Raw genomic sequence first — 55,802 nt, 5'->3', positions numbered from 1 at the left:
GGTCATTATCGTTGACGTTGGGGGGATCGTTATTGCGTTTATAGATGCTATCTCCATCACACTTCCAAATTTGGAATTCCTCCTGTTGTTTGGCATCAGAATCCCTCTTCAGAGAGTTTCATAACAGTCCTCACAAACCCTCATTCCATCCGCATCTCTCAGCTCAGCAATTCTTCCGCAAATCTCACATTTTCCGATTTCCGGCTCATCAACCACATACTGCTCTTCCCTTATCAGCCCCATGTACTCGCCAAGATCGATTGAGTAAGAGAGCAGATCAGTATCGGTCACAATTCCAACAAGCTCATCGCCATTAATGACGGGCAATCTCCTTATGCCCTTTTTGAGCATGATCGTGCCAGCCTCTCTTGTGCTCGTGTTTGGAGATACGGTTATAACAGGATAGCTCATTATTTCCTCAACCAGTACATCCGCCGGAACCCTGTTCCGGGCAACAACCTTGGTGATTATGTCCCTCTCAGTAACAATACCAACGGGTTTGGAATCTTCAACCACAACAACGCTACCCACTCCACATTCAATCATTTTCCTCGAAGCATTAAGCACAGATTCATTTTTTGAGACTGTGCATACTTCCCTGGTCATTATTTCCTTTACTGGAAGGTCTGCAGTCATCACCATCACCCTGCTTAAAGGCAACTCTGAGCAAGTGGTTTTAAATATTTTTACCTTCTTCATGTTTCTCTGAAAAAGCAATAGAAACGGATTTTCAACCGAATTGGGGCCCAAAAATGCTTTTTTGAGCTGAAACCTATTATAAATTTAGAATGATAAATTATTTAAAATATACTCACGAGACCTGTATCTATCCCATCAGCCCGGTATAGGCAATCCAGACACCGGTAGATGCAGAGAGAACTATGATACCTGCTATGAGTATCCCCGCAAGAATGAACAGCGTTGCCTTTACCCTGTTCATGCCAAGGAGAAATGCTATCAGACTGCCAGTCCAGGCACCTGTAACGGGAAGCGGTATGGCGACAAAGAGTGTGAGACCAAGATAGCCATATTTCTCCACCTTCTCCCTCCTTTTGTCCGCCAAACCCAGCGCGAACATATATATCCTGCCAAGAACAGGCAGTTTCCTGAAAAAGCCATCAAGTCTCCCAAGAAGAAAGATTATCAAAGGCACAGGAATAAAATTGCCCACAACGCTCACGATGTATGCTTCCCCCGGAGAAAAGCCTTTTACAATCGCGTAGGGTATCGCACCTCTCAGTTCAGAGACCGGCAGCATCGACAGCACAAACACATCAATCCATTCCAAGTTCCATCCCCCTTACAAGATTGACCATCATCTCATTGTAGATGGCATCAATCCCGAGCTCCCTGCCCTTTCTGACGAAAGCTCCATTTATAAACTCTACCTCGGTCCTCTTGCCTTTCTCGACATCCTGAAGCATTGAAGACCTGTTCTCCGACGTTCTCAACGCCACATCCCTCGCTACATTCTCAACATCAACATGAAAACCCATCCTTCCAAGAATTGCCTCACATTCTCCAGCTATTTTTTTCGCAATGGTCCATATCTGAGGAATTTCCACTATTTTGCCGTTTCTGACCCTGCAAATGGCTGTGAGTGGGTTTATTACCGCATTTATCGCAGCCTTTTCCCAGATTCTTTTTCCAATGTCGCCAACAACCTCCACATTCATCCCGGCTTTTTCCATAACGTCTGCAAAATTATGGGCAGCATTTCCCTTCCAGTCTCCCAGAAAAGTCATGCCCTCTCCCGCATACACCACATGGCCCGGTTCCTTCAGGTTTGCCCCGTAGGTTGTAACTCCTCCAACGACTGCACTGAAATAGCCTGACAAAATGTCCTCGTTCCCCACCCCATTCTGAAGACTGCATATTCCATCAAAACTCACATCTCTCAGCAGTTCAGCCGCTTTTTCAGTGTCATAGGCTTTCACGGTGAGAAAAACAAGATCAGCATCAACGGGTCTGTCGTACACCTCTACCTCAAATTCTTCGTCCATCAGTCCACTAATTTTCAGCCCTCTCTCTTTCAATACTCTGTACTGTTCCCCCCTCGCGATAAAAACCACATCCTGACCCGATTTCAGGATAAGTGCTCCAATCAGGCTTCCCAGCGCTCCGGCACCGAATACCATTACCGTCATGGTTAAAAGAACTCATCAATTTTTATCTGTCTTTTCAGCTCGCTTTCAAACAGAGACTGTGTCTCCACCTCAATCAGCCTTATCCTCTGTCTGGTGTAGTCGCTCACATTGTACGTTTCGGCAAGGGTTTTTGAAAGGTCAAGGTACTTCACTATCGAGCCTTCATGAACTGTGAGCGTCAGAGAACCACCACACCTCGTACACTTGCCCGCCAGAGGAATTCTTCTGAACTTCTGGTTGCAGTTCACACACCTGAACTCCTGCCTCGAAAATGCTCTGAGGTTACCTATGATGTCCGGCAGAAAATGGGTTTTTATAACTCGTTCAGCAACATCATGTTCATCAACAGCCCGTATCTTTCTCGCCAGCTCCATTTGATGGCTCACCTTATCCTGCATAGACTTCAGAGTCTTGTAAGCACTGCTTTTGATACCAAGAGCGATATCATCAGTGTCGTGGGTGAATTTCAGCCCGAAATACTTTCTCTCATCCCCGAGCCTGTCCTCGACCCTTTCAATGACTCCTGAAAATTCTTTGGGATGTGCACATCTCAAAGTCGCCAGGTAAAACTCCAGAGGATAGCTGTCTGTTACATCCATGTTGTGGACCTCGCCATCAACCTCCTTCGGATCGAGTATTGCCGTCAGAACGAGGGGAGCATCCATCTGGCCGCCTCTCTTGTCAGGAAGGAATTCTCGCGAGAAGTTGAGCAGACCGTCCATGAGAAGCATAACGCAGTCTTCATCCCCATCACAATTCCTCCTCTTTGCGGCATGGAAGTAAGGGTGTGCGTAGCCCGCATTCACGTCAGCAAAGCCAATTATCCTTCCAAGAACTCCAGCAGAGGTGTGGGGTGCAAGGCCTATCACAAGATGGCCTATTAAATCCTCAGGCTTTTCAGCATTGTAAAACGGCTCAAGGCCATAGAATTTGACAAGTAGCTCATCAACGAATTTGCTAACCCTGAACAGATACTCCCCGGCACTTTTCGAAAGAATCAGGTCCTGGGGTTTCAGTTCAACAATCTGATCCTCATTCCGGAGGTCATTTCCGAGGTAATCATACTCATATCCGAGCTCCTTTAATTTCTCAACAGTTAAACCAATCTCCTTAGGCCTGAAATGAGTTACGGGCAGATCGGTCATATCATATCTGACTGTACCATCTTTAAACACGTAAACCTTGTTTTTCGCCCTGAGTATCCCCTTCTCCATCCTTTCAGGGAATTTATTTCTGGAAGTAAGCCCGATTACACCCTTTATCGTGCCATTACTGTCTCTCTCGCCAATATTTTCAAGCGCCCTGTGGTATAGCTCTCTGACGTTTACCTTCCAGAGCTTGTAACCTGTTGTCTCTCTCCCGCACCTCTCACAGACCTCATCCCTCGTTCGTATCCCGCAGGCGGGACAGAGGTAGTGCTGCTCGGTAAAAGCCCCGCAGCTGCATTTGAGGTAGAAGCTTTCTCTTCCGCATTCTGGGCATGCTCTCAGCGGGAGTTCGACCTCAATCTCTCCCTTTGTCGCATTGTAACCTTTGGTGTAATCCACTGCCTTTTTCAGGTCTCTCGTCTTTCCTCCTGCCTCCCCAAGTGGAAAGAGCATGTGAGGAGCAGGAGACATCATTCTTTCCTTCGATTTTTCGGGTCTTCCCATTCTTGCCCCAATTCTCGAAGGTGCTTTGGCCCGAATATCTATACATGAAGCTTTTCTTGCAAATTCAAGTCCGTCTGGATGTTCTCCAAGCTCATCAAGCTTCACATCTTTCTGAATTTTCAGATCCTCATTCAGTCCAAGGCATCTCGCCAGAACCTTCCAGCGCTCCAGAACGATGTATCCCTCCCGGATTTTATGCTCAACGAGCAGGTCTTCCAGAATTTCCTTGGCTTTTCTGTCAAACTTTATGATGAGAGAGCTTTTGCCGTACTTGCCCTCAATCTTTCCATTTTTCACTATGTAATCCCTGAGGTAGAGGGCATCCTCAGCAGAGATGTCATGCCAGAGGTACGTGTAATCGGGGTGCAGCGGGACTCCGTAATTATCACACAGCGATAACGCAGTATCCTCATCAATTCGGGTGTAATCACTCTCCGGTATCTTCCCCCTGACTTCCTGTACCCACCACTCATAGCAGTAGCCTGCAGGAATCAGAGGGTGATTGTTTTCCAGAAAATCTCCAAAGTTTATGAGTATCTCGCCCATATCCAGAATCTTCTCGACTGAATCTCGGATTTTCACCGCCTCATCGTATGAATTGACCCTAACAACATCCCCATTCTTAAGCCGTACGGTGGGACCATCGATGCTCGTTACGGGGATTACACTGCCAGCCTTTCCAGGCCTTTCGACTTTAAGCTGTGTGCCGATTGCAATAAACCCTCCCGCAATGACCATTGTTGCAGGATTCAGGCCCACAGTCGCAAAACCGGAATTTCTCGCCCTCCCATACCTCAGCCTGAATCCTCCTTTTCTCGATGGATGGCTGAAAACCGGTCTTCCTGCAACAATGTCAGCGAGATACTTGTCTTTCGGTTTCACTGCATCCTTGCTTTCATCTTTTGTCTCACTCCCCCCACTGTCCTTGTTAATGAGCTTGTCAAGCCATTCCCACCCATCAATTTTGATTTTATCAACGATCTTCTTAAGCTTGGGGGCTTTCAGGGCAATACCCTCTGCTATGACCAGCGCCATTCCACCCCTGACCCTGTTCGTCTCCACTCTCGGAAGATTTCTGTAGCCGGACACCTCAGCATCTTCCGTAGGCTCACCGTCGATGCACACAGGGCAGTTTTCAACTATCAGCCTGATTTCGTCATCGCTCGGAAGATACTGGAGGTTCGCCACCTTCTTGTAAAGCGGGATTTCCTCACAGTACCTTAATATCTCCTCTTCTGTCGGAATGTATCTGTTCAGCCCAAGCAACCGCCTCACATAGTCAGCAACGAGAACAGAGATGACCTGGGCTGTTCCGCCTGCACTCCTTATTGGCCCGGCATAGTATATCTTGACGAATTCACTACCATCGAGATTTCTGTCCAGCCTTATTTTGGCTATGCCCTCAATCGGAGCCGCAACAACACCCTCTGTCTGAATCGCGACAGCTGCCCTGACAGCCTTATCCATAGCCGTCTCCTTGTCAAGGTTTCCAAATTCTCCGGAGACGATGTCCTTGGCGATTCTGAAGCATATTTCAACTCTTGAGAGGCCCGCATTTTCATAATCTTCAATTTTTCTGGCAATCCCATTTATATCGAGAAGCTTTTCGACTCTCTCAGCCATGTTTCTCGCAACAGGTATCTCAACATGCGGTTTTGGATCGAGGCCGAGGCTTCTTGCCCTTTCTGCAATCTTATACAGCCTCTCAAGCTCTCTCAAAAGGGATTCGTGATACCTGCGTATTTCTTCGTACAGCTTGAAGTTGATTTCAGCAGCCTCATCTCGCGAACCATCATCGAAGAGCGGGAAGAATTTGTCAAGAGTGATGATCATCCTACATGATACCGCTCATGAAAATTTAATACTTGTGATATCGAATCGGTGAAAAAAGTGAAAAAATTCTGAAAAAATTCGAACCGGTGTCCCGGCAGGATAACACAAATTCCCCGGTTCACCCTTGCAGGAGCCCACAACCATATCTCAATTCAGGAAGCTGCATTCTGAGTTGTTCCTCTCAATAGACGTTTACCTGAAACCGGAAATTTCGATTTTTCAAGCATGATACTGTCCCAGATCAAAAAATGCATGAAATTCGGTAGAGTGCTTTTTAGGCAGTATTGAGATCATCCAGCAGGGATTATCTGAGTTCAAACATAAAAGACTCCCAAAAACCATCAAGTTCTATTCTACCGGTACTGACTGTCCAAATAAAAATATTAAAAAATCCGGGAATCAGAACAGCTCATTCAGATGAATGAGATGCTTTCCAAGCTTTCCTCCGTAATTTCCAGCTGTTATTTTCACAACTCCAGGTATCTTCGTTGCCGCTTCAATTCCAACTCTCGTTGCTTCCTTGATTGCCTCAACGCTGATTCCGTTTATGACGATTTCGTAAATCGCTTTAACGCCCTCTGGAACGTGGGTTTCCGGAACCTGCTCCCTTATGCTTGGCGCGAACTTCTCATTGGTTGTTGCGTTCAGGAACTTGTACTTGTTAGCTCCAACCTTGGAACCTGAAGCTACTATCCCTCCAGGGAATGGTGTGATAACTCCCTCAACATCCGCAATGGCCTGAACCGCTGCCTTTGCAGCAGCGAGAGCTGAAGGCTGGGTTTCACCCATTATGAAGAAGTTTCCTCCTGCAATTCCGTTAACGTAACCTATGTCATTTTCAATGAGGAAATCGCCCTCCATCATCGGGATTGCCCACATCTTTCTGCCACCAACATCCACCTGTTTTTCAAAGCCATCGGCAAAGAACCTGAGCTTGTTTCCAGTGTCGAACTTCTCTTCCGCATCAGGCAGGCCGTTGAACACCGCTGTTGTTGGTGCGGTGAGAACACACTGGCCGAGTCTTGCAAGCAGCTGCTGTTCGAGACCCTTCTTGCTCATGTGGCAGATCTGGATGTAGTAACCCGGTCTCCCGTCCGGGGTCTCAGACGGTAGGGCTCTTTTCTCGATTCCTGCCTCGGCAGGGCACATGATCACAGAAGTTCCAAAACCGGTTGCCTCGTTTGCGGCCACGTGAGCCCAGTCGTAGTCGTAGGCAGTTATCAAGACCCTCGCGATCTTTATATCAAAAGCTTCTGCAAAAGTCTCCTCAACCTCAACTCCGTTCACCTTCATTAAAACCACCAGAAAGCTTTCGGCAAAAAACAATATTAATCTTTTGAAATTTTTCGCCGACTCTCTGTTTAACGAAAGACATATTAAAATATAAAGTTTAGAAACTTTCAATGAACATTTCAGTCATACCCACAATCTCCATCCTGACAGCCTACTTTTTCACGGTACTGATACTCAACAGCAGGAGAGAGAAGCTGCTCAATCCAGAGGTCTGGAAATTCGTAACCACATATTTTCTCCTCACCTCCTCAGTATTTCTGGTAATAATCCTCTCGGAATTTCTGGAGCTTGTCGAAGAGTTCGGCCTGATCCACTTTGATATAGACAGGATAACCCTCCTCACATATATCCTGCTGGTTGTCCCGGTCTCGATAACAATACACACCTACGGGTGCATTAAACTGCTCAAATTCCTTAATTTTGACGTGGAAAGCGTGAATCTCAACAGAGTTGGTCTTCCGCTAATTTACCTCGGCGTCTTCTGGCTCATCTCCGTAGAGTCCTACCACTTCAGAGGATCAATCAGATTTATCGCAATGCTGTCCGAGATGATATACATATTCTCGTTTCCGATAGCCCTCACACTGATTTACTACACCCTAAAGGAGAAAAAAATCGAGTCAGATATAATACACTCTCCCATACCCTCTCTCGATGGACTGACGGGCATATCCATGTCCTTGGCCACGTTTTCACTTGCCGTACTGATGAAACTGGCCGGGGATGAGAATGCTTACGAGATTCTGGAAGGCTTCTCGCTGATACTGTTCGTTTTCTCTGCCGAAATATTCAGGAGAGCCATCTTCAAGTTCAGAAAAATCGTATGAGAGACTTAAGAGAGGAGAACATATAAAAAACCTTGACAGATACGGACTCAATAATGATTTTCGTAAAAACACAGAGAGGAATGGAGTACATTGCCGCACAGAACATAAAAGAGCTTATAAATGACGTAAAAATAGAAGTGAGGCCGGCAGGATATCTCGGAATCCTTATAGTCCATTCTGGTGAACTTGAACAGGTCCGACAGGTTCCAGAAGTTGAAAGAGCAATACCCGTCCTTTTTGAGATTGAGAGCAGCCTGAGTGGAATCCTCGAAAAAGCAGAAGAAATCGTAAAGGCAATGGGGGAGTTCGATACCTTCGCCGTCAGAGCTACGAGAAGGGGACTGAAACACAGATTCAGCAGCATGGACATAAGCATTCAGCTTGGAAAGCGGATTCAGGAGATGAGTGGCAAGGATGTCGACCTGAACTCGCCAGACAAGGCAGTGTATGTGGAGGTCGTCAACGAAAGAACATTCATCGGCATCCTCGACGGCGCAGAGGAGAGGAGAAAGTACACCCCAGAAAAAGCCAATAGCCTTAGATTCTTTGAGAAGGTCTCTTTTGTCCAGACGCCCTATCTTGAGAATTTGAAAGGGGCAAGAGAGATTGGAGAGAGGATTGGAAGAAACGCACAATCGTTTGAGATAAAGGAACTGATAATAGCACCTTACGGATATGTTGATGCTGAAGAGCTGTTTGAATTCCTCAGGGGTGTGAGGAGAGGCAAACTGTCAAGGCTCAGCATTCAGAGAAGAAGCTATGCCAGAGAGGTCAGGGAAACGAAAATACTCGTTCACGACCTCTTCCAGACACTCAGAGATAAAAAACGGAGAAAAAACGTTGTCATCGCCACAGACCCCACCGGAAAGCAAATCTCGGACGTTAGAGATGAGCTTAAAAGAGCATTCGAGAGAGCAAACGAAATTGTAATCTTTGCGGGAAGCAGAACCGGCCTTCCAAAAGGAGTCCTGAGACTTGCGGATTTTGTCGTTGATCTCAGCCCATACATAACTTTCCCAACGGAGCTTGCAATACCTGTCTCACTCACGGCATTTCTCGACATTTACGAAGAGATGAAAGCAGAGAGGTCAGAAAGAGAACAGTGAAGTTTCAGCCCGCATAACCACTTTGAAATAACAGTGCCACCTTCACCACAAATACTCCTTATGGGCAGATTTTGGAAAAACAAATATTGTCCTATCCAAATACACGATCATGCACATTTCGGACATCATAGAAATTCTAATCGATTTCAGAAACCGAAGGGAGTGGAAAAAATACCATACTCCGAAAAATCTTGCTCTATCTGTCGCCATAGAAGTTGGAGAGCTTTTAGAGATGTTTCAGTGGAAGAAAGATGATGAAATTTTAAAAGAGCTTGAAAACGAGGATTACAGAAGGAGAATTGGGGAAGAGATCAGTGACGTGCTTATCTATCTCCTCCTACTCGCACATGAGTGTGAAATTGACGTTGAAAAGGCTCTAATGGACAAAATAAAGAAAAACGAACAAAAATATCCGGAACGGTAAATCTTATATCCGTGTTGGCAAAACAGATACATGGAAAAACTCAGAGAGCTGATTCTCGCAACTCTGAAAAACTACGATAAAGAAAACATAAGAATAGGAACAATAGGCAGCCATTCAGCTCTGAACATTCTCAAAGGCGCCAAAGAAGAAGGTTTTGAGACTGTATGTATAGTCAGGAAAAGAGAGAGCTTTGTTTACCGCAATTTTGGAGTTGCAGACCACATAATAGAGGTGGACGACTTCAGACAGCTTCTCGACGATGGTATTCAGAAGAAACTAATCGAGATGAACACAATTTTAATCCCTCACGGTAGCTACAATGCTTACATCGGCAGTCTTTACAGTCTGAAAGTCCCGGTTTTCGGAAACAGAATCCTCATGGAATGGGAAACAGTAAGAGAGAAGCAGAGAGACTGGCTCGTAAATTCCGGACTTAATGTACCAAAGACTTATCGTTCGCCCGACGAGATTGACGGTCTCGCAATTGTGAAGTATCCCGGTGCAAGGGGAGGTAAGGGTTACTTCATCGCCGCATCAAAGGAAGATTTTCTGAGCAAGGCTGAGGAACTGGTTAAGAGAGGAATAATATCCAAAGACGATATTAACAAGGCACACATACAGGAATACGTCCTTGGTGTACCTGTGTACTTCTCCTTCTTTTACTCTCCGGTCAATTCAAGAATTGAGCTTATAGCTATCGACAGAAGGTATGAGTCAAACGTAGATGGTTTCGGCAGGATTCCTGCTGATGAACAGCTCAAAACAGACCTGATCCCGACATATACGGTTGTGGGAAACATCCCTCTGATCGTGAGGGAGAGTCTGCTTTCCAGAATTTTGCAGGATGGTGAGCAGGTTTACGAGTACTCCAGAAAAATTGCTGAGCCGGGAATGGTGGGACCATTCTGCCTTGAAAGCGTTATCGACGAGAACGGAACAATCTACTATTTTGAGATATCCGCAAGGATAGTCGCAGGGAGCAGCGTAGGGATTCCTGCCTCACCGTACTCATACATCCTCTTCGGGGAGAACATGTATATGGGCAGGAGAATTGCCCGCGAAATAAGAATTGCAACCGAAAAAGACATGCTTGAAGAGCTGATCTTTTAAAAATTTCATTTTTTAAAAATCCGCGCCAAACAGGTGCTGGAATACCTATTCTCTCACGAGTTTCGGATCTTTTCCAGACAGATCAACGTAAAAGCCAAGGTCTTCCAGATACTCGTAGCTTCTCTTCCCTCTTCCGTGGAGGACAAGTTCGAGCAGATCATCTTCCTCATCGATATCGACGCTTGCAAAAAAGGAGTCGAAAATTCTGCATTCAAGCTTCAATTTTCTGCATATATCGACGTGTTTGAAAAAACTTCCGTAGTGATATGAGGTGTAAAATTGCCTGCTTCTTGAGAGAAGCATGTTTGTCCCGCCTTTTCTTCCCGGAGCCAGGACAACGTCACCATCCATTTCGATAAAGCGTTCAACCGTTTTTTCAGTCAAAAGGGCAAGGTCGGACATGATGATGGCGGCATCATTCTGCTTAATCCGGGAGGTTACAGCTTCGTCAAGGCTTCGATTATCAATTTCGTGCTTTATCCCTTCGAGAAGTTTGCTGGAAGAGCTTGAAACAACAGTACAATCTCCACAAGCATCAATAACGTCAAGCAGCATGAAATAAGCGAGCTTTTTCCTTTCATCAGGTGAAAGCACACCCGACAGCCTCGATTTAGGATTTTCGGGCTTGAAGGGGACGTAAATCTTCATTGTGCTGAATGGACCGGACAGATTAATAAATCTGATGATTTGTCACAGCGACCTGAAAAACACTGAATAAAGGACTAAGGAGACCAGCAGGCTCATTCTGTAAAACAGCGATTCCCTTATTCCCATGCGAAAGTTCGAGATAAGAATTACCAGATACACTGAAAATGCCAGCAGAAATAGATGATCGAGATAGAGCATGTAATACAGCATCGAAAGCACAAGCCCAAGTGCAGAAAAGAGAATTACGGCAGAATAAAATCCCCCTGCAAATGAGGTGCCTTCAAAAGCGCCGTTTTCTTCAATCTGAAGTTTTTCAGTATTCATCAGGTCCTCTTTTCTGAATTCAGGGAAAAACACGCCAGTATGCCCACAGGAGTTGCATCTGTACGAGTTCAGCGCCCCGTAGGCAACAGCCGCAGGAGTGTAGAGATCCGGCTCAACATCACTGCTGAGACATCTGGGGCAAACCCTCATGTATTCATCCATCACTGTAATCTTTCCACGAAGGGGATATGTCTTTCGCCGTGCATTTCGCAAATAATTTATTTAAATTCTGCAAAGTCTTTGCATGGATCTCATCTGCAGATTCGTGTTCATGAACGGGAAAGAAATCGGGGAGAGCATCGATGTCTATGGCGATCATCTGATAATAAAAAGCTCGGATAAGTTCTTTGGGGTCCCGCTATCTGCTGTAAAAGAGGACGGTGATGGTCTGGCGCTCGAAGAATTTGACGAAGAGAAGGCAAAGGAGATTGGAGAAAAGTGGATGGTGGAAAAGTCCAAACCGGTGAGTCTCGAAGAGCTTGAGAAGTATGGGTTCGGAGAGGAGTGAGTACAAGCAGGTAATCATAGTCAGGGAAGATTTGCAGCTATCTAAAGGGAAGCTGGCAGTTCAGGTAGCCCATGCGGCGATTCTTGGTTATGAAATTTCGGATAGATCAACCAGAGAGAAGTGGAAACTTGAAGGACAGAAAAAGATTGTTCTGAAGGTTAAAAATCTCGAGAACCTTATGAGGATCTTTGACATGGCCAGAAAAAATGGTTTGCCAAGCGCTTACGTGAAGGATGCAGGTCTTACTGAAATCCCTCCCGGAACAATAACCGCTGTCGTTATCGGTCCCGAAAGGAGCGACAGGATCGATAAAATTACGGGGAGTCTCCCGCTTCTAAAATAGCTCTGATCTGCCTGAAAGCCTCGCCAGCCCGCTGTCTTATGGACAGGTCTGCGAGGTCCGTAAGAGGAGTGATTTCCGGATTTACTTCAACGACTGTATTTCCGGCATTCTTTGCATAGTACGGGAGCTGTGCAGCAGGATAAACCACTGCAGAGGTACCGATTACGATAACACTGTTCTGGCTGCACAGCTCGACTGCGAGATTGAGTGCATCAACAGGGAGGGGTTCCCCAAACCACACAACGTTTGGTCTCATCAATGCTCCGCAATCGCATACGGGTGGAATCGTTTCCGGAGCTTTATTCAGTCTCTCGACCCTGCCGCATTCAGTACACCTCACCTCGTCAATCCTGCCGTGAAGATGGACGACATTCTTGCTTCCCGCCCTCTCGTGCAGATTGTCCACGTTCTGTGTTACAACGGCTTTCAGCAAACCCTTTCTCTCGAGGAGCGCCAGAGCAATGTGTGCATCATTGGGTTTTGCGTTGAACACGAGATTCATCCTCCATGCATACCACTCCCACACAAGCACAGGATCTTTTCTGAATGCCTCAGGAGTCGCAAGCTCTTCAGGCCTATATTTGTTCCAGAGACCGTCTTTCCCCCTGAATGTGGGTATCCCGCTGTCTGCGGATATGCCCGCGCCTGTCAGAGCCACAAGCTCACCATTGCAGGATTTTATGAGTTCCAGCAATCTGCCAATCGTGTTCCTGCTGTTCATGCACTTGCAATTCGACCTGAAAAAATTAAAATTTATTCCAGATTCAAACGAACCACAGGCTCCGATAATTCCTGGCACATGCAAAAAATACTGTAGGATGCAAAGCCCTATCTTATCAAACTATCAGACCCAGTAGCATAGATGTCAGTCCAATGAACAGGACAATTTCAATAATCTTTGGTTTAGAAAATAATGTACCCATCTTATACTGACCATCACCCTCTTTACTTGGCTTTGGCATGAGCATTACGTAACAGGCAATAAACGCAGCTGTACCACTTGCAAAAGCATTGAGCATTCCATATCCTCTAACTTCTGCAATCAATGCATAAATAGCGGCAAGCGTAACTGAGGCCATCAGTCTGAGCATGATCTTTCGTTTCATGCCCCTCTCAAACAAAAATATGGAAAACATATTAAATTTTTGGATAATCTAACCAAGGCTCTACCCCCATCCTCAAAACTTCCGACTCCATTCCCAACACCAAAATCTGAATCCTTCCAAAACCTGCTCTATCACATAACAATCCCAAAAGCCTTTTTTAGTGAGTCATATCTACCTGCTTTCACAAGGTTTGAAAGAACTGTATTATCGATTAAAGCCATTTGTCAAATCGATCACACTTTTGGCAATTTTGAGGGTTACGTTCGCCTCTATCCACGCTGCGATTACGATTAATATTATGGAGATTAACGCAAAGGTCAGGTATTCTTTTATGTCTTCTTTTGTTAGAATCGTTTCTTTCTTGCCAGCCAAATACCTTACAATTTCATAAGGAATTTTGAAGCCTGCTGCTCCGGCTATGATTATTGCAGGGATTTCTTCCTTCCTTGGTTGGTTCCATGATAACAGTCCCAGTTTCGGCATATTACCTGATGAACGCAGAGATTCCAGAGATAGACCTTGCTCAGCTTCAAAATCCCGATGCAGTGGGGGACATAATACTTTCATTTATACCCAGAGATGTCGTTTACTCAAACTTGATAATCAACCTTGCAGTAACAATCTGGGGGCTTGTGATCTGGACGTTTGCTGTGAGGCATGCAAGAGAGATTGAGCTGAGAAAAGCTTTCATCTGCGCATCAATTCCCGCTGTGGCACTTGGAATGTATCAGATGTGGGATATTCTAAGACTGCTATAGACCTTCCAAAATTTTTTAATTCTAACTTAATATTATACAAAGAATGATGAAAATCCAAAAGATTCCTCCTGAACCAATATCTAAGAAAGGTCAGATATTTTTAGCCCTGATATTACTCGGTCTTGCGGGGATCTGGGTCCTCGCGATATATGCGTATCAAACTCTGCCCGACAACATCCCCTCCCACTTCAACTTTGAGGGCAAGCCAGACAGCTACGGAGATAAAAGTACCTGGATGATTTTGCCCGTTGCATTGAGCATTGCCCCTATAATATTCCTCCTTATCGCAAAATACAGATTCACCATCATCAACAACCACCCGTATCTCATCAACCTGCCCGCATTCTTCATGATGATCGACCGAATTCCTGCCGAAAGAAGAGCATGGTGGGTGAACAGGTATTTTGAAGTTCTGCTGGGCATGGGTGCATTTTTGACATTATATCTCCTCGCGATTGAATATGGAATATATGTCGGAACTGTTGCAGGTGCAATGCCAGAATGGTTTTTGCCCGTTACTCTCGGAGCAATTCCCGTACTGATTTTCGGTTTCCTGGTTTTTCTCAAGAAGCTTTCCGCTGAAATTGCAGACGAGGCCAAAATTTACGGCAACGCCCGAGCATGAAACTGCAGTTTTCTCCGTCAAATTTTTAACCTGCATTTCCGTATTTTCAGGGAATGTCTCAAGCAGCATTGAGAGAAATTGCTCTCGAAATTGCAAAAATCGGAAAAGTGGATAAAAAGGAAATAGCCAGGATTAAAAAGAGAGTCGCCAAGAAATACTCGCTCTCAACAATCCCTTCTGATGCAGATGTTCTGAGGGCAGTCAAAAATGAGCCACTTTATGAAAAGCTTAGGGAAGTCCTCAGGCTGAAGCCGGTGAGGACGATAAGCGGTGTCGCCGTTGTCAGCGTGATGACTTCTCCGGCACCATGTCCCCACGGAAAGTGCATTCCGTGCCCCGGAGGCGTGGAATTCAACACACCCCAGAGCTACATTGGATTCGAGCCCGCCGCACAGAGAGGCAGGCAGCATGAGTACGATTCTTTCAGACAGGTAACATCGAGGCTGAGTGAGCTTAAGGAGATTGGCCACGACGTGGATAAAGTCGAGATTATCGTCATGGGCGGCACGTTTCCGGCAAGAGAGGAAGATTACAAACAAAAGTTCATTCTCGGAATTTTCTCAGCCCTGAACAGCTTTGAAAGTGAGAAAAAGCTCTACAGCGACCTTGAACAGGCAAAGAAAGACAACGAAAGGGCTAAAGCAAGATGCGTTGGCATGACGTTCGAGACGAGGCCGGATTATGCCGGGGAAGAGCACATAATTGAGATGCTCAGGTTTGGCGGGACAAAGGTGGAGCTTGGAGTGCAGAGCGTTTACGATGATGTGCTTGAAAAAATTCAGAGGGGGCATGGAGTCCAGGACGTTGTCGATGCGACGAAAAGGTTGAGGGATTCGGCATTCAAGGTTGGGTATCACATCATGCCCGGTCTGCCGGGTTCCGATTTTGAGAGAGATCTGAAAATGTTCAGAATTCTCTTCGAAAATCCTGATTTCAGGCCGGACTACCTGAAGATTTATCCAACCCTTGTCGTCAGAGGCACCCAGCTCTACGAGATGTACGAAAGAGGTGAATACACTCCATACTCTACCGAAGAAGTCGTGGAGCTTGTAGCAAGGGCGAAGAAGTACATACCCGAATACGTGAGAATTCAGCGAATTCAGAGAGATATTCCCGTTGACAGGGCAATTGGACTGGACAAGGGAAACATCAGGCAGCTAATCCACGAGAGGCTGAAGGAGCTTGGATATTCATGCAGATGCATAAGGTGCAGGGAGGCGGGACACAGACTGAAAGAATACAGAGAACGAGACTTTGAGGAGGTTGTGAGAAAGTATGAGGCGAATAGTGGAAAGGAGTTTTTCATTTCATTCGAGGATCCGTCCCGGGAGGTTCTCGTCGGGTTCATAAGACTCAGATTCCCTGATGAGCCGTTCATACATGAACTTTACGATACTGCCCTGATCAGAGAACTGCACGTCTACGGAAAAGCAGTTGGAATAGGAGACAGGGATGAAAAGGCGTTCCAGCACAGAGGCTTTGGGGAGAGGTTGCTGAGCCTGGCAGAGGAAATAGCCGGCGAACACTATGACAGGATAGCAGTTATAAGTGGTGTGGGCGTAAGAGAGTATTACAGGAAACACGGATACAGAAAGGAATTCGAATACATGGTGAAAAAACTTTAAGGAGCGGGGTATTGTGGGGGAGAACATACCGTTACTGGTTAAAAAAATTTTTGAGGGCTCGCAGGAAGCGAGAAAAATCGTTTCGGAGCATGCATATAGAACGCCGGTTGAGTACAGCCATGAACTCAGCAGGTTGACCGGAGGAAAAATTCACCTCAAGCTTGAAAACCTTCAGAAGACAGGAAGCTTCAAAATACGGGGCGCCCTTTACAAGGTCAGCAAACTTGCAGGAAGTGTTTCAGGCATTGTAACAGCATCAGCCGGAAACCATGCACAGGGCGTTGCATACGCCTCCTCCGTGTTTGGTCTTCCGTGTATAGTCGTGATGCCAGAATCTGCAAGCATAACAAAAATCGAAGCAGTGAAGAATTTCGGTGCCGAAGTGATACTGCACGGAAAAATATACGACGATTCCGAGCAGAAAGCAATCGAGATAGCTGAAGAGAGGGGTTATGCGTTCATCCACCCCTTTGATGACCCGGATGTGATTTCGGGACAGGGCACCATAGCCTGGGAAATGGTCGAACAGATAAGTAAAATAGACACGGTAATCGTCCCATTGGGAGGAGGTGGACTCATTTCGGGTATTTCGACAGTGATGAAAATTTTCACGGACAGCGTGGAGATCATTGGAGTGGAGCCTGAAAACGTACCCAAGTTTGCAGAATCCATGAGGTTGGGCAAAATTACGGTTACAGAGGTAAAACCAACAATAGCCGACGGTCTTGCCACGAAGAGACCTGGCAAAAACACATTCAGGATTGTAAAATCCCTTGTGGACGAGATAGTAACGGTAAACGAGGATGAAATTGCGAGAGCCATTCACTATCTCCTCGAAAAAGAGAAGGTTCTTGCAGAGGGTGCCGGCGCCGCCGGGGTGGCGGCCCTTCTCGGAAACAAAGTGGATGTTAGAGGAAAGAATGTGGCAGTGGTCATCTCGGGGGGAAACATAGACCTGACTGCAATTTACAAACTGATTATCAGGGCCCTTGCCAATTCAGGCAAGCTTGCTGTCATATACGGATTCGTTCCCGACTCTCCCGGAAACCTCAGCGAGGTTACGGGAATAATTGCCAGACACAGGGGCAACATCATAGATGTGATCCACCACAGAGAGGATCTGCGAGCGCCGGCATGGCACACAGCACTGAAAATAGTTTTCGAGGTGGAATCGTCTCAGGTGGTGGAAAATATCCTCGCAGAGCTGGAAAGCAGAGGATATCACTTCAAAAAAATGTGACCCATTCGGAAAACACAAATCAATTCCTGTCAGTTCGCTGGATTAGATTTTTAAACAAAAGAAGTTAGATTTACTTCATGCGAAAAATAGCGGCTATCGCAGTAGTTGCGGTGTTGATGTTCATCTTCGCAGTGTACACAGCAATGAACCTTCCACCCTCACCTTCGCCCATCCTGAAGGACAACTACAGGATATTATTCTTCCACCTGCCCTCGGCCATAGGATCCTTTTTTGCGTTCACGGTGACAATGGCTGCCTCGATCCTGTACCTCATCAAACGGGATTACAGGTATGACCTTATAGCCAAAAACTTTGCCGTTGCGGGCTTCTACCTGATAACTGCTGCACTCATAAGCGGAAGCATCTGGGCCAACGTTGCATGGGGAGCGTTCTGGAACTGGGATCCAAGAGAGACGGCAGTTCTGATAACCTGGTTCGTTTACGCAGCGTATCATGCCCTGAGGCAGAGCATAGATGCGCCCGACGATAGGGCAAGAATCTCAGCAATATATTCCATCTTCGCTTACGTGACGATCCCATTCAGCTACTTCAGCTCTCAGATATTCTTTTCCCTGCATCCCAAGGTGGAAAGCATCAGTCTCGAAATAGGAATGCCCCTGGGAATAGCCATAACCTCGTTCATACTTCTTGTTGTTGTTTATGCCGCAATAAATTACAGGCTAGACAGATTTGAGGAGGTGATCCTGAATGAGTGATTTTACCGCCGTTTTTCTTGCCTCAACCGTGGTCATGCTGGTTGTTCTGGCGATGTTTCTGCTGACCCTCAAAAAGGCAATGGATATCGAGAAGATGCTGAAATAACACCATTCCATTTTTAAACCTGATGAAATATTTATAACCGTGCGAGGTCATTACGTCTTATGCGTTTTGAAATAACCGCAAAGGATGCTATGGGCAGAGTCGGGAAACTCCAAACTCCCCACGGGGTGGTCGAGACTCCCGCTCTAATGCCGGTCATAAACCCCAACATCAGGTTCATTCCACCAGCAGACATGAAAAAATACGGTGCTGAGATTCTCATCACGAACTCATACATCATATACAGAAGCAGAAAGCTAAGGGAAACCGCCCTTGAAAAAGGACTGCATGGACTTCTGGGCGTGGACATTCCCGTCATGACGGACAGTGGAAGCTTCCAGCTAATGGTGTACGGTGATGTGGAGATAACCAATTCCGAAATCGTGAGATTCCAGAATGAGATAAAGAGCGATATTGTTACTCCTCTCGACATCCCCACTCCTCCGGATGCTGAATACGGCACTGCCATGAGCGATCTTGAAGAGACGCTGAGGAGGGAGAAGGAGGCAGAGGAGATCCATGAGAGCTATGGACACGATAACCTGCTCTCAATTCCCGTACAGGGTTCAACGCACACCGAACTCAGAAGGCACTCTGCCAGGGAAGCGAACGGATTAAACGGAGACGTTTTCGCCATAGGCGCTGTCGTTCCACTTCTCGACTCGTACAGGTTCGCAGATGTGGCAAAGATCGTCCTCGCCAGCAAGTCCATCCTGACCCCAACAAAGCCCGTTCACCTATTTGGTGCAGGACATCCGATGATATTTGCGTTGTTCACGGCGATGGGGATTGATCTCTTCGATTCGGCAGCCTATGCATTATTTGCAAAGGACGATCGGTACCTCACCCCCTACGGAACCCTGAAGCTCGAGGAAATTCAGTATTTTCCATGTTCATGCCCGGTGTGCCTCAACCACACTCCTGAAGAGCTCAGGAAAATGAACAAGAACGAGAGAGCATATCTCATTGCGGAACACAACCTTTACGTAAGCTTTGAAGAGATAAGAAGGGTCAAGCAGGCAATAAAGAGCAATGAACTTTTCGAACTTGTGGAGCGCAGAATAAGGGCACATCCTTATCTGATCCAGGCGTGGAGAGAAATCAGGAACCACCTCGAGCTTCTGGAGAAGCACGACCCCTCTGCAAAAAAGGTGTTCTTTTACCTGGGAAGGGAGAGCGTTTTCAGGCCTGCCGTAAAAAGGCACCAGGAAAGGGTCATGCAGGTTGAAATCGAAAAAGATGAAATTGTAATTTCCTCGGACTCGGGAATTCCGGCGGATTTCTATCTGAGACCGGTGTTTGGAGTTGTGCCTGCAGAGCTCATGGAGAGTTATCCCGCTGGGCATGCCGAGACGTATGACGATCTCGAAGATGAAGCGTATACTGTGGCAGTTGAAGGGCTGAAAAAATTCATGGATGCCAACAGGGATAAAAAAATCAGGCTTGTTGTTGACGATAAATGGAGGAGATACCTGAATGAAATTCAGAATTGAAAAACAGGATGGCTTTGCAAGGCTCGGCAAAATTGGAGAGTTCATAACTCCCCACCTCATAGATATCAGAATCAAAAACGAAGTCGAATTTTTTGAAGCCCTTGCAGAAAGAAGACCTCCTGAAGCCGTTAGAAGGATTCTTCCGGAAACTTACGAAGCTTTTTTGAAAAGTGGGCTGATCAAAAAGGCCGTTACGGGCAATGAACTTCCAAAGGATAAAATTGAAATCCTTCTCGAAGCGGGAAAAGGCGGCGAACCGCTCTACGTTCCAGCAATCGCACTTCCATGGAATGCTGCATTTCTCATCTATGCCGGGGCAGACGTCCTTGATAACGCACTTGCCCTGAAAAAAGCTTATGATGGAATTTATCTCACAGAGGCAGGAGAATTAAAGATAGAAAGCTTGAAAGAGCTGCCATGTAGCTGTGAGGCCTGCATAAACAGAGAGCAGTACAGAAACGATTTTGAGTTTCTCTCCGAACACAACACGCTCATCCTCCAGAAGGAAATCAAGCTCGCCAGAACTGCATTGAGAAATGAATCGCTGAGGGAGCTTGTAGAGATGAGGGTAAAAGCCAGCCCCGAAACCACATCAATGTTGAGAATTTTCGACAGAATTTCGGACAGCCCATTTGCGAGGTTCAGGAAATCTCCCGTGTACCCCAACTCAGAGGACTCATTTTTCAGGCCTGATTTCAGGTATTATTTCGAGAGACTTTACGAGACCTACGACCCACAGTCCCACATAGCTCTTCTTCTGCCCTGCTCTGCAAGAAAGCCGTACATGCTTTCAAAGTCCCACAGGAGAATCAGAAGCGTTCTCGGATCAGCCCTGAAAGGGGTCAATGAAGTCATAATTTCATCCCCGTTCATCTCACCGAGGGAATTCGAGCTTATATACCCAATAGCATTTTACGACACACCCACAACAGGGGTATGGAGCGACTGGGAGGTTGATTTTGTTGCCGAAAAGCTGGCAGGACTGCTAAATCGTTTCGAGAGAGTTGTTGCATATCTCCACGGCGGGTACAGAAAGGTGGCTGAAAAAGCGGGAGACATGGCCGGAAAGGACATCGAATTCTTTGAAGACCTGAAGGATCTCAGAAGAGTTCTCGAAAATGAAGAGAAGGAAAAATTCGACCTATACAAGGAAATTTTCAGACACATGACGAGATACCAGTTTGGTGTCGAGTTCGAAATCGACAGGGTGAGAGGCAGATACCCGGAACTTGAGTTCTTCAGAAAAGAGAGAGTGGCGAGAGTTGATCCGAGATACGGGAATCTGGACATCTACGCCCCCCTTGCAACTTATCTGAAAGACGCCGGAAGTTACACGGTGGAGATAGCCGAGTTTGAGGTAAAAGGAACTATCTTCTCCCAGGGGGTGCTGAATGCTGACGAAAAAATCAGGCCAAACGATGTGGTTGTTTACTACAACAGCACAACCACGGGCGTTGGCCAGGCAATGATCCCGGGAAAATATATGGGTGAGGTCGACGGTAGGGCAATAATAAGCAGGAGGAAGATACAATGAGGTATTACGAGATCAGAGAGGTTAAAGCTTATTCCCTTCAGCTCAGTCTCGAGGATGGTAAAATAGAGAGGCCGAGAGCTGTCAAAGAGCATGGGAAGGCGTTCAGAGTTCTTAAAAATGGTTTCTGGGGATATTTCACCGGAAACGTTGAGGATGAGGAGGGGCTTTACAGGGCTGAGAAATGCGCAGTGGGAAAAGGGAATGCTGATGTGGATGACCTGCCTTTTGAGGGCAGGTTTGTCTTAAAGCCTGAAAAAGATTTCGAGGGGATTGCGTTAGAGGACAAGATCGCCTTCCTGAGAGAGCTTGAAGGTATGATCAGGGCTGAAGGAATCGTAAGCACGAGGATAGTGTATATTGAGAACGTTAGGGAAGTAAGGATTACTAGCTCAAACGGAGGAGACATTTACTACAGGGTACCGAGATGTGGGATTGTGATGCAGGCGTTTGCGAAAGGCAAGACGCTGCAGTACCACTCAGAGAGAGAATTATCGGTTGGGGGATTTGAAATTGCCGAAAAAGCGTTGGAAAAGGCAGACAAAGTTGCTGAAATTGCTGTAAAACTCTCAAACGCCGATTCTCCCCCGGCAGGAAGAATGAACGTGATAATGGATCCCTCACTTACGGGTGTTTTCATACATGAAGCTTTCGGACACGCTGTCGAGGGGGACCACGTACTCCAGAACGCCACAGTGCTTAAAGACATGATTGGGAAGAAGGTGGCTGACGAAAGCGTCAGTGTTTATGATGACCCGACGCTGAAAGAATTCGGCTTTTATCCGTTTGATGATGAAGGGTATCAAGCTGAAAGAACGCCCATTATAGAGAACGGCATTCTGAAGAACTTCCTCAATTCAAGAGAGAGCGGAAAAAGGCTTGGAGGTAGACCAGGAAACGGGAGAGCAGACGGTCTTGAGCCACCGATAGTGAGGATGAGCAACACGTTTATTGAAGCGGGAGATTACAGCCTCGATGAGCTTATTGGGGAGGCAAAAGAGGGTGTTATGCTTTACGGCTCAAGGGGAGGAGAGACGAACCCGGCAACCGGTTTCTTTCACTTCAACGCCCAGTACGGATTTCTGATTCGTAAAGGCGAGGTTGCGGGGATGGTGAGAGACGTGTCCTTAAGCGGAAACACTCTCGAAATTCTGAAAGAGATCAGGCTCGGGGATGAGATTTCGTTTGATCCAGGGTTCTGCGGGAAAGCAGGCCAGGCCGTTCCGATCTCAGATGGTGGACCTCCCGCACTTGTAAAAGCGTTTGTCGGAGGGGAGTAGCATGGACCACTGGGAGATTTACGTTGAAAGAACGGTCAGCAAATATGCAACAATTGAGAACAGCAAAATCAAAGAGATTGGCGAGAAAACATCCAGAGGAGAGGCGTTCAGGGTTATTGTCGATGGAAGGGTGGCGATGGTTTCGGGAAGCAAAATAGACGACGGAATGAAAGAACTTGCAGTAAAACTCGCACGAAATTCTCAGGAAGAGCTGAAAGAGTTTCCAGAAAAGGAAAATCTTCCCAGAGTGGATATATTTGACAGAAAAGTGGAAAAAATAGGATCTGAAGAAATCCACGATTTGTGTGAAGCTATCACATCCATAGGAAACATATCTTCTGCCCAGATAGAGTTTGAGGTTACAGAGAGGAGAATAACGAACTCCAGTGGGGTGGACTATTCTGAAAAGGAGAGCGCTGTTGGGATTGTCGTAGAGGCTGTTTTCAACGGTGGAAGTGCATACGAATACCACAGTTCAAGGAGGCTCGATTTCAGGCCTGAGGACTTTGCCGAGCGGGCCCTTGAGCTTGCAAGGATGGACAGCCAGAGGGCCAGGCTGGAGAGCGGAAAGTTCACTGTCACACTCTCACCAATTGCAGTTGACCAGCTTTTGAGCCATGCTCTATATCCCGCTTTCTATTACGAAAACGTTAAAAAGGGCAGATCTCTGCTGGCAGACAGGGTAGGCAAGAACGTTTTTGGAGAGCTTACAGTTAAAGACGATCCTCTGATACCATACGGCATGGGTTCATGCTCATTCGACGATGAAGGCGTTCCGGCGAAAAGCAAGACGCTTGTGATGAATGGTGTGCTGGAAGGCTTCATTTCGGATCTGAAGAACAGTCCCGAAAACCCGACAGGAAACGGTTTCAGAGACGATTACTCTGCATATCCCACCACCTCGCCATCGAACATAATTCTCGAATACGGAGAAAAGGGAGAGACAGATGGGATTTACGTCCACTCGCTTATCGGAGCTCACACAGCCAACTTCGTCAGCGGAGATTTCAGCCTCGAACTCGGAAACGCCTATTACGGGGGCAGGGCCGTGAAGGGAGCGATGATTTACGGTAACATCTATGACCTTCTGAGCAAGATAAGCCACTTCGGTAGGGAGCAGAGACAGGTTGGCGTTACGCTTACCCCGGAAATCGTGTTTGAGGGAGTTGAGATAAAGCTGTGATTGGTCTGTATGCCTGAGAAACGGTCAAAAACGCTTATTTATGATACTTACTTGGGTTTCGAACCTTAAAGAGTTTTTGTGGGAACTTGGATAATTCTAACGATTTGTGATAAAATTTATTTTTAGGTTTAGGGGGATGGAGGGGGGCCAAGTCATCAGGGCAAAACACCTATTCCTGAAGAGAGGGCTTGTTTTCTCAGCTTTTCGTCAAATGTGGCAATGCTCATTCTATTTTCTATTGCTGCTGAAAGAATAACCTTATCGTTGTATCTTGACAGACTCAGGTTCTCCTTAACCACGATATCAAGTGCGGATAGAATGTCGTATTCTGTGTTTTCGAGCAATCTGGATTTGTGGTGATTCAGTATTTCTTCCACCTTGTAGAGCACCATTTCGGAAGAAATTTTTAGTGATTTTAACGCCCAGACATACTCGTGAATGACTATTGCCGGGATGTACCAGTGATTGAGTTCATCAAGAAGATGTTTTGCCTGCGAATGATAAATACTGTCTTCAAACGTGTCGTAAATGAGAACATTCGTATCTATGATCGCTTTCATAGTGACTCGTCCATGCCCATGCTTATCAAGTTTTCAATCTCATCTGGAGCAAGCTTTTTCCCGATTTTCAGAGTTTTTCTCTTTTCTGAGACTTTTTTTATCCTTATCTCTCCCGTTACATCATCATAGGTCACATCAACAACTTCGCCAAGCTGTAGGTTGATTTTCCTCCTTATTTCCGCGGGAATTGTTATCTGATAGTTTCTTGTAACCCTGACTTTCATAGTAGGAATTTGCTAATAGTAGTATTTAACTCTATCCACTATTAAACCGTACAATTTGAAAAATATTGCCCTATAAGGCATTAAACTACCCGTGAAAAATCTCTCAAATCCCCCACAAGCTCACTTCTTTCTGAAACTTTCCTTGCAACAATACCCCAATACACCACATAATCTTCAAGTTCAATCAATTCTGCTTTCTCCCTCAGATCTTCAAGGATTTTACTGGTCTCGTTTTTTCCCAGCTCCCGCCATTTGACCTCAACAATCAGAGCCTTTTCCTCACGCTCGTTCAGCGCAACCAGATCAATTTCGTCGGCTTTATGCCACCACCCTCCAATCTTGGAGAATCTTAGAGGCAGAGATCCGCGTTTGTTGAGTTCAATGAGGAATTGCCGAGCAATACCTTCAAAAACTGTTCCCAGATAGTTTGCATAATCCTTTTTTAGCTCTTCAATGTCAAAAATTCCCTCCTCGTTTGAAGAGAGGTTCGGATACATGTAGCGGAACCAGAACGCAACGAAGGTATCTCCGATAAAGCATCTCCCCCTCTTTGGCCTTTCATTTTCTGTTACTGGGACTTTTTTCACAACGAACCCCGTTTCCATGAGATTTTTCAGATACTGTGTGATGTCAGAATGTTTAGCCTTTATGTACTCCCTTACCTCCTTCGATGTGTTTTTGCCGTGCACAATGGCTCCAGAATCCTTTTGTAAGTTGTTGTATCACTGAGCTCATATTTCATCAGAAAATCAAGTTCGTCTTTCAGGAAGGTGTCTGGCGTTTTCAGCTCTTTTTCAATCCACTTCCAGAACGGCAGTTTGATTTTTTCAAGATAGCAAGGAATACCGTCTGCAAATCCGTATATCTCCACAAGCTCCTCCCACTGGAGGTGAGGGAAGAACTCTATGAGGTGGAAGAAGTTCAGAGGCTTCAGTTTTAGTGAGGTGGTCCTCCTTCCGTAAAGCGGATTCTTGTAACTGAGAACCCTGTCACGTATCATGGATATAGACGAGCCCAGAAGGTATGAGCTTGGTATCTGTACCGCTTAAGGTTAGATCTACAATATGCTGGAAGAGCGATACGATTCGGGGATTCTCCTTAATCAGGTTGGGAAACTCATCTATTACAATAATTTACCCTTCAGAAAATTGAAGTACGTTTCCCAATCTTCCTGAGAGTAGGAGATTTTAGGGGCAAGCTTGGAAGCAACACGCTTGAAGTGTCTGAGGTTATCCTCCTCGACAGCGAGGTAGTACACATGTTCTCTGTCTCTCACCGCCTCAAGAACCAGCCTGGTTTTTCCAACTCTCTTCTTTCCGTGGATGACGATAAGCTCGAATTGCTTCACTGTCAAGCTTTTCTTTCATAGCCTTCAACTCATCCACCCTGTCAACGAATCTATGATAACCGCCGTTATGATAATTTGAGTTATCATTTGTATTCCTGTCAGTTAATGGGTTTAACATCGTAAGGTGGCTTTGGAAATGGGTTTTCTTCGGGAGATCTCAAAAATTCTGCAAGCTTTCTTCTTTGACCTGGTTTCAGAATTTTCTTGGATAGCTTAGTAACCTCTTTGCTAACTATGACAGTATACATACCTATTCCAGCTCTCTGATTGCCTCTTCAACGCTCAATCCGTCCTCTGGATGCTTTTTTAAATGTTCAGCTTTTTTAACGAGTTCCCTGTACTTCCCATCAGAGATTATCTCTGCCCTTTCTTTTTCTGTCAGCTGCAGAATGAGAGTTTTTTCAATCTCATCCAGTTTTTTCTTCATCTCTCTGATTTCTCTGATGAGTGTCAGGGTTTCAGCCATGTTTAATTTTTGGTCAGAATTCAATAAATACATTTCTGAAGCTGGGGGTTGTCAAGAATGCCATTAAAAATAAAAAACTCGAACAAAACACATGCACACTCTAATAACCCAGCTAATGGAAGAAATCAAAGCTAAAAAACTCTTTCGAAGGAACAGGAAGAAGACAGAATTAAAAATACTCTCAGCTTTATTTTCCAGCAGATAAGCCATGAATCAGCAAGAATCTACTACCACAGGATTAAAAGAATTCTGAAACCACCCAAAAAGAAGATGGAGAGGCTGATAGCAATAGATAAGACTAAGTTAAAGCTGAAAAACAGACAGATTTCACCTGGGGTGCGATAGATGTGGATGCGGAAGAGTGTATGTTTTATCTGGGCAAGTGAAAGGAGACCAAGCATTCACGCCTATGTTTTTTCTCAGAAAAGTGCTGAAATGCTGGAGAACAAGCCGGAAGTGGTTGTTGATAGAAGACCTTGGTACAGGTGGGCTCTGCAAAGACTGGGGCTGAGTTATAGGTATGAAACTTTGGATGCAAAAATGCTGTTGAAGGGCTCTTTTTCCTGCTGAAGAACGGGATTAAAAGGTTCTGGAATAGATTTCTTTTAATAGTTCTTTTCGTTCAGTTCAGAGCTGGCTGGAGAGTTTTGTGGGGTTGTACAATCTGGGGGCGTTAGTTTGACAGTGCCGTGAAGGACTTGGCTAAAACAAATTCTGTATTGACTTTCACAATTTCCACAGCATCGAAATTCCAGTGAATGATGACAGAAAAGTCAGATGGAGTGGTTATACTCAATTCGACAAAAGGTATTTGAATTTTCGAGTCGAATTCAACAACATGGCAAAGGTTATCGAGGTGGTGTATGAGAATGGAGTATTTAAACCCCTTGAGAATGTTGACTTGAGGGAAGGAGAAATCGTAGAGATTGAGATAAAAGAGAAAAGGATTGGTGATAGATTTTATCGAGTATTAGAAGAGCTCGAAAGGAAGGCTCCAAAGGTTCACAATGCCTTCAAAGTTTTAGAGGAGGTTAGGAATGATCGTTATTGACACTTCTGTATTGATTGATTACGTATTCGAGAAAGACGTTATGAGAAATAATATCGCCAAGGAAACTCTTAAACTCCTGAGGGGGCTCAGGGTATTCGCACCAAGAATTCTTCTTATCGAGTTCGTAGCTGTAGCGAGAAGGCTGGGTATGACCATTCCCAAGCTGGATGTGGTTAGGTTAACGGCAGATTTCGTTTTACTCCCTGAAGATACGATATTCGAGGAGGCTTTCAGAATAGCAGAGCACATTCATCCAAGAGCAGCTGACGCTTACTTCATAGCGACAGCCAGGTTAACGAACTCGATTCTGATCACCAACGATAGGGTTATGGCGAGCAATGCCAAGAAGGCTGGAGTGGAAGCGTATTATTTGATTGAGGAATTTGAAAAAGCTGCAGAACGGTTAAGGGAAATGGAGTAGCGAGATCAAACTTGATTAAGTGGGATTTGGAGAAGTTGGGTTGGAGTAAAAAAGGACATATAACGGAGAAATCTCTCTTTCTTTTGAGGGGAGAACGAAGATGTTTTTAGCAAGTTCTTCTCAATGGTCATTTTGATTTTGACTGAAAGAGTTTGAGAGCGTTAACATTCCATAACTGTTTTATTTGCTTATTTTGGTTAAAACTTCATGGCTAAACTGCCAGCAATGTCTTACAGCGATGTCATAAGGGCTTTATCAAAAAGCTGGATTCGTTTACGCACCGAAAAGAGGCAAGGGCAGCCACATTGCCATGTACAGAGTGGATGAGGACGGAAGCCACAGGCTGGTGATAATTCCGAGGAAAAAGAACATTCCAAAAGGTACACTCCTGTCAATTTTAAAACAGGCGGGATTAAGCAAGGATGAATTTCTGGAACTCCTCAAATAGTAACCTCAAATGTTGTCGCAAACTTCTTGCTGAAAACAGCTTCAAGCGCATCATCAGGTATGACGAGCTCCTTTGCGTTCTCGATGTATAGCTCCACGGCCTCCTTGAGGTTCTCCAGAGCCTCCTCTATTGTATCACCACAGCTCGCAACCTCAAGCTCAGGGCATTTTGAAACGTACTGATCTCCTTCCTTCCATACCAGAGCTGTCAGCGTTGTCACGATAGATGTTCTGGTTTTGGTACTTTATAAAACTGTTGCCTTCAGCAATTGCCTTCTACAAGCAGAGATCGAGAGCTATATAATTCTCAGCATGCCAATCACAAGCTTTGAAAAGAGAAATTCAGTTAAAAGATCCTTCTTCTGAAGGGAAGAACAAAGAGGTTCTTTAACAGGTTTCCGTTCAGGAGTTCATTTGTTTCTGTTCAAAGCTGGCTGGAGAGTTTTGCAGCATATCCCAGTCTGAGTTTGTCTGCAATCTCCCATCGCTTCCGAGGCGAAAGATGATTTTATCCACCTCGATTTTCTGTTTTCTGGATGTATTCCGAATGGCATCCGGAATGACATCAAACTCTGTTTCCACCCGAACTTATTACGGACTTGAAAATTCAAAGAGTTTTGTGGATAAAAGCAACGGCATCTGTCCGCATTGCACGGGACTGAGAGCAGCACGTGCATTGAAACCTCAGATAAGGTTTGTGATTCCTACCAGATTTTTTGGATTTATACTGATTATTTCCTTTTGTAAGTAACTTTGGAAGATCTCTTTAGACAGTGAGAATCATAAAACCAAAATAAATATCCATACTCCCTCATGCAGAAAAAAGTAAACTGTTTCCGAAAAAAGATTAGAGGTATTTACGATGATCTTACTTTAACATCTGCACTCAATATCGGCTGATTAGATGGTGCATGTATCAATTTTACATTAATTGTATCGCCTTCATTTGCTAAGTCTTTGTTGAAGGTTATGTTAAGCCGCTCTCCAACCTCAAAGTAATCATCTTCAGTAACATTGATTGAAACATCTCCCTTTGACGGAGTAATAACTTTCGAAGCACTTGAGTTGGATATAACCACTTTTATATCCGGAAGGTATATGCTCTCTCCTCCCTGGTGATCGATCAAAACATAGTCTTTAGCAGAACCATTAACTGCCTTTACCACAACAAGCTGCGCCTGCGGTGCACTCTTTGGTGCCTTGCTTCCCAGTCCGAACACGAAGCTCGCAATCACTGCCGCCAGTATAACCGTTATTGCCACCATTAAAATTACGCCTATAACAGGCGATACACCCTTCTCATCCCTAAACAGTTTCATTCGCATCACCTCTTCTGCAAGAGTAAATGTGTAACCAACAAACATTTAAACTTTTCCCATCATTATCATCACCGGATTGCCGGTGGAGCCAAAACAGATCACAGATATATACACATCACAGATGTAACAGGTCAGTTATTATTTTAGAATAAATAGCAAAGATTTTAACCTTTCGGGGTTTATCACCCCTTATAATGCTCCCGGATGTCCAGCTTTCAAAGCCCGAAATTGAACTTGGCCTCAGCAGAGTGGGAGCCAAGGGCATAAGAAAGCTCGTGCAGGTGAAGAGAGAGGGGAAAAGGCCCGTAATTCTCATAGCCACTTTTGAGGTGTTTGTTGACCTGCCATCCACGAGAAAGGGCGTCAATTTGAGCAGAAATTTTGAGGCAGTCGATGAGGTCATCGAGAATCTCACCCGCAATCCGGTCGAGAATATAGAAGAACTCAATGAGAGGATTGTAGATGAGCTGCTCAGGAGACACGAGTACGCAACGAAAGCAGAGGTTCTGATGGAAGCAGAGTACATACTGAGGAAGCGAACTCCCGCCTCAGACCAGAAAACTCAGGAGGTCGTGAGGATATACAGTGAGGCGGTTAAGCGGAGGGATGGAGGTAAAAAGCTGTTCGTGGGGGCAGAGGTTTACGGCATCACGGTCTGTCCGTGCGCTCAGGAGCTTGTGAGGGCGTATGCCGCAGAGCAGCTCGAGAAGGCAGGCTTCACAGCAGATCAGATATCTGAAATCATGAAAATAGTCCCGTTCGCATCCCACAACCAGCGAGGACGGGGCTTTGTCAAGGTGGAAGTGAGAGAGGACTTCAGACCCAGGATTGAGGAAATAATAGAGGTGGCAAAATCCGGGATGAGTCACGAGATATACGAAATCCTCAAGAGAAGCGACGAGCTTGAGGTGGTAAAAGAGGCACACTTCAACCCCCGATTCGTAGAGGATGCCGTTAGACTGATGGCGAAAAAGGCGGTTGAAAAGTTCTCGGACGCTCCAGATGATGCCATCCTCTATTTCCGGCAGATAAATGAGGAAAGCATTCACCAGCACGATGTTGTTGCGGAACGTTACGCAACCATGGGAGAGCTGAGGAATGAAATTGGCTGAGCTTGCAGCAGCCATGATCATTTTTCTGATGGTCTTCAAAACCTCAGCCTGCGAAATTCTCGAAGTGCTGCCCAACCCTTACGGAGACGACGGCAGGGAATACGTCAAGGTGGGATGCAGCGAAAACTGCACGCTGACAGACCACGAAAGCACGTTCAACCTGAGCGCGGGTGTTCACTACATCGCAAACAACAAAACCGCATTCAGGCAGTATTACGGATTTGAGCCTGATTTTGAGGGGATCAGGCTCTCCAACAGCGGTGAAGAGGTCGTGCTTCTCTGTGACAGCAAAGCCATAAGTTTCGACTGGAGTGAGGAATACAAGGACTCAGGAGTGGTTTACTTCAGAACGGAGAGGGGATGGGACTTCAGATACGAAGACTGGAGCAGCTTCGAGCCTGAATCGGATTTTGTCGAGGGCAGGATAATCATAACACCTTCAAAATACGTTCTGGATGGAAAGGGAATTGTCGCATCATATACGGTAACCAGAGACAAATTCAGGGGTGATTTTGAGTTCATTGTAGATGCAACTCCAGTCGGGGGCCTGCCATCAGAGGAGATTACCCTGTCGAAAAAATACCGCTTCCACTTTCTCGAGGGGCCCTACAGAAACTTCCATTACAAGTTTGCTGTTGCGGGGAACAGGACAGTAATAACCACAGAAAACTGGAAGTGGGACAACAGAGGAGTCATCGTTGAGCTGTACAGCCCCAAGTTTTCCAGATTCCTTGAAAAAGTCTTCAGAAACGACCTCAAATATGAAACAAAACCCGGAAGGGTATCGAACGTGGAAGGGGGTTACAGCGAGGGAAAAGGGAGAGAGCTGCAGTTTGAAAGTTATGTCGAGCTTCATGTACTTCCTGATTCCAATCCGGTCTTCGATTTCATGGAGAGTTCTGAAGGCTTCCTTTACATCGCCGTCCCGTACATAGACTTTGAATGGTTTTCAGATGAGTCCCCACTCCTCAATGCCATCATCAACGCCTCGAAAAAGCAACGAGGTCAGGGTGATGCTGAACGATTACAATAGAAACAGAGAGGTTGAAGAGTTTCTGAACAGCATTCCAAACGTTTCAGCCAAAATCGTGAGGTCTCCCGAGTTCGACGAGCTACATGGCAAGTACCTGATTACTGAAGGAAAGGTTCTGATTACCTCTGCAAATTTCAACAAGTACGGATTGAAGCTCAACAGGGAAATTGCGGTAGTAATAGAGAGCGATGAAGTTAGCAGGTTCATGAAAGACGTTTTTGAGGGCGACTGGGAAAGGAGAGCCGAGATTAACCCAATATTGTCACTCTCGCTTCTTGGTCTCACGCTCCTGATTGCGTTTTATTTCGTGAGAAGGTCGATCTGACGCCTTATGGTTCCCTCCAGTTTCTCGATCGCTCTGAACCCCAAACTCACCTCTCCAACGATTTCAATCTCAACGCCATGCTTATCCGCAAAGGGTTTCAGAATGTATGCCCCATCCACAATTCCCGTTTTCAGCAGATTTATCAGCTGCTCATGATTTTTCGCCATGAAATCGGCATCTATTCCGTAACCGGCTACCGCCCCCACTTTACCATCCCTGCCCGCAAAACCATACTCAACCGAGAAGTCATCACCTCTGAAAAAGACGGCATCAAAATTCTTCCTTGTAAATTCGAGTGCGGCAAGCTCCGGCTTCACGTAAGCTCTTTTAACCCTGCCCTCAACCTCAATCAGGTCCATCACATCCAGTCCGCCGAAAACGTAGTCATATACTTCTCCAAAAAGCTTTACCTCCCTCTCTGATCCTTTCTCAATGATTTCTTCGCCCTCCTCAATCTCGAGATAGGCTGTCGCCTCGCTTAGCGAAGTTATCGCTCCCGAACCTTTCTCCACAGGGAAAATTCTGTTTCCTGCTACAAAAACAGGCAAAAGCTCTCTTCTACCCTCGGAGTAAATCCTCCTGGCCACAAACCCCCGCATCGTTTTTGGCTTAAGCCGGTAGCCCAGATTTCTGGCCATAACCTCAGCTACAAACTCCCTGAAGATCGTCAGGCACGAGGTGGGGAACCCGGGCAGGCCAAACAGGGGTTTGCCCTCAAATTCTGCATAGAAAAATGGCTTGCCCGGCTTAACCCTCACGCCGTGAAAAACCATCCCGCCACGATTTTCGGCAATTCTGTAAAGCAGATCCCCCTTTCCGGCCGAGGTGGAGCCGGAGGTGATTATCGCATGACATCTCTCAGCGGCAGCAATTAAAGAGTTCTCAAGCTCGTCCCTCGAATCTCCCACAATCCCGAAAAGGACCGGTTCTGCTCCGAGGGATTTCACCTCACTGTAGAGCGTGTAACTGTTCACGTTGTAAATTTTTCCCGGAGAGAGCGGTTTTCCAGGTTCAACCAGCTCATCTCCCGTCGATATTATTCCGATTCTCATGTTCTTTACTCTTACAGCCCCAATCCCAGCACCTGCAAGCAAGCCCGCCTTAATTCCGTCAATAATCTCTCCCTCTCGCAGCAGAAGTTCTCCCTGCTGGACGTCTGCCCCCTCAAGCATGACATTCTCCTTAGGAGAGACAGCCTTTTTTACGAAAATCACGTTCCCTTCCTGAAATGTGTTTTCCACCATCACGACCGAATCCGCATTTTCGGGCATAACTGCCCCGGTCGCAACCTCCACAGCCTTACCATGCTCAATCCTTAACCTTTTGTCCTCACCGGCATTGATCCTGCCCACAACTTCGAGTTTTACGGGAGTCAGTTCGGTTGCATTGAAAACATCGTCGCTCATGACCGCATAACCATCCCTCAGAGATCTGCTGAAAGGAGGAAGGTTTATGGGGGAAAACACGTTCTCAGCTGAAACCTTTCCAACCGCATCCAGAATTGAAAGCTCCACAACATCGTAATCTATTCTGACCTGTGAAAGAATTCTCTTTGCCTCCTCAGCCTCAATCAACCGCCTCATCAGATCACCACGCCAAATGCCCTGCTATCCGTCCCAGAAAGTTCCTTTTATAGTTCACCCTGAGACTCTCAATATCGTCCCCCCGAACTTCTATATTTTTCAGGTTTACTCCAGATTCCTCTGCCGCCTTTCTTATATGGCCGATCTTTTCCGGCTCGAAGCCCATGAGGTACGCACAGGCAGCATCAACCTCAATAACGTTGTCTCCCGCAACCATAACGCCGTGATTTACAGGCTCGGTTTTCATCTCGCTGTTAGCACCACCTATGACACCATCAGCGATTACAAATGCCGGTTTGAGAATTTTCAGCAGATCTGCCAGCTTCTGATTTATTTTCACGTGCATGTACGAGGCTGGTTTCTTCAAAAAGCCCATGTTGTTCTTTATTCCGAGAGTTACAGTTGCAAGAGTGTGAACCTTCATTTTGGGGAGGCTCACAAACGGCGCACTCATGGCTTTTAAAGCAATCTCTCCGGCTTCAACGGTTTTGAGAGCCTTCCCACCCACATCAAGCTCTACGAGCTTCTGCGTGTTTACGTTTATGCACTCCCCGTAATCTCTCAGACCGAAAGAATCGAAGCACTTATCCGCATCCTCCCTGTAAAAGCCACCCTCGGCAATGATCACATCGTGTCCATGATTTTTTAAATACCCTGCAACAGCCTTAACGACATCGGGATGGGTTACACACCCCTCTGATGGATCGCTGAACTTCAAAAAGTTCGGCTTGAGTATGACTTCATGCTCAAACTCGGGTTTAAAGAGTTCAAAGGCCTCTCTGACGAATTTATCCACCCTGTCATAGCTATCCACCCTCCTGACGAGTATCATCTCACCACCATCTGAAAATAATTTCTTCAGATATATACGGCTAACTCTCAGATGAACGAATTAAAAAATGATTTAAAACCTCTCAAGGTATTCAATGACGCTCTTGAAAACCCTAAGTCCATCTCCCTCGTCCCTCCGCTTTCTTGCCCAGTCAGAGTGCTGCCAGGGGTGAATTACCCTCTCCGGGTGGGGCATCAATCCGAAAACGTTACCCTTAACGTTGCATATTCCGGCTATGTTCGAATAGCTCCCGTTGGGATTCCAGGGATAGCCAGCATAATTCCCCTGACCATCAACGTATCTGAAGACCACCTGATCGTTCTCCTCAAGCTGCTGGAGGTACTCTTCCTCCTTTCCAACGGGGAACGTAACCTTGCCCTCGGCATGAGCAACAGGGAACACGACAACCTCATTTTTGCGGTAAAGCTTTGTGAAAATGCATTTTCCTGAATTTTCGTGTTTCAGGTAGCTCTGCCTGCACTCAAACCTGCTCGAATCGTTTATTGCAAGAGCCATTTCGGGTTTATCCGCCACCGGCCTGTCCTCGTCAAAACCAGGGAGCGCGCCAAGCTCCACAAGTATCTGAAATCCGTTGCATATACCTAGGACAGCATAGCCCTCCTTTATGAAAAGCTCGAGATCGTGTCTCAGCTTGCTTTTTATTCTTGCAGAGAAAATTGCTCCGGCCCGGACATAATCTCCAGCAGAGAATCCACCCGGAAAAACCACTGCCGAGTAATCCCATATATTTCTCGCCTCGTCATCTCCTATCATGTCGCTGTAAAACTGCTTGAGGTGGACCGCCTCAGCCTCAACTCCCAGTGCCCTGAATGCGCTCACAGTCTCGTCCTCACAGTTCGTCCCCTCAATTCTCAGCACTGCAACTCTTATCTCCTCCCTGTCCATCTCAATCACCCCATGTATTTTGAGAAGCCCTCTCTCCACGCCTTCTCGGCTCTGTCAAAATCCACACTGGCGATGCCGTAATCAAGGGCATCCCCTCCCGTGTATCCGATGACTTTCGCGCTAACTCCTTTACCCTGCAAAAATTCCACCAGCTCCTCGTCACTCTCAACAATCCACCTAGTATTGCTCTCGCTGAAAAGCTCTATGTAATTCCCAAGCTCGACCTGAAAGCCAACCTGCCCCGAAAACGCCATTTCCGCGAGGGCCACCGCCACACCACCTGTAGAGACGTCATGACAGGCCCTGATTTTGAATTTCGAGAATGCCTCGAGCATTGCATTCACATATTTTCTGAGCTTCGCGGGATCGGTCCTCGGCACTCTCGGGCTCTGCATTCCTGTTATCTTCGAATACAGACTCCCTCCGAATTCCTTCTCAGTATCCCCAACCAAGATGATCACACTGCCTTCTTTCTTGAAATCCGCAGTCACCGCCTTTCTCACGTCCTCCACGATTCCGACACCGATCAGTGACGGAGTCGGAGCTATTGCCCCGTAAGGAGTTTCATTGTAGAAGCTCACGTTTCCGCTCACAACAGGCATACCGAACTCCTTCGACATCCATCCCAGCGCCTTAACGCTCTCAACGAACTCTCCCATTCTATCAGGCTTCTCAGGATTTCCGAAGTTCAGGCAGTCAACAAAGCTGTGTGGTCTGCTGTTCACCGCAACCAGATTTCTCACCATCTCGTCGAAGGAGCTGGCCGAACCCCAGAACGGGTCCACGGCTGTCATCCACGGGTTCACATCAGCCGTTACCGCAATTCCCCTGAATGACTCAGTCGGCTTAATAACGGCCGCATCACCATGACCCTCGTGTCCGAGAATGCCCTGAAGTGGTTTCAGTGCCGTCCCAGCCCTGACCTCGTGATCGTACTGCCTTATCACCCACTCCTTGCTTGCAACGTTGGGGTGAGAGAGCATTTCCAGAATCAAACTTTCATGATTCCCGACATCTCTGATCTCATCTCCAAACTCTTTTTCTGGCTCTTTTGCAACATAGGTTCTGCAGTATTCTGGTCCTTTTGAAACGAATTCGATATCCATGTCGTATATCAGCCTGTCTCCCCAGTAAACCCTCATCTTCTTATCATCGGTCGTAACTCCAATTATTCTGGCCGGCACATCCCATTTCGCAAAGATGTGAAGAACCTCATCAACATGCTGCGGTTTTATGGAGAGGAGCATCCTTTCCTGGCTCTCACTCACCCAGATCTCCCATGGCTTCATGCCCTCTTCCTTAAGGTGAACCTTGTCAAGCCAGACCTTTGCTCCGCAGTTCCCAGCGAGGCTCATCTCTCCTACTGCTCCGCTCAGCCCTCCTCCTCCGAGGTCCTTCATTCCTGACACGAGTCCCTTTTCAACGATTTCAAGGCATGCATGCATCAATGGCTCCTTCATTATGGGATTTCCGAGCTGCACTGCGCTTCTGGAGGTTTCCTCACTCGTCTCATCCAGCTCAGCACTCGCAAATGTTACACCGTGAATCCCATCTCTCCCGGTTGCCCCACCTGCCAGGATTATGACCTCTCCCTTACCTCCAACCCTGCTGGGAATTACTCTGTCCTTTCTCGCAATTCCAATGCAGCCAACGTTAACGAGACAGTTTGTGAGATAGCTGTTATCAAAAAACACCATTCCCGAAACCGTGGGAATTCCAACCCTGTTACCGTAATCCCTGATTCCGGCAACAACACCGGAGACAAGATACAGGGGGTGCTTCGTCCCTTTCGGGAGGTTTTCATGCGCTGTGTCAGGTTCGCCAAAAAAGAGCGGATCGATGAGCGCAACGGGCTGAGCACCCATGCAAACAACATCTCTCAGAATCCCGCCAATTCCGGTAGCAGCTCCACCGTACGGCTCAATCGCAGATGGATGGTTGTGGCTCTCGAAACCAATCACATAAGCGTAATTCTCGTCGAATTCAACCACACCCGCATCGTCTGTTGTGGAGAGGACATAATCAGGCCTGTAACCGAGCAGATACTTTTTGAGGTAGTACTTGGAGCTTTTATAACAGCAATGCTCGCTCCACGCCTGGGCGATAGATTGAAGCTCTATGTCGGTTGGATTTCTTCCCTTCTCAGCAAAATAACCCTTAACCCTGTGCATCTCGTCCAGATTTAAATTCAGTCCAAGATCATTGCTTATTCTCTCAAGCTGGGAATCGTCCGCATTCAGTACATCAATTTCATAAACCTCAGGTTCAGGATGTATCAGTCTGTACATCACTCTACCCACCTTATGGAGTAGTCCTGAATTACGGGGTTAGCGAGCAGCCTGTCACACATCTCTTTAAGCATGTCCTCAGCATCTTCTTTTGTTTTGGCAGAAAGCTCAATCCTGAAGATTTTCATGGATTCAACCCTGCTCACGTTTCTGAAACCGAGAAGATTGAGCGCTTTTTTCGTTGCCTCTCCCTCAGGGTCGATTACCCCTTTTTTCAGGCTTATAATGACATCTGCAGTGAATTTCATGTTTCCAGACTTTTCATGAAACATTAAAAATTTAGTGGTTTCAGGTGATAATTTTATTGCTAATTTTTTATCATTATTATTTAAGTTTATAAATCCTCACCCCCAAATGAACAGCAAATGCAGAAAAAGATGCTCACACCGAAAGGCAGGGTAATCAGAATCAGACCCCTGAATGAAAACGATCTGGATTCTCTGATCAAAATGTACACAACTCTGTCAGACTCAACGCTGAAATACATGAGGGCTGAAAGATTTACGGAAGAAGAGGTCAGAGAGATGTTCCAGAAGGTTGATTTTGAGAGGGTCTATTCAATAGTGGCCGAGGAAAAGGATTTCGGAATTGTCGGAGAGCTCAGAATAATCATGCATGAGACCGGTTCCGGAGAGATTGGCTTCGTTGTGCATGACGAATTCCAGTACCAGGGAATAGGCCAGAGTCTCGTGAGAGCAGCAATTGAGTTTGCCAGGAAAGAGGGTATAAAGAAGCTCATAGCGTTCATAAACGAGAACAACGCATGCAGCATACACATCTTCCGGAAATACGGTTTCGAGGTCGAAAAGCGGTTTGGGCCGGAATATCACCTGATGGGCAAGGAGGAGGCAGTCCTAAAGCTGGCTCTCAGGCTCAACTGAACTGACGGACAAAACAAAAATAAGGGAAATCAGTATTTCTTTTCTTCCATGAATTCATCAATTCTGTCCATCGCCTTTTCCAGATTCTCCATGGATGTTGCGTAGCTAAGCCTGAAGTAGTCTTCAAGTCCGGAACCAAATGCATTTCCAGGAGTCAAAGCCACGCCCTTTTCGAGCAGAACGTCCTCAATGAAACCGCTATATGCTTTTGCGAACACATAGAATGCGCCCTGCGGCTCAACAACATCAAAATGCCTTTTGAGCCTGGAAACAACAAAGTCCCTTCTCTTTCTGAATTCCCTCACCATGCCTTCCACGAATTCTCTGTCCTTACCATCGGCCATGAAATCCGCAACAGCCTTCTGGGCGAATGCCGGGGCACAGACACCGTTCACCTGATGGACTTTAAGCATTTCATCCAGCAGATCTCTGTCAGCGATAACAAACCCAATTCTCCAGCCGGTCATTGCAAGCGTTTTGGAGAATGCATTGACAACAACTGCGTTCTCGTAGCCCGCAAGGGTTCCCGGCTTTTTATCGTAGTAAATCCTGTCGTAAACCTCATCACTCACAATAACTGCCCTTCCATCCAGCGCCTGATGGACAGCATCAAGCTCTTTCTGACCAAGCACAGCACCCGTTGGATTGGTGGGAAAGTTCAGAAACATTAAAGAGGTGTTACCGGATAGCTTTTCTGCCACATCATCAGGATTGAGCCTGAAATCCGAAAAAGTGCTGATTTCCACAATATTTCCCATGCCAAGCCTGGCGTACGTGAAGTAAGAGAGGAACGACGGTGTGTGTATCAGAACGTCTGATCCCTGCTCTATGAAGGCGAGGGATGCGTTGAGCAATGCTTCACTCGCACCAACGGTAACCATCACCTCATCCTTTTCCACCCCATATCGCTCAGCAATGACTTCCCTAAGCTCCTCTAAGCCCAGATTGGGTGTGTAGTGCGTGTAACCCTTTCTCATGTACTCATGTGCGAGGTCAATAAGCTCAGCAGGCGTTGAAAAGTCCGGTTCACCAATGCTGAGATTTATGACATCCTTTCCTTCCCTTTTAGCCCTTTCCACAATCTCAAACATCCTCCTTATGAGAGATGTCGAGATTTCCCTAACTCTTTCAGCCGCCATCTTCAATCCTCCAGAAGGTCGGTTAAATCGAACTCCTCTTCCTCAAATTCAAACTCTTCGAAATCGAACTCCTCTTCGGGTTCATCCTCACGTGGAGGTTCCTCAAGTTTTTCCATAATTTCAACGTCTTCCTTCACCGTCAGAAGCGCCTTTTTCACCATATCCCTGTACTCGTTCAGGTCTGGATCATAGACTGTCCAGGCAAGTTCCACGTCCTCACCTTCCCTTTTCTCCATCGCTTCGATCCTTTCCAATGTTCGTCTGGCAGTTTCAAGAACCCAGTAGTCTCTGACAGAGAGATCAACGGCAACTATGTTTTCGGGTCTGATTGAGATTAGCTTTCTCGAAACTCCCTCAAAAACTCTCGGCTTTCCAACGATTGCCACGAGCTCCGGAACGTTCATTTCATTGATCGTTTCGAGCGCTTCTGGCTGGAATTTTCCTACGGTCGCAAAAAAAGTCCCGGTAGGATCTGCAAGCCTCAGCCTCCAGTTGTTGGTATCTGCACCAATTTCCTCCTTATCAAGCAGAACCGCGACGCTGAAAATTCTGTTCACCCTCTCGCCGGTTGGCGTGAGAACATACCTCAGACCCTCAGATTCTATCTGATGTGTGCTTCTCAAAAGTTCGTAAGCAAACACCCTTTTGGCGACCTCTCTCCTCCTCATCATGCCAATGCCTCCAGAATCTCATTAAAATCATCAGCCTTTGGTTTGTGAACCGAAATTTCCTTGACAAGCAAATATCTGCCTCCTCTAAGTCCTTTTACCCTGAAGTACCTCCCCAGAAGCATATTTTTAAGCTCCAAAAGAACTGCATTCCTGTCGAGGGTCTCGTGTGCTATCTTCAAAGCATCCTCAAGCCCAATCCCGGTAAGCTCCCTAATGTTTTCCTCGTTTAAAATTATCTCATAAACGTTCTCACCGTCATCGATCACGGCTTTGATCCTGAGGTCATCGTAACCCTCAACCTTTCCATGCTGATGGCACACGCCCTTGTTCAGCACCCTTCCGCACTCATTGCATCTCTTGACAAGTCCACTGTTCTGCTGGATCGCCACCATCGATCCGACTACTTCGATCTCCCTTGGAGGTAGCTGGATGTCCTCATCGATCTCCTCAATTCTGCTTGTCCTCGTTACATTTATCTGCATCCTCCCCTGAAAGCTATCAGTAACGACGTTTCTGAAAATGTAGCTCTTTCCCTCCTCAACCTCGGGCTGACTGGCCTTCGCCCACACGACAAACTTCACAATTCCCGTTTCATCGCCAATCAGACCGACCTGCGAGACGTTTGGAGAATTGGAATCCCAGAGCTGAACAACCTTGGCCTTGAGGCTGACCCACTGGTTAACCTTTGAAATGTCGGCAATTTTTACGAGAGGACTGTCTCTATCGAAAAGCTCTTCCCTGGGAATTCCATATTCTCTGACCAGATAGTTCATTATAGTCCTTACTGCCTCACTTTCCGGAACCTTGAATTCCTCAATGAGAAGTTTCATCCTTCTGAGAATGTCTTCCCTCTTCACCTTAACGTCTTTACCCTTAATTCTCTCAAGAATCTGGTCTGTAAGTTTTTCTGCACGACTCATTGTGATTAAGTTTTTCAGTTCACAAGATAAGTTTTTCTGAAAGGCCTTTAAATCTGCCACCAGAAGAGCAAAAAAGCCAGCCCATCACATCCGTTGGCCAAAACTGTAAAAATAAGGAGATGCTGTTTCAAACTTTTCTCGGATCTGTTATCTGGCCATAAATCGCTGTTGCTGCTGCAGTGGCGGGAGAGACAAGATACACCCTGCCCTCAGGACTGCCCTGCCTTCCTATGAAGTTTCTGTTCGATGTAGAAATGCTCGTCTCCCCTCCGGCAATCAGACCGAAGCTCCCACCCATGCACGGGCCGCAGCTCGGAAATTCCACAACCGCTCCAGCATCAACGAATGTGTCAATCAGCCCCTCCCTCAGAGCCTTCATGTAAATCGATCTCGAAGCTGGAATCACTATGAGCCTCGTTCCGCTTGCAACCTGCTCGCCTTCCAGAATCTCGGCAGCTATTTTCAGATCCCCATATCTGCCATTGGTGCATGAGCCTATAAAGACTTGATCGGCCTTTATTCCCTCAACCTCACTCACGGGTTTAACGTTGTCGACCGAGTGGGGCAGAGCAACCTGAGGCTCAAGATCGCTCACATCAAGCTCGATTCTTCTGAAGTAATCTGAATCCTCATCACTTCTCAGCCACTCCCAGTCCTCGAGCTTTCCTTCAACTCCAATGTTCCTTAAATACCTCTCAGTCTCAGCATCGGGCTCGATTATGCCCGTTTTTGCACCCATTTCTATCGCCATGTTAGTGATTGTGAAGCGCTGGGACATCTCCATCTTCTCAATGGTCGTGCCTGCGAATTCGGCGGCTTTGTAATTCGCACCATCTGCACCAATCATGCCGATTATCTTCAGCACAATGTCCTTGCTGTAAACCCTGTGAGGCAGAGTTCCATTGACCTCAAACCTGATCGTCTCAGGCACCTTGAACCAGAGCTTGCCAAGAGCGAATACCGCACCCATGTCAGTGGAGCCTATACCGGTTGAAAACGCCCCAAGGGCGCCATACATGCAGGTATGGCTGTCAGCCCCAACCACAAGCATTCCCGGAAGAACGTGGCCTTTTTCAACCATAATCTGGTGAGCAATTCCCTCCTTAATGTCATAATTCAGAATGTTCTGCTCTCCGGCAAATATCCTCAGCATTTTCTGATTTTCGGCTGCAACAACACTATCGGCAGGAGCCTGATGGTCAAACGCCATGATGATTTTTGAGCTGTCCCAGACCTTCCCATTCTCACCAGCAATTTCCCTGAAAGCCTTTACGGCAAGGGGTCCGGTTATATCATGAATCATTGCTCTGTCTATTTTCGCAAAAACGTATTCTCCCGATTTCACATCCTTCCCGGAGGCCATAGAGAATATTTTTTCGGTGATGGTCTTACCCATGATATGCCATAACAAGCTGTATTTTTAACAGTAACGGATTTGGAGTGTCATGGAACTCGCACCATACAGCGAGTTCAAACGCTGGAGGTGCATCCACTGCGGGTACTGCTGCGGGGAATATGATATTTCTCTCGGATACGAAGACGAAAGAATTCTCAGAAAATTCGGCAGTATTTTCAGCTACGGAAAGATAGGAGTGTACCTGAAAAGGAAAGGCGATAAATGTATTTTCAGAAAGAGCAGATGCAAAATTTACCGATTCAGACCAGTGGCTTGCAGAAAATATCCATTCTACATACGTAATTCAGGAGATGAAAAATCGGAGTTCCTGTACAATGAGAAATGCTACCACATATTCGTTGACAGAAATTGCAGAGGATTGGGTGTGGGGGAAGACATTGAAAAGGCCATCGTCAGGCTTCTGAGGTGGATCGAGAGACACTCCCCCACCCCATGATTTCATGTGGAAATGTATGACTGGCACTGTAACATCTCTGTTTCTCAAACAGAAGACTAAAACATGAGTATTAAGTCATTAAAATGGACAAATCCAAAATATTCGAAAGACGAGTCTGCATATTTCCGATAAACTGAGGAACTAAGCACCCACGCTTAACCCTTCTCCCGTCTGGCCAGTCATGTTTTTTTCAGAATTTTTTAATAATTAATAATGCCCACCCCCTTTATTTCCTGTGGAACAGTGATGGCCTTCCCCGTGCTTCTGGCAAAGCCCCCCACCCCATGATTTCCACTGGAGGGTGAAGAGCTTAGGGGTAAGGTATATCTTGTAAGACGGCGCACATATTATCATGACACAGTGGCCCGTTAAAATAATGCTCGTGCATCCAAAAGCGGATTTCCTGAAAGATGATGAAATTACGATTGCTGCTGACTGCGCAGTACTTGTAAACAGAGAAATCTCCGACAGATTCGGGAAAAAAGCCGTGCTTATAGGGTGTCCTATGCTTGAAGACCCGAAAAGAGTCTATGAAAAAATACAGATGCTGATGAAGGAAGGTGAGTTCAGCAGTGTCCAGGTTTTCACAATGGAAGTGCCGTGCTGTCAGGCACTTCACATGATGGTGGAAAGAGAGAAAGGAGACAAGGAAATCAGGAGGTTCATCGTCAGGGTGAACGGGAACGTTGAAGAATACAAGGGCAAAATCGATGAAAGCATGATTGAAGCCGAGAAAAAAGCCCACAGGGGGTTCTGAATGAAATCAAGAAGGATGATAATTGCAATAAACCACGACACCTGCATATCATGTGGAAGATGTGTCGAGTCGTGTCCCACAGGCGCACTGAAAATGGTGGACGGGAAGGTTCAGCTAATTGACGAAAGGCTTTGTGACGGATTTGGTTCATGCATAGCCGTCTGCCCGACAAACTCACTCTACATAGAGGAGAGAGACGCAGAACCATTCGACTGGAGCATACTTGAGGAGATTGACTTCGATGCATTCATAGAGAAGCTCTACCTGCATTACAGGCCGGCAGAAATAAAAGAAGAGAAGTAGATATTTTTCCTGTCACTATTTAACCACAGTGTGAATTCCTCTCTCGATCACTATTGAGACAATGGCAATTACAAGGCCCATAAGAACCATTTTTGCCGAAGAGATTGCGAGATTTTGCTTTGAAACGCTTCCAAAGTACAATCCAAGAATGCCAAGCGATAGTGCTGTCAGCGTTACAGATGCGATCAGGGCAAGCTTAACTGAGAAATCCAGAAAGTACGCAAGTATGAATGGAAGTACTGGCACAATGCTTCCCAGAATTGTTGATATGCCATCCACGATGCCTCTGAGCATCACCCTTTTTCTAACCTTTCTGTAAAGTTCGGTCTCCCTCAGCTCAACGAGCATGGATTTTTCAAGCTCGCGAAATTCACGTTCTTCCTCCACCCGCTCAGCTGTAAAGGCACCGAACACGTTCGAAATGCCGTTGGCGACTCCGCCACCTATCCCTGCAGAAATGATGACATCAAGCTGCCCTCCTGATGCTCCTATGACAACACCAAGCACGGAAAGCGCCCCGTCAATAAACCCTCTCACAAACTGCCTTTCCACATTCCAATTTTGCAAACCAAATTATATAGATTTTCTATAAAGTGCCAGTGACAATGGCCCTCGAGTCAGAGCACCACCTATCCCATGCAGAAATTATATGAATTTCCGGAGAAATCGCAAACCAATATGCGCAACAATTTTTGGAGAAAATTTGAGGTAGAATTACTGAACCGTAAGTCTCTCAAGATTGCTGACCAGGTTCCAGATCATTGTCCTCACATGCATCGGAAGATTCGGATCGGCCGAGAGATCCTCAAGGATCGAAATTGCACTGGCGGCCTTAAGCGAGATGTCTCCACCGGCCAGCAGGTCTTCTTTAATCTCACCAGCGGTTTTCCTAACATTTCTCGGAACACTATCGTCGTGGATAATTCTGTCCAGAGTTTCAAGCACTTCGTTCATAGCATCACTCAAGCTACCACCCCCAAACAAAATTAAATATCTTGGCGTCTTTACTCTCTCCAATGACTCAAGATAAAAAAATTTCGGAAGCTGCTGAACTTTTGATGAAAGGAGCAAAAATGCTCAGCCTTCACTGTCCAGACTGCATGCTTCCCCTCTTTCAGAAAGACGAGACCGTTTTCTGTCCATCGTGTAAAAAAGAGTTTGAAATTATTGAAAGCGAGAATGGAAAAACCCTGAAAATAAAAACTGAAGAAAAAAGGGATACCCGCCGGGAGAATGTCCACCGGAAAACTGTCAGAGCCGATCACGATGGGAACATAAACACAATCACAGAAAAAATCGACAGGCTCTTCAGCAGGCTGCTCGATAAAGCCATGCAAACTGACAATTTCCATGAGCTGAAAGAGCTGATCCACCTGATGAAAGAGTTATCTGAAGTCTATTCCATTCTCAAAAGGTAACTCCGGCTCATTAGACTGAATAACTACCCGTAGAAGACATACGAGAAGGAAGCAATTGTATCAGGCTTCGTGAATTCTCTGCCAGTAATTCGGGAGTTCTGCAGAATTAATAAGGAATAACCCGGTATAATGGCCCTGATATAAGAGTTTTACGTTTTTCTCATTATCAATAATTCGAAACGTTTTAATATCATAATTTTACACCCATAACCTGTATGACAGACCCGATTGAGAATTTAAAAAAAGAATTTGAGAACTACATAGTTCCACCAAGCTGGAAAGATAGAGTCTGGGAAATCGAGGACTTCCGAAAGTTCAGGGAGGATATACTGAAAGACAGGGAATCTCTCGAGAAGTGGTGGGAGAAGTGGGCAAATGAGATATTCTGGTTCAAGAAATGGGACAAGGTCCTCGATGACAGCAATCCACCATTCTACAGATGGTTTATCGGGGGAGAGACCAATCTGGCGTATTTATGTGCAGACTGGCAGATTGAGCAGGGTAGAAAGAACAAGGTCGCGATTATCTGGGAAGGTGAACCGGTTGACGAGAAAGGTGAACCTCTTGAAGTCAGAAAAATAACGTACTATGATCTCTACAGGGAGTCAAACAGAATTGCATACATGCTGAAAGAGAAGCTCGGGGTGAAGAAGGATGAGATTCTCACATTCTACATGCCAATGATCCCCGAACTTCCGTTCTACATGCTCGCCGTCCAGAGGCTTGGTGCGAAGCACAGTATTGTTTTCAGTGGATTCAGCGCTGAAGCTCTCGCAATAAGAATAATGGATGCCGGAGCAAGAATTGTCGTAACATCTGATGGTGTTTACAGAAGGGGCAAAGTGGTACCTCTGAAGCCAATCGTGGATGAGGCCGTGAAAATCTGCGAGAGAGAGGGACACAAGGTCGAAAAGGTCATTGTGGTGAAGAGAGCAGGAAACGAAATCAGCTGGTATGAGGACAGAGACGTCTGGCATGATGAGCTGCTTGAGGACATTTCCGGCAACGTAGAGGTCGAGTGTGTACCTCTCGGATCCGAGGATTTCAGCTTCATACTCTACACCTCAGGTACAACGGGCAGACCAAAGGGTGCCCAGCACTCTGTTGGTGGCTATGCGGTCCACCTCTATGCCACAATGAAAATGATATGGGACATACAGGATGACGATATCTACTGGTGTACTGCGGACATCGGCTGGATAACCGGCCACAGCTACATCGTCTACGGCCCGCTCATGACAGGGGCAACGAGCATAATGTATGAGGGCGCTCCGAACTATCCCGACATCGGCAGATGGGCAGCCATGATCGAGAGATATGGAGTCACGATATTCTACACCGCCCCAACAGCGATCAGGATGCTGATGAGAGAACCGGAGGAGACATTCACGAAGTACGACCTCTCCACGCTGAGAATCGTCAACAGTGTCGGTGAACCAATCAATCCAGAGGCCTGGAACTGGTACTACAAGGTTTTCGGACATAACGATGCCGTCGTTACGAGCACCTGGTGGATGACCGAGACGGGAGGAATTATTACCGGCCACTTCCCCGGACTTGGGAAGATTACCCCATTGAAACCAGGTACAAACGGATTTCCGATTCCCGGTATTAACGTTGCCGTTTTCGATGACGATGGTAATCCGGTCGAGCCGGGCAAGAGGGGTTACTATGTCATAACAAACCCATGGCCGGGAATGCTGATGACACTGTTCAAGGACCCGGAGAGGTACATAGACGTCTACTTTGGCAAATACAAGAGCAAGGGATGGTATTACTACACTGGAGACTTTGCAATGCTCGATCCAGATGGGTACGTCTGGGTGCTTGGCAGAGCGGATGACATCCTGAAGGTGGCAGGTCACAGAATCGGAACTGCTGAGGTCGAGTCTGCGTTAGTGAGCCACTCGGCTGTTGCTGAGGCTGCGTGTGTTGGCAAGAGCGATGAGATAAAAGGAGAAGTCCCACTCATATATGTCGTCCTGAAGAAGGGCTACGAACCAAGCGATGAGATGGTTTCAGAGCTGAAGAAGCACCTCAGATCCACCATGGGTCCTGTTGTTGCCTCGGATGCGCTCATAACGTTCGTCGATACACTTCCAAAGACAAGAAGCGGAAAGATCATGAGAAGACTGCTCAGAGCCGTGGCTGAGGGTAAGGACCTCGGAGACATTACAACCCTCGAGAGTGATGTGGCAGTTGAAGAGGCGAAGAAGGCCTACGAAATCGTGAAGAAGGCTCTGGAAAGCTAAATAATCTTTATTTTTTCTTATATGAACCAGATTCTCCCTCCGGCAGAATATCTATCGAAAATAAAACCCTTTTACTATCTGAATCAGGAGGACATAGCCTACCTTGTGGGAAAAATGAGTGTTTCCCTTTACAAGTCCGGCAAGACTGTTTTCAAACGGGGAAAGGTTCTGGACAAAATCTACCTCGTGAGAAGTGGAGAAATCGGATTATTTCACGAAAGTGAGCTTGTCGAAACGATTGGTGAGGGTGAATTTGTCGGCTGGACATCTGCTCTGAAAAGAGAAAAAACTGAATTTGAGGGCAGAGCGATTTCAGACACAATCTGTTTTGAATTTAAGGCCGGTGATATTTCAAAGGTGCTCCCGAACAGTCAGGATTTTTCGGACTTTGTGAATAACCTCATATCAAAGAGGTTCGGAGAGCTCGTCCATTCTGAGGAAAATGGGGTTGTAAAACTTTTCTCGTTAAGAATATCTGAGGTGATCTCCAAACAACCTGTCACATGTATGGAAAGCGATACACTGATTGATGTTGTTCAGCTTATGGACAGGCACAACGTCGGGAGTGTGATCGTGCTTAACAACTCGAAAAACCCTGTCGGGATAATAACCCACTCAGATGTGGTCAGACTTGTTGCCGGGAAGATGGAAAACCTGTCGAGGCAGGCAGGAGAGGTCATGACAAGCCCCGTTCAGGCAGTCGATGTTACCTCTTCACTCTTCGATGCATACAGAAAGTTCGTGGAGTATGGGATTAACCATCTGGCAGTTGCTGAAAACGGTAAAATTGTCGGAGTTATCACCGTGAAGAATCTTCTCAAACACTTTGAGCCACAGATGTCCCTGTTGAATCTCCCGAGAAGAATTAAAGAACTTGAAAAACCGGGAGATATTGAAACAATACTGAACGAAGTTGAAACCACTATCAGAAGATTCATAAATCTCGGTTTCAGCTATGACAGAATTTCATCCATTATCGTTCCTGTGACAGATAGCGTAGTGGAGAAAATACTCACCAGCAGGCTTTCTGGGGAGAGGTCGACGTTCGCAGTAATAGGCAGTTTTGGAAGAAGGGAAGTCGAGTTTCCGGTCAGTTATGAACTGATTTCGTTTAACGGGCGGAATACTGAAATATCTGAAATGCTCGAGGACTTTGTATCAGTTTCGGACCTGCATTCATTTCAGGATGATGTGGAGGGACTATCGAGACTTGTGGACTCCAGATACATTTACGGAGAGGGGAAGACATACATCAGATTCAGAGAGGAAATCGAGAAAAAAATGGACAGCAGAAGGGAGGAGATTAGGGACTTTCTGCTGGAAGTATCCCCGAGAAAGTTAAATTACGAGAACTGCTGTGAGGTGGTGGAGAAATTCGCAAGATACGTGTCAATTCTCAGGGGGGACCTTCTGTCAAAATCCACGGCAGACAGGTTGAGAGAGGCAAAAATCCCTGACAGTAAACTCTCCGAAAGCGCTTCTGAGGCATACATGGCGATGAAATTCATCAAACTGAAACAAAAGATGTTCGATAAGACAGAGAGAATTGAGAACCTGATTGTTAAGGAGTCCATCATATACCTCAGGAAGTATATCGACGAAGTTCTGCGGGTTGTTGAGGATGGCAAGCGATTTGTATGAACAGAATTACTGTATAATCGATCTGGAAACCACCGGATTGAATACGAAGAAGGACGAGATACTGTCCATCGCAGTAATTCCCATCAGAAATCTGAAAATAGATATGGACAAGGTATACTGCACATTCGTCAGGCCAGAGAAGTTCAGGGTGGATTCAGTCAAGTATCACGGAATAACAGAGAACGATCTCAGAGAAGCACCGAGGTTCGAGGATATTGCAGATGAGATCGAGAAAGTCTTGAAGGACAACATCCTGGTCGGATACGCTGTCCAGATAGATGTTGAATTCCTAAAGAATGCATTCAAGAAAAAGATGAAAAGGAAAGTAAAGGTGGAGAGATACGTGGATGTAGCGGAAATTGAAGCATGGCTTCTTAGAAAAAGAGGGTCGGGTGTCACGTTCAGACTTGACTTTGAAAGTTTAATTAAGATCTACAGGATAGACAGCGAACACAGGCATTCTGCCATTGGAGATGCCTACCTCACCGCTCTCGTTTTTCTGCATCAGCTTTCACAGCTCATTGATTATGGCCTGAACGTCGTTGATCTCGTCAGAATAGGCAGAAGGATGCTGATATAACCGCCAGAAACTGTTTTGCCCGGCAGTTTTTCGGGTTATAGTTGTCAGGTGAAATTTCCTGTGGAACGTGTTAGATAAAGTTCCTCTCAACGTAATTCTGGAATTTCTTTACCGTTCTCAGGGCGTCCTTAATCATCTGTTTCTCCATTGGATTCAGCTGTGAGGTCTTCAAGACCTTCAGATTCTGGGACTGGAGCCATATCTTTCTCCTCATCAGGATTGTGTAGGCGTGTTCAAGATCATCTGCAAGGTCCGATGGAATTAATTTTTCCAGCGCAAGCGCTCTGATCCTCTGAAATGTGTTTGTGACATCGAAGATTCCATTGGTGATTGCAAGTGCTCTGACAGGATACTCGATCGGAGCCACTGCACCTGCCTTGTAGTTAAATTCATCCTTAACATCGCCAAAAATTGTGAGTGCCGGCTTGTATCTGAGAGAGGACATGACCACATGCCTGTTTCTGTACAGTTTCTCGGATAAGCATTCCTTAAGCTCTATAAGCATTTTGCTCTCTCCGAAAAGGCATCTTGCATCCGAAAACAGGGAAATCTTTACGATGTTGCTTTCCACGTTCCTCGAGACTTCGGAACATGTTTTTTCTATCTCAGAATGGTGCAGATTGAACTTGTCTGATGTATATCCGTGATCACACCCGGGAAAACCGGTTCTGTCAAGTGATGATTCAAAGTTTTTGAGCAGATCGACAACACTCTCATCTGAAAAAATTGAGAACGTATCTCTATCCGTGAGTAAAAACTGTTCTCCTCTCCCACCACTTCCCGTTATCGCATAAACGTAGCCCTCAGCGGGCATGTTCATTATGGCCGAGGCTTTAATTATAATCGTATCAACAACATGAGAGATTTCCGAGAAGAACTCTGCAGGATTCACGATCTCCGGATACTCAAGATAGTAATTCGTCTCTTCCAGCAGTTCCATCTTGAAATCGTTCATGACAGCAGCCAGGTCATCTATGCTCTTGCTTTCGTGGATTTTTGCGGTGTACTTTATGTACTTGGGGCCAAGCTCGTAGGCAAGGTCCCTGAGAGTTAGCACCCCTATGATCTCTCCACCCTCCTCGATTACTGCCAGATGCTTGACACCGTTGGTAACCATTTTCGACAGTCCATCGAGAATTGTCGAGGAGGGGTGTGCGGTTACAATCCTCGTTTTTGCATGGTCCACCACTTTTGCTGAGAGATTAACGTCTTCACCAATTGCATGTCTCAGGTCACTTTCAGTAAAAAAAGCCAGAGGTTTTCCGTTCTTAAGAACAACAACACTGGAGACTTTTTCATCGTCCATCAGCTTTGCAGCATCTTTTATACTCCTGTCCGCGTCAATAACAACCGGGTCTCTCCTGATAAAATCAGAAAGCTTTCGGAATTTTGACATCTGAAAAACCTGAACAAAAATTAAAATAAAAATATTTTTGAGTTCACTCTGGTATTTTCATCCTGTCAACGAACTCAATGATTTCTGGTGTATTGGCCTTTTCACCTCCAGTTGCAAGACTGACGACCACTGAGACCACGAGGTTCACGAGGAAACCAACGACACCCCATGCGATCGTACCGATCTTGGCACCTGCGATAACCACTGGCTGCCATCCAAGCAGACCAAGACCGAGCACGTATGGCAGTGCAACGGCCATACCGATGAACATTCCTGCTATCATTCCCGTCCTGTTAAGTCCTTTCCAGAAGATACCCAGTATAACCGCTGGTGTGAAAGAGCTGGCTGCAAACACGAAAGCCCATCCGACGAGCAGTGCAACATATTTGCTGAACGTTGGATCCTGTATGGCTCTTGCACCTGCTCCTGCTGAAATCAGAGCCAGCAGCAGGAGCATTCCTCTGCCTATCCACACTTCTCTCTCTTCTGAAACGTTCGGGTTGATGAATCTCTTGTAGATGTCTCTTGTGGCACCAACTGTCATGACCATCAGGAGACCGTTGGCCGTACTCAGCGCAGCCGCAAGACCACCGACAGCAACGACGACAGCAACCCACCAGGCAAGTCCCCACATGTCTGGCATTCCTATAACAACTATATCCTTGTGGAATGCCAGTTCTGCAGGATCAAGCAGACCGTTGGCGTTTTTATCGACTATGTGAATAAGTCCCGTTGGCATCCACTTCTCAATCCAGCCGACAGTCTGCGCCTGGTCAATTGGCATTCCCCAGACGTTTGAGAAGGCATATCTTGCAAGGATGGCGTAAACTGGGGCGGTAAGGTAGAGAAGTGCGATGAATGTCAGACCCCAGCCAACTCCGTACCTTGCCGTCCTGACGTCCTTAACCAGATAGAACTGAGACAGCACATGTGGAAGCCCGACAGTTCCAAGCATCAGTGCCAGAGCACCTAATATCCAGTTTACAAGCCCGCTTCCGCCAGCAAATCCAACCTTGAATGGTTCGGTGAATGGTTTAAGTCCAAACGCTACCTCTCTCGCCTCAAGCTGTGAGAGAAGGCCACCATAGCCGATGTGAGGCCAGGGCTTGAAGATTCCAGCCTTCGCTGCTGCGAGCAGGAATCCGATCCAGTATGCCACAATCAGAACCCAGTACTGGGTAACCTGAACCCAGACGACACTTCTCCATCCTCCTGTTCCTGCGAAGAGTATGACGAACAGTGAACCGAGCATCGCACCTATAATAGCACTGATACCGAGGAATCTTCCGATGATGACACCAGTTGCGACAAGCTGTGCGACAAGGTATGTGAACGAGACGATGAACAGCATGAGAACGGCTATGAGTCTCGCAACAGGCCATCCACCGGCTCTTGTCTCAATGAACTCTGGAACGGTGTATGTTCCTGACCTTCTCACGAACGGTCCAATAAGCACAGCGGCAATAACGTAACCGAGAGTCCATCCTATAATATACGGCAAACCATCATAACCAAGAATGGCAATAGCACCTGCCATCGACACAAAAGATGCACCACTCATCCAGTTCGATGCTATCGATGATCCTATCGGTATGGCTCCGACATCTCTCCCTGCAACATAGAACGCCTCTGTGGTTGCTGATCTCATTATCAGAGCGACTGTAACGTAGATAAGCACTGATCCAAACACTGCAACTGCACTTGCTGCACCAATATTTCCTGCTGCTGCCAGCGCTCCAACCACTATAAAGTAGATCAAGAATATACCTGGAATGGCAATTTTTGGCTCATCAAAAATACCCATCTATATCACCCCTTTCCGAGAATCTCTCTATCCCACTTATCCATCACTATCGCATACGCAAATATCAGGACAATTCCAAAAACGACAGCGACGAAAGCGGCGTTGAACCAGTGCAGTGGAATCCCTCCCAGTATGTATATCTTGCTCGTTGTTGCTACTGGAAGGTGCATCCAGAACGCTGGAATTGTCCACAGCAGCAGAATTGCGATGGTCAGCGACTTCATTTTGCCCCAGTATTCTCTGAATTGCTCCTCACTTATTTTTCCTTCCTCCACCATATACTCACCTTCCGGCTAATTGTATGCGATTTGTAATTAAAAATAGTGTTATATTTAAAGGTTTCGCTATTTATCACATATTATCATTATAAACTTTACGTTAGATGTACTTTTGCATGGGAGCTCTTTAAGCAGCTTGATTCGGATATACGGAGATTAAATGGGTTTTTGCTGTAATCAGTCCATTTCAATACGCTTAAAAATGAATCAAATTCTGATGAGCTGCTATGTTCTCCAATACATATTGAATAGCGCGATAATATAATTTTGCCGTAAAATTCATGGAAATCAGCTAACTTTCGTAAATACAAATTTGATAAATAAAATTTTAATTATGAAACTAAATAAATAAATCAGCTTTTGAAAATCTCTCCAAACTCTTTCAGGTCTTTTTCTGTGGCCAAAAGCTCTTTAAGAACTTTGACGAGCCCGGATTTTTCGACCCTTATCTGGGCGGTCGAATCTCTATCTCTGATTGTTACAGTACCATCTTCAAAGGTCTGATGGTCGACAGTTACGCAGAAAGGTGTTCCAATTTCATCATATCTTCTGTATCTCCTCCCTATGCTACCCGTTGTATCAACCTCGGTGAATATTCCGCTTTCTTTAAGAACATCTGCGATCCTTTCCGCTTCTCTAACAAAGTTGTCTCTTGATAGCAGAGGTAGAACTGCAACCTGCACCGGAGCAAGCCACCTTTTCAGTCTGAGGACCTTTCTTTCCTCTCCATCCACGTAATCAGTGTCGTAACAGTGTTCAAGAATTGCGTAGGTAATTCTGTCGAGGCCAAACGAAGGCTCTATGACGTGTGGTGTTACCTTCTCTCCATGTATCTCCTCCTCAACTTCCCTGACCTCATAGAAATCTGCTGGCACTCTAATTTCTTCACCGTCTATAACAACCAGAACATCTCCCTCGGCGTTTTCCAGCTTTTCAAGCTCTTCGGCAATTCTCCTGGCCTTATCCCTGAAAACGGGACCGAGTTTGGAAATGTTTGGAATAACTTTCTGTCTTTTTATTTTTACCGGTTCATCAAATGGTACGAATACGCTCAAGTCTTCCTTGCTGTATTTGGCATGTCTCGAAAGATCGTAATCTGTTCTGTCTGCAATCCCCACAATTTCAATCCAGCCGTAGCTGAGTTCTACCTCGGCATCCCAGCAGTCAACGGCATAATGTGCCCTCTCATCATCCTTGTGCTGTCTGAATCTCAGTCTTTTCTCGTCTATCCCAGCTTCGAGCAGAAATCTCCTTGTTTTTCCGATAAAATACGCCAGAAGCTCGTGGGCAATAATGCCCTTTTCAACAGCCTCTCTCAGGCTGATTCTGTGCTCTTTATCGAATTTATCTACGAGAGTTACAACATCACCTGCGTATTTGTAAAAATCAGGGTGCTTCTTTTCACCCGGATGGCAGAAGAATTCTAGCTCGGCCTGGTTGAATTCTCTCAGCCTGATAACGCCCTGTCTGGGGCTGATTTCGTTTCTGTAGGCTCTGCCTATCTGGGCAACACCGAAAGGAAGCTTGTGCCTGAAATAATCTGAAAGTCGTTTGAATGCTATGAAGATTCCCTGGGCAGTTTCAGGGCGGAGATATCCCTTCTTTCCTCTTCCCGGACCTATCTTTGTTTCAAACATCAGATTGATGTGCTCCGGCTTTTTGAACTTCCCACCACACTCGCATCTCAGGTCGAACTCACTGACGACGGATTTCACAGCCTCTATGGTGGGATCCACTTCGAGGTTCAGTTTTTCCTTCACGTAGTGATCAGCCCTGAAGACCCTTCCGCACTCTGAGCATTCAATGGCAACATCTGTAAATCCCTCAGCATGGCCAGAAGCTATGAAAACATCCTCAATGCCGACTGTGGGCGAATCTATCTCAACGCTTCTCTCATTGATCACGAAATACTTCCTCCACAGGTCTTCAACCTTTCTCCTTAACCCGTTACCGAGAGGACCGTAATCGATGAATCCAGCCAGTCCGCCGTAAATCTCAAATGACTGCCAGAGAAATCCTCTTCTTATCAGCATTTCCATAATCTGGCTCATGGGCTTTACTTCCCGGTGTAAGATTTAAAGATTTTCATGATTTTTGCAGAATTCCTGTGGCCATATCG

The 55,802-nt window shown here is 46.2% G+C and carries 61 protein-coding genes and 2 pseudogenes (1 of these 63 cut by a window edge); 30 read left to right on the top strand and 33 right to left on the bottom strand.

Annotated elements, in window-relative coordinates; genetic code table 11:
• The 6 genes from LPQ35_RS05210 to fhcD all read right to left on the bottom strand — a co-directional run.
• A protein-coding gene (locus LPQ35_RS05210; RefSeq protein ID WP_193807627.1) for a CBS domain-containing protein crosses the window boundary here: on the bottom strand, nt 1-96 show its beginning. The gene continues 789 nt to the left of window position 1, outside the view; only the first 96 of its 885 coding nucleotides appear in the window; the start codon lies at nt 94-96; its stop codon lies off the left edge, out of view.
• A 12-nt stretch (nt 97-108) separates the two neighbouring features.
• Nucleotides 109-636, bottom strand: coding sequence for a CBS domain-containing protein (locus LPQ35_RS05205; RefSeq protein ID WP_193807626.1), 528 nt, complete (start codon nt 634-636; stop codon nt 109-111).
• 190 nt (nt 637-826) lie between these two features.
• On the bottom strand, nt 827-1,288 hold the full coding sequence (locus tag LPQ35_RS05200; protein ID WP_346297703.1) for a small multi-drug export protein: 462 nt from the start codon (nt 1,286-1,288) through the stop codon (nt 827-829).
• The gene (locus LPQ35_RS05195; RefSeq protein ID WP_193807625.1) at nt 1,275-2,147 is read right to left on the bottom strand and encodes a 2-dehydropantoate 2-reductase; all 873 of its coding nucleotides are present in this window, start codon (nt 2,145-2,147) and stop codon (nt 1,275-1,277) included. The genes LPQ35_RS05200 and LPQ35_RS05195 overlap by 14 nt, the downstream gene beginning before the upstream one ends.
• A gap of 2 nt (nt 2,148-2,149) precedes the next feature.
• Complete coding sequence (gene polC / locus LPQ35_RS05190; RefSeq protein WP_193807624.1) at nt 2,150-5,632, bottom strand: DNA polymerase II large subunit; 3,483 nt, start codon at nt 5,630-5,632, stop codon at nt 2,150-2,152.
• Nucleotides 5,633-6,031: 399 nt separating this feature from the next.
• Complete coding sequence (gene fhcD / locus LPQ35_RS05185) at nt 6,032-6,925, bottom strand: formylmethanofuran--tetrahydromethanopterin N-formyltransferase (RefSeq protein WP_193807623.1); 894 nt, start codon at nt 6,923-6,925, stop codon at nt 6,032-6,034.
• A 110-nt stretch (nt 6,926-7,035) separates the two neighbouring features.
• On the opposite strand from fhcD, the gene LPQ35_RS05180 reads away from it, so the two are divergent.
• From LPQ35_RS05180 to LPQ35_RS05165, 4 genes are all read left to right on the top strand, one after another.
• Nucleotides 7,036-7,752, top strand: a complete 717-nt coding sequence (locus LPQ35_RS05180) for a hypothetical protein (RefSeq protein ID WP_193807622.1) — start codon at nt 7,036-7,038, stop codon at nt 7,750-7,752.
• Nucleotides 7,753-7,805: 53 nt separating this feature from the next.
• A complete protein-coding gene (locus LPQ35_RS05175) occupies nt 7,806-8,858 on the top strand; it encodes an SPOUT family RNA methylase (RefSeq protein WP_193807621.1) in 1,053 nt (350 codons plus the stop codon).
• Between the two features lie 109 nt (nt 8,859-8,967).
• A complete protein-coding gene (locus LPQ35_RS05170) occupies nt 8,968-9,282 on the top strand; it encodes a MazG-like family protein (RefSeq protein ID WP_203218995.1) in 315 nt (104 codons plus the stop codon).
• 30 nt (nt 9,283-9,312) lie between these two features.
• Entirely contained in the window at nt 9,313-10,392 is a 1,080-nt protein-coding gene (locus tag LPQ35_RS05165) for a formate--phosphoribosylaminoimidazolecarboxamide ligase (RefSeq protein ID WP_193807620.1), read from the top strand.
• Nucleotides 10,393-10,437: 45 nt separating this feature from the next.
• Here LPQ35_RS05165 and cofC read toward each other — a convergent pair whose 3' ends face one another.
• Together cofC and LPQ35_RS05155 are read right to left on the bottom strand one after the other, a co-directional pair.
• The gene (cofC, locus tag LPQ35_RS05160) at nt 10,438-11,040 is read right to left on the bottom strand and encodes a 2-phospho-L-lactate guanylyltransferase (RefSeq protein ID WP_193807619.1); all 603 of its coding nucleotides are present in this window, start codon (nt 11,038-11,040) and stop codon (nt 10,438-10,440) included.
• Between the two features lie 42 nt (nt 11,041-11,082).
• Nucleotides 11,083-11,526, bottom strand: coding sequence for a hypothetical protein (locus tag LPQ35_RS05155; RefSeq protein WP_193807618.1), 444 nt, complete (start codon nt 11,524-11,526; stop codon nt 11,083-11,085).
• An 82-nt stretch (nt 11,527-11,608) separates the two neighbouring features.
• On the opposite strand from LPQ35_RS05155, the gene LPQ35_RS05150 reads away from it, so the two are divergent.
• Both LPQ35_RS05150 and pth2 read left to right on the top strand, forming a co-directional pair.
• Nucleotides 11,609-11,872 carry a DUF5749 family beta-barrel protein gene (locus LPQ35_RS05150; RefSeq protein ID WP_193807617.1) on the top strand — a complete coding sequence of 88 codons (264 nt, stop codon included), beginning with the start codon at nt 11,609-11,611 and terminating at the stop codon, nt 11,870-11,872.
• Nucleotides 11,853-12,215: a peptidyl-tRNA hydrolase Pth2 gene (pth2, locus tag LPQ35_RS05145; RefSeq protein WP_193807616.1), complete on the top strand. Its 363-nt coding sequence runs from the start codon at nt 11,853-11,855 to the stop codon at nt 12,213-12,215. Before LPQ35_RS05150 ends, pth2 begins: the two co-directional genes overlap by 20 nt.
• Here the strand turns inward: pth2 and cobB are convergent.
• The 3 genes and pseudogenes from cobB to LPQ35_RS05130 all read right to left on the bottom strand — a co-directional run.
• The gene (cobB, locus tag LPQ35_RS05140; protein ID WP_193807615.1) at nt 12,187-12,936 is read right to left on the bottom strand and encodes an NAD-dependent protein deacetylase; all 750 of its coding nucleotides are present in this window, start codon (nt 12,934-12,936) and stop codon (nt 12,187-12,189) included. The genes pth2 and cobB overlap by 29 nt on opposite strands.
• Before the next feature lie 115 nt (nt 12,937-13,051).
• Entirely contained in the window at nt 13,052-13,321 is a 270-nt protein-coding gene (locus LPQ35_RS05135) for a hypothetical protein (RefSeq protein WP_193807614.1), read from the bottom strand.
• A gap of 204 nt (nt 13,322-13,525) precedes the next feature.
• Nucleotides 13,526-13,759, bottom strand: a pseudogene (locus LPQ35_RS05130) (stage II sporulation protein M); the annotation flags it as partial.
• 20 nt (nt 13,760-13,779) lie between these two features.
• Here LPQ35_RS05130 and LPQ35_RS05125 point away from each other — a divergent pair.
• From LPQ35_RS05125 to LPQ35_RS05085, 9 genes are all read left to right on the top strand, one after another.
• Complete coding sequence (locus LPQ35_RS05125; RefSeq protein ID WP_193807612.1) at nt 13,780-14,079, top strand: YIP1 family protein; 300 nt, start codon at nt 13,780-13,782, stop codon at nt 14,077-14,079.
• Between the two features lie 43 nt (nt 14,080-14,122).
• Nucleotides 14,123-14,704: a DUF1648 domain-containing protein gene (locus LPQ35_RS05120; protein WP_193807611.1), complete on the top strand. Its 582-nt coding sequence runs from the start codon at nt 14,123-14,125 to the stop codon at nt 14,702-14,704.
• Nucleotides 14,705-14,757: 53 nt separating this feature from the next.
• Complete coding sequence (locus LPQ35_RS05115) at nt 14,758-16,329, top strand: tRNA uridine(34) 5-carboxymethylaminomethyl modification radical SAM/GNAT enzyme Elp3 (protein ID WP_193807610.1); 1,572 nt, start codon at nt 14,758-14,760, stop codon at nt 16,327-16,329.
• 13 nt (nt 16,330-16,342) lie between these two features.
• A complete protein-coding gene (ilvA, locus tag LPQ35_RS05110; RefSeq protein ID WP_203218994.1) occupies nt 16,343-17,569 on the top strand; it encodes a threonine ammonia-lyase in 1,227 nt (408 codons plus the stop codon).
• A 77-nt stretch (nt 17,570-17,646) separates the two neighbouring features.
• Complete coding sequence (locus LPQ35_RS05105) at nt 17,647-18,285, top strand: cytochrome c biogenesis protein CcsA (RefSeq protein WP_193807609.1); 639 nt, start codon at nt 17,647-17,649, stop codon at nt 18,283-18,285.
• A 165-nt stretch (nt 18,286-18,450) separates the two neighbouring features.
• Nucleotides 18,451-19,881 carry a tRNA guanosine(15) transglycosylase TgtA gene (tgtA, locus tag LPQ35_RS05100; RefSeq protein WP_193807608.1) on the top strand — a complete coding sequence of 477 codons (1,431 nt, stop codon included), beginning with the start codon at nt 18,451-18,453 and terminating at the stop codon, nt 19,879-19,881.
• Nucleotides 19,865-21,415 carry a DUF5591 domain-containing protein gene (locus tag LPQ35_RS05095; RefSeq protein ID WP_193807607.1) on the top strand — a complete coding sequence of 517 codons (1,551 nt, stop codon included), beginning with the start codon at nt 19,865-19,867 and terminating at the stop codon, nt 21,413-21,415. The genes tgtA and LPQ35_RS05095 overlap by 17 nt, the downstream gene beginning before the upstream one ends.
• A complete protein-coding gene (locus LPQ35_RS05090) occupies nt 21,412-22,692 on the top strand; it encodes a metallopeptidase TldD-related protein (protein ID WP_193807606.1) in 1,281 nt (426 codons plus the stop codon). The genes LPQ35_RS05095 and LPQ35_RS05090 overlap by 4 nt, the downstream gene beginning before the upstream one ends.
• Nucleotide 22,693: 1 nt before the next feature.
• Nucleotides 22,694-23,875 carry a metallopeptidase TldD-related protein gene (locus LPQ35_RS05085; protein WP_193807605.1) on the top strand — a complete coding sequence of 394 codons (1,182 nt, stop codon included), beginning with the start codon at nt 22,694-22,696 and terminating at the stop codon, nt 23,873-23,875.
• A 155-nt stretch (nt 23,876-24,030) separates the two neighbouring features.
• On the opposite strand, the gene LPQ35_RS05080 is transcribed toward LPQ35_RS05085, so the two are convergent.
• The 5 genes and pseudogenes from LPQ35_RS05080 to LPQ35_RS05050 form a co-directional block, all read right to left on the bottom strand.
• The gene (locus LPQ35_RS05080; RefSeq protein ID WP_193807604.1) at nt 24,031-24,435 is read right to left on the bottom strand and encodes a PIN domain-containing protein; all 405 of its coding nucleotides are present in this window, start codon (nt 24,433-24,435) and stop codon (nt 24,031-24,033) included.
• Complete coding sequence (locus LPQ35_RS05075) at nt 24,432-24,659, bottom strand: AbrB/MazE/SpoVT family DNA-binding domain-containing protein (RefSeq protein WP_193807603.1); 228 nt, start codon at nt 24,657-24,659, stop codon at nt 24,432-24,434. Before LPQ35_RS05075 ends, LPQ35_RS05080 begins: the two co-directional genes overlap by 4 nt.
• Before the next feature lie 80 nt (nt 24,660-24,739).
• Nucleotides 24,740-26,026, bottom strand: a pseudogene (locus LPQ35_RS11180) (ATP-binding protein).
• A gap of 79 nt (nt 26,027-26,105) precedes the next feature.
• Complete coding sequence (locus tag LPQ35_RS05055; RefSeq protein ID WP_193807602.1) at nt 26,106-26,255, bottom strand: hypothetical protein; 150 nt, start codon at nt 26,253-26,255, stop codon at nt 26,106-26,108.
• A 2-nt stretch (nt 26,256-26,257) separates the two neighbouring features.
• Nucleotides 26,258-26,473 (bottom strand): hypothetical protein, encoded by a 216-nt coding sequence (locus LPQ35_RS05050; RefSeq protein WP_193807601.1) that lies wholly within the window; start codon nt 26,471-26,473, stop codon nt 26,258-26,260.
• 345 nt (nt 26,474-26,818) lie between these two features.
• Here LPQ35_RS05050 and LPQ35_RS05045 point away from each other — a divergent pair, with 345 nt between their 5' ends.
• From LPQ35_RS05045 to LPQ35_RS05030, 4 genes are all read left to right on the top strand, one after another.
• On the top strand, nt 26,819-27,043 hold the full coding sequence (locus LPQ35_RS05045; protein WP_346297702.1) for a hypothetical protein: 225 nt from the start codon (nt 26,819-26,821) through the stop codon (nt 27,041-27,043).
• A gap of 268 nt (nt 27,044-27,311) precedes the next feature.
• Nucleotides 27,312-27,524, top strand: a complete 213-nt coding sequence (locus LPQ35_RS05040; RefSeq protein WP_193807600.1) for an antitoxin AF2212-like protein — start codon at nt 27,312-27,314, stop codon at nt 27,522-27,524.
• On the top strand, nt 27,511-27,945 hold the full coding sequence (locus LPQ35_RS05035) for a PIN domain-containing protein (RefSeq protein ID WP_193807599.1): 435 nt from the start codon (nt 27,511-27,513) through the stop codon (nt 27,943-27,945). The genes LPQ35_RS05040 and LPQ35_RS05035 overlap by 14 nt, the downstream gene beginning before the upstream one ends.
• 310 nt (nt 27,946-28,255) lie before the next feature.
• On the top strand, nt 28,256-28,393 hold the full coding sequence (locus LPQ35_RS05030) for a type II toxin-antitoxin system HicA family toxin (protein WP_346297701.1): 138 nt from the start codon (nt 28,256-28,258) through the stop codon (nt 28,391-28,393).
• Here the strand turns inward: LPQ35_RS05030 and LPQ35_RS05025 are convergent.
• On the bottom strand, nt 28,386-28,613 hold the full coding sequence (locus LPQ35_RS05025; protein WP_193807598.1) for a type II toxin-antitoxin system HicB family antitoxin: 228 nt from the start codon (nt 28,611-28,613) through the stop codon (nt 28,386-28,388). The genes LPQ35_RS05030 and LPQ35_RS05025 overlap by 8 nt on opposite strands.
• Nucleotides 28,614-29,249: 636 nt before the next feature.
• Nucleotides 29,250-29,711, bottom strand: coding sequence for a type IV pilin (locus LPQ35_RS05020; protein WP_203218990.1), 462 nt, complete (start codon nt 29,709-29,711; stop codon nt 29,250-29,252).
• Nucleotides 29,712-29,905: 194 nt separating this feature from the next.
• Between LPQ35_RS05020 and mptA the strand changes: the two genes are divergently transcribed.
• Genes mptA through LPQ35_RS05005 form a run of 3 tightly spaced genes read left to right on the top strand, consistent with a single transcriptional unit; the run spans nt 29,906 to nt 32,181 of the window.
• Complete coding sequence (gene mptA / locus LPQ35_RS05015) at nt 29,906-30,823, top strand: GTP cyclohydrolase MptA (RefSeq protein WP_193807597.1); 918 nt, start codon at nt 29,906-29,908, stop codon at nt 30,821-30,823.
• On the top strand, nt 30,810-31,856 hold the full coding sequence (locus LPQ35_RS05010; RefSeq protein ID WP_193807596.1) for a hypothetical protein: 1,047 nt from the start codon (nt 30,810-30,812) through the stop codon (nt 31,854-31,856). Before mptA ends, LPQ35_RS05010 begins: the two co-directional genes overlap by 14 nt.
• The gene (locus tag LPQ35_RS05005) at nt 31,837-32,181 is read left to right on the top strand and encodes a phospholipase D-like domain-containing protein (protein ID WP_193807595.1); all 345 of its coding nucleotides are present in this window, start codon (nt 31,837-31,839) and stop codon (nt 32,179-32,181) included. Before LPQ35_RS05010 ends, LPQ35_RS05005 begins: the two co-directional genes overlap by 20 nt.
• On the opposite strand, the gene LPQ35_RS05000 is transcribed toward LPQ35_RS05005, so the two are convergent.
• The 5 genes from LPQ35_RS05000 to purS form a co-directional block, all read right to left on the bottom strand.
• A complete protein-coding gene (locus LPQ35_RS05000; RefSeq protein ID WP_193807594.1) occupies nt 32,157-33,764 on the bottom strand; it encodes a molybdenum cofactor synthesis domain-containing protein in 1,608 nt (535 codons plus the stop codon). The two genes, LPQ35_RS05005 and LPQ35_RS05000, sit on opposite strands and share 25 nt — an antisense overlap.
• A gap of 4 nt (nt 33,765-33,768) precedes the next feature.
• Nucleotides 33,769-34,596, bottom strand: coding sequence for a DUF362 domain-containing protein (locus LPQ35_RS04995; protein WP_193807593.1), 828 nt, complete (start codon nt 34,594-34,596; stop codon nt 33,769-33,771).
• Nucleotides 34,597-34,668: 72 nt separating this feature from the next.
• The gene (gene purQ / locus LPQ35_RS04990; RefSeq protein ID WP_193807592.1) at nt 34,669-35,502 is read right to left on the bottom strand and encodes a phosphoribosylformylglycinamidine synthase subunit PurQ; all 834 of its coding nucleotides are present in this window, start codon (nt 35,500-35,502) and stop codon (nt 34,669-34,671) included.
• Between the two features lie 5 nt (nt 35,503-35,507).
• Nucleotides 35,508-37,790, bottom strand: a complete 2,283-nt coding sequence (gene purL / locus LPQ35_RS04985; protein ID WP_193807591.1) for a phosphoribosylformylglycinamidine synthase subunit PurL — start codon at nt 37,788-37,790, stop codon at nt 35,508-35,510.
• Nucleotides 37,790-38,038 carry a phosphoribosylformylglycinamidine synthase subunit PurS gene (gene purS / locus LPQ35_RS04980; RefSeq protein WP_193807590.1) on the bottom strand — a complete coding sequence of 83 codons (249 nt, stop codon included), beginning with the start codon at nt 38,036-38,038 and terminating at the stop codon, nt 37,790-37,792. The genes purL and purS overlap by 1 nt, the downstream gene beginning before the upstream one ends.
• Before the next feature lie 117 nt (nt 38,039-38,155).
• Here purS and LPQ35_RS04975 point away from each other — a divergent pair, with 117 nt between their 5' ends.
• Nucleotides 38,156-38,671 carry a GNAT family N-acetyltransferase gene (locus tag LPQ35_RS04975; RefSeq protein ID WP_193807589.1) on the top strand — a complete coding sequence of 172 codons (516 nt, stop codon included), beginning with the start codon at nt 38,156-38,158 and terminating at the stop codon, nt 38,669-38,671.
• A 29-nt stretch (nt 38,672-38,700) separates the two neighbouring features.
• On the opposite strand, the gene LPQ35_RS04970 is transcribed toward LPQ35_RS04975, so the two are convergent.
• The 4 genes from LPQ35_RS04970 to LPQ35_RS04955 form a co-directional block, all read right to left on the bottom strand.
• Nucleotides 38,701-39,810, bottom strand: a complete 1,110-nt coding sequence (locus tag LPQ35_RS04970; RefSeq protein ID WP_193807588.1) for an aminotransferase class I/II-fold pyridoxal phosphate-dependent enzyme — start codon at nt 39,808-39,810, stop codon at nt 38,701-38,703.
• Nucleotides 39,811-39,812: 2 nt separating this feature from the next.
• A complete protein-coding gene (locus LPQ35_RS04965) occupies nt 39,813-40,478 on the bottom strand; it encodes a hypothetical protein (protein ID WP_346297700.1) in 666 nt (221 codons plus the stop codon).
• Complete coding sequence (locus LPQ35_RS04960; RefSeq protein WP_193807586.1) at nt 40,478-41,401, bottom strand: replication protein A; 924 nt, start codon at nt 41,399-41,401, stop codon at nt 40,478-40,480. Before LPQ35_RS04960 ends, LPQ35_RS04965 begins: the two co-directional genes overlap by 1 nt.
• Nucleotides 41,402-41,528: 127 nt before the next feature.
• Nucleotides 41,529-42,797, bottom strand: coding sequence for an aconitase/3-isopropylmalate dehydratase large subunit family protein (locus LPQ35_RS04955; RefSeq protein WP_193807585.1), 1,269 nt, complete (start codon nt 42,795-42,797; stop codon nt 41,529-41,531).
• 49 nt (nt 42,798-42,846) lie between these two features.
• Between LPQ35_RS04955 and LPQ35_RS04950 the strand changes: the two genes are divergently transcribed.
• The 3 genes from LPQ35_RS04950 (at nt 42,847) to LPQ35_RS04940 (ending at nt 44,314) form a co-directional block, all read left to right on the top strand.
• The gene (locus LPQ35_RS04950) at nt 42,847-43,254 is read left to right on the top strand and encodes a YkgJ family cysteine cluster protein (RefSeq protein WP_193807584.1); all 408 of its coding nucleotides are present in this window, start codon (nt 42,847-42,849) and stop codon (nt 43,252-43,254) included.
• 352 nt (nt 43,255-43,606) lie between these two features.
• A complete protein-coding gene (locus tag LPQ35_RS04945; RefSeq protein ID WP_193807583.1) occupies nt 43,607-44,011 on the top strand; it encodes a hypothetical protein in 405 nt (134 codons plus the stop codon).
• On the top strand, nt 44,012-44,314 hold the full coding sequence (locus LPQ35_RS04940) for a 4Fe-4S dicluster domain-containing protein (protein WP_193807582.1): 303 nt from the start codon (nt 44,012-44,014) through the stop codon (nt 44,312-44,314).
• A gap of 15 nt (nt 44,315-44,329) precedes the next feature.
• Here LPQ35_RS04940 and LPQ35_RS04935 read toward each other — a convergent pair whose 3' ends face one another.
• Nucleotides 44,330-44,866, bottom strand: a complete 537-nt coding sequence (locus LPQ35_RS04935; RefSeq protein WP_193807581.1) for a TIGR00267 family protein — start codon at nt 44,864-44,866, stop codon at nt 44,330-44,332.
• 162 nt (nt 44,867-45,028) lie between these two features.
• Nucleotides 45,029-45,280, bottom strand: coding sequence for a UPF0147 family protein (locus LPQ35_RS04930; protein WP_318249205.1), 252 nt, complete (start codon nt 45,278-45,280; stop codon nt 45,029-45,031).
• A gap of 92 nt (nt 45,281-45,372) precedes the next feature.
• Here LPQ35_RS04930 and LPQ35_RS04925 point away from each other — a divergent pair, with 92 nt between their 5' ends.
• The 4 genes from LPQ35_RS04925 to LPQ35_RS04910 all read left to right on the top strand — a co-directional run bounded on the left by LPQ35_RS04925 (nt 45,373) and on the right by LPQ35_RS04910 (nt 50,205).
• On the top strand, nt 45,373-45,732 hold the full coding sequence (locus LPQ35_RS04925) for an Sjogren's syndrome/scleroderma autoantigen 1 family protein (RefSeq protein WP_193807580.1): 360 nt from the start codon (nt 45,373-45,375) through the stop codon (nt 45,730-45,732).
• Nucleotides 45,733-45,947: 215 nt separating this feature from the next.
• Entirely contained in the window at nt 45,948-47,984 is a 2,037-nt protein-coding gene (acs, locus tag LPQ35_RS04920; RefSeq protein WP_193807579.1) for an acetate--CoA ligase, read from the top strand.
• Between the two features lie 21 nt (nt 47,985-48,005).
• Entirely contained in the window at nt 48,006-49,625 is a 1,620-nt protein-coding gene (locus LPQ35_RS04915; protein ID WP_193807578.1) for a CBS domain-containing protein, read from the top strand.
• Nucleotides 49,606-50,205, top strand: a complete 600-nt coding sequence (locus LPQ35_RS04910) for an exonuclease domain-containing protein (protein WP_193807577.1) — start codon at nt 49,606-49,608, stop codon at nt 50,203-50,205. The genes LPQ35_RS04915 and LPQ35_RS04910 overlap by 20 nt, the downstream gene beginning before the upstream one ends.
• A gap of 70 nt (nt 50,206-50,275) precedes the next feature.
• Here LPQ35_RS04910 and LPQ35_RS04905 read toward each other — a convergent pair whose 3' ends face one another.
• From LPQ35_RS04905 to glyS, 4 genes are all read right to left on the bottom strand, one after another.
• Complete coding sequence (locus LPQ35_RS04905; protein WP_193807576.1) at nt 50,276-51,601, bottom strand: CBS domain-containing protein; 1,326 nt, start codon at nt 51,599-51,601, stop codon at nt 50,276-50,278.
• Nucleotides 51,602-51,644: 43 nt separating this feature from the next.
• Nucleotides 51,645-53,405 carry a VC_2705 family sodium/solute symporter gene (locus tag LPQ35_RS04900; RefSeq protein ID WP_193807575.1) on the bottom strand — a complete coding sequence of 587 codons (1,761 nt, stop codon included), beginning with the start codon at nt 53,403-53,405 and terminating at the stop codon, nt 51,645-51,647.
• 5 nt (nt 53,406-53,410) lie between these two features.
• Nucleotides 53,411-53,683, bottom strand: coding sequence for a sodium/substrate symporter small subunit (locus LPQ35_RS04895; RefSeq protein WP_193807574.1), 273 nt, complete (start codon nt 53,681-53,683; stop codon nt 53,411-53,413).
• A 353-nt stretch (nt 53,684-54,036) separates the two neighbouring features.
• Entirely contained in the window at nt 54,037-55,734 is a 1,698-nt protein-coding gene (gene glyS / locus LPQ35_RS04890) for a glycine--tRNA ligase (RefSeq protein WP_193807573.1), read from the bottom strand.
• Nucleotides 55,735-55,802 lie beyond the last annotated feature (68 nt).

Origin of the sequence: Geoglobus acetivorans (assembly GCF_039641995.1) — an archaeon.
Taxonomy (GTDB): domain Archaea; phylum Halobacteriota; class Archaeoglobi; order Archaeoglobales; family Archaeoglobaceae; genus Geoglobus; species Geoglobus acetivorans.
The sequence above is the reverse complement of the archived record's forward strand: the minus strand, read 5'-3'. Positions and strand labels throughout refer to the sequence as shown.

Bases quoted from the DNA above. Each gene is read 5' to 3' on its own strand.
- LPQ35_RS05205 (WP_193807626.1), bottom strand. From the start codon at position 636: ATGACTGCAGACCTTCCAGTAAAGGAAATAATGACCAGGGAAGTATGC.
- LPQ35_RS05195 (WP_193807625.1), bottom strand. From the start codon at position 2,147: ATGACGGTAATGGTATTCGGTGCCGGAGCGCTGGGAAGCCTGATTGGA.
- polC (WP_193807624.1), bottom strand. From the start codon at position 5,632: ATGATCATCACTCTTGACAAATTCTTCCCGCTCTTCGATGATGGTTCG.
- fhcD (WP_193807623.1), bottom strand. From the start codon at position 6,925: ATGAAGGTGAACGGAGTTGAGGTTGAGGAGACTTTTGCAGAAGCTTTT.
- LPQ35_RS05180 (WP_193807622.1), top strand. From the start codon at position 7,036: ATGAACATTTCAGTCATACCCACAATCTCCATCCTGACAGCCTACTTT.
- LPQ35_RS05175 (WP_193807621.1), top strand. From the start codon at position 7,806: ATGATTTTCGTAAAAACACAGAGAGGAATGGAGTACATTGCCGCACAG.
- LPQ35_RS05170 (WP_203218995.1), top strand. From the start codon at position 8,968: ATGCACATTTCGGACATCATAGAAATTCTAATCGATTTCAGAAACCGA.
- LPQ35_RS05165 (WP_193807620.1), top strand. From the start codon at position 9,313: ATGGAAAAACTCAGAGAGCTGATTCTCGCAACTCTGAAAAACTACGAT.
- cofC (WP_193807619.1), bottom strand. From the start codon at position 11,040: ATGAAGATTTACGTCCCCTTCAAGCCCGAAAATCCTAAATCGAGGCTG.
- LPQ35_RS05155 (WP_193807618.1), bottom strand. From the start codon at position 11,526: ATGGATGAATACATGAGGGTTTGCCCCAGATGTCTCAGCAGTGATGTT.
- LPQ35_RS05150 (WP_193807617.1), top strand. From the start codon at position 11,609: ATGGATCTCATCTGCAGATTCGTGTTCATGAACGGGAAAGAAATCGGG.
- pth2 (WP_193807616.1), top strand. From the start codon at position 11,853: ATGGGTTCGGAGAGGAGTGAGTACAAGCAGGTAATCATAGTCAGGGAA.
- cobB (WP_193807615.1), bottom strand. From the start codon at position 12,936: ATGAACAGCAGGAACACGATTGGCAGATTGCTGGAACTCATAAAATCC.
- LPQ35_RS05135 (WP_193807614.1), bottom strand. From the start codon at position 13,321: ATGAAACGAAAGATCATGCTCAGACTGATGGCCTCAGTTACGCTTGCC.
- LPQ35_RS05125 (WP_193807612.1), top strand. From the start codon at position 13,780: ATGATAACAGTCCCAGTTTCGGCATATTACCTGATGAACGCAGAGATT.
- LPQ35_RS05120 (WP_193807611.1), top strand. From the start codon at position 14,123: ATGATGAAAATCCAAAAGATTCCTCCTGAACCAATATCTAAGAAAGGT.
- LPQ35_RS05115 (WP_193807610.1), top strand. From the start codon at position 14,758: ATGTCTCAAGCAGCATTGAGAGAAATTGCTCTCGAAATTGCAAAAATC.
- LPQ35_RS05105 (WP_193807609.1), top strand. From the start codon at position 17,647: ATGCGAAAAATAGCGGCTATCGCAGTAGTTGCGGTGTTGATGTTCATC.
- tgtA (WP_193807608.1), top strand. From the start codon at position 18,451: ATGCGTTTTGAAATAACCGCAAAGGATGCTATGGGCAGAGTCGGGAAA.
- LPQ35_RS05095 (WP_193807607.1), top strand. From the start codon at position 19,865: ATGAAATTCAGAATTGAAAAACAGGATGGCTTTGCAAGGCTCGGCAAA.
- LPQ35_RS05090 (WP_193807606.1), top strand. From the start codon at position 21,412: ATGAGGTATTACGAGATCAGAGAGGTTAAAGCTTATTCCCTTCAGCTC.
- LPQ35_RS05085 (WP_193807605.1), top strand. From the start codon at position 22,694: ATGGACCACTGGGAGATTTACGTTGAAAGAACGGTCAGCAAATATGCA.
- LPQ35_RS05080 (WP_193807604.1), bottom strand. From the start codon at position 24,435: ATGAAAGCGATCATAGATACGAATGTTCTCATTTACGACACGTTTGAA.
- LPQ35_RS05075 (WP_193807603.1), bottom strand. From the start codon at position 24,659: ATGAAAGTCAGGGTTACAAGAAACTATCAGATAACAATTCCCGCGGAA.
- LPQ35_RS05055 (WP_193807602.1), bottom strand. From the start codon at position 26,255: ATGTATACTGTCATAGTTAGCAAAGAGGTTACTAAGCTATCCAAGAAA.
- LPQ35_RS05050 (WP_193807601.1), bottom strand. From the start codon at position 26,473: ATGGCTGAAACCCTGACACTCATCAGAGAAATCAGAGAGATGAAGAAA.
- LPQ35_RS05045 (WP_346297702.1), top strand. From the start codon at position 26,819: ATGTGGATGCGGAAGAGTGTATGTTTTATCTGGGCAAGTGAAAGGAGA.
- LPQ35_RS05040 (WP_193807600.1), top strand. From the start codon at position 27,312: ATGGCAAAGGTTATCGAGGTGGTGTATGAGAATGGAGTATTTAAACCC.
- LPQ35_RS05035 (WP_193807599.1), top strand. From the start codon at position 27,511: ATGATCGTTATTGACACTTCTGTATTGATTGATTACGTATTCGAGAAA.
- LPQ35_RS05030 (WP_346297701.1), top strand. From the start codon at position 28,256: ATGTACAGAGTGGATGAGGACGGAAGCCACAGGCTGGTGATAATTCCG.
- LPQ35_RS05020 (WP_203218990.1), bottom strand. From the start codon at position 29,711: ATGAAACTGTTTAGGGATGAGAAGGGTGTATCGCCTGTTATAGGCGTA.
- mptA (WP_193807597.1), top strand. From the start codon at position 29,906: ATGCTCCCGGATGTCCAGCTTTCAAAGCCCGAAATTGAACTTGGCCTC.
- LPQ35_RS05010 (WP_193807596.1), top strand. From the start codon at position 30,810: ATGAAATTGGCTGAGCTTGCAGCAGCCATGATCATTTTTCTGATGGTC.
- LPQ35_RS05005 (WP_193807595.1), top strand. From the start codon at position 31,837: ATGCTGAACGATTACAATAGAAACAGAGAGGTTGAAGAGTTTCTGAAC.
- LPQ35_RS05000 (WP_193807594.1), bottom strand. From the start codon at position 33,764: ATGAGGCGGTTGATTGAGGCTGAGGAGGCAAAGAGAATTCTTTCACAG.
- LPQ35_RS04995 (WP_193807593.1), bottom strand. From the start codon at position 34,596: ATGATACTCGTCAGGAGGGTGGATAGCTATGACAGGGTGGATAAATTC.
- purQ (WP_193807592.1), bottom strand. From the start codon at position 35,502: ATGGACAGGGAGGAGATAAGAGTTGCAGTGCTGAGAATTGAGGGGACG.
- purL (WP_193807591.1), bottom strand. From the start codon at position 37,790: ATGTACAGACTGATACATCCTGAACCTGAGGTTTATGAAATTGATGTA.
- purS (WP_193807590.1), bottom strand. From the start codon at position 38,038: ATGAAATTCACTGCAGATGTCATTATAAGCCTGAAAAAAGGGGTAATC.
- LPQ35_RS04975 (WP_193807589.1), top strand. From the start codon at position 38,156: ATGCAGAAAAAGATGCTCACACCGAAAGGCAGGGTAATCAGAATCAGA.
- LPQ35_RS04970 (WP_193807588.1), bottom strand. From the start codon at position 39,810: ATGGCGGCTGAAAGAGTTAGGGAAATCTCGACATCTCTCATAAGGAGG.
- LPQ35_RS04965 (WP_346297700.1), bottom strand. From the start codon at position 40,478: ATGAGGAGGAGAGAGGTCGCCAAAAGGGTGTTTGCTTACGAACTTTTG.
- LPQ35_RS04960 (WP_193807586.1), bottom strand. From the start codon at position 41,401: ATGAGTCGTGCAGAAAAACTTACAGACCAGATTCTTGAGAGAATTAAG.
- LPQ35_RS04955 (WP_193807585.1), bottom strand. From the start codon at position 42,797: ATGGGTAAGACCATCACCGAAAAAATATTCTCTATGGCCTCCGGGAAG.
- LPQ35_RS04950 (WP_193807584.1), top strand. From the start codon at position 42,847: ATGGAACTCGCACCATACAGCGAGTTCAAACGCTGGAGGTGCATCCAC.
- LPQ35_RS04945 (WP_193807583.1), top strand. From the start codon at position 43,607: ATGACACAGTGGCCCGTTAAAATAATGCTCGTGCATCCAAAAGCGGAT.
- LPQ35_RS04940 (WP_193807582.1), top strand. From the start codon at position 44,012: ATGAAATCAAGAAGGATGATAATTGCAATAAACCACGACACCTGCATA.
- LPQ35_RS04925 (WP_193807580.1), top strand. From the start codon at position 45,373: ATGAAAGGAGCAAAAATGCTCAGCCTTCACTGTCCAGACTGCATGCTT.
- acs (WP_193807579.1), top strand. From the start codon at position 45,948: ATGACAGACCCGATTGAGAATTTAAAAAAAGAATTTGAGAACTACATA.
- LPQ35_RS04915 (WP_193807578.1), top strand. From the start codon at position 48,006: ATGAACCAGATTCTCCCTCCGGCAGAATATCTATCGAAAATAAAACCC.
- LPQ35_RS04910 (WP_193807577.1), top strand. From the start codon at position 49,606: ATGGCAAGCGATTTGTATGAACAGAATTACTGTATAATCGATCTGGAA.
- LPQ35_RS04905 (WP_193807576.1), bottom strand. From the start codon at position 51,601: ATGTCAAAATTCCGAAAGCTTTCTGATTTTATCAGGAGAGACCCGGTT.
- LPQ35_RS04900 (WP_193807575.1), bottom strand. From the start codon at position 53,405: ATGGGTATTTTTGATGAGCCAAAAATTGCCATTCCAGGTATATTCTTG.
- LPQ35_RS04895 (WP_193807574.1), bottom strand. From the start codon at position 53,683: ATGGTGGAGGAAGGAAAAATAAGTGAGGAGCAATTCAGAGAATACTGG.
- glyS (WP_193807573.1), bottom strand. From the start codon at position 55,734: ATGAGCCAGATTATGGAAATGCTGATAAGAAGAGGATTTCTCTGGCAG.